The sequence below is a fragment of the Erythrobacter sp. JB1-7 genome (assembly GCF_057365015.1).
Map to the genome: position 1 here is coordinate 2,222,987 of NZ_CP200291.1, position 56,723 is coordinate 2,279,709.

49 protein-coding genes, 2 tRNA genes, 3 pseudogenes and 2 riboswitches (2 of these 56 running past the window's edge) are annotated in these 56,723 nt (G+C 57.1%); of the genes and pseudogenes, 26 read left to right on the forward strand and 28 right to left on the reverse strand.

Translation table 11 applies throughout. The features are described from left to right. Nucleotides 1-144, reverse strand: partial view of an RlmE family RNA methyltransferase gene (locus AC0V6W_RS10860; protein ID WP_486149903.1) — the start only. 525 nt of this gene lie to the left of the window's left edge; 144 of the gene's 669 nt are visible here — the first part of the coding sequence; the start codon lies at nucleotides 142-144; the stop codon falls past the left edge of the window. A gap of 3 nt (nucleotides 145-147) precedes the next feature. Beyond that, the gene (locus AC0V6W_RS10865) at nucleotides 148-1,389 is read right to left on the reverse strand and encodes a Ppx/GppA phosphatase family protein (RefSeq protein WP_486149905.1); all 1,242 of its coding nucleotides are present in this window, start codon (nucleotides 1,387-1,389) and stop codon (nucleotides 148-150) included. Nucleotides 1,390-1,566: 177 nt separating this feature from the next. Between AC0V6W_RS10865 and AC0V6W_RS10870 the strand changes: the two genes are divergently transcribed. Further along, nucleotides 1,567-2,451 (forward strand): LOG family protein, encoded by an 885-nt coding sequence (locus AC0V6W_RS10870; RefSeq protein WP_486149907.1) that lies wholly within the window; start codon nucleotides 1,567-1,569, stop codon nucleotides 2,449-2,451. Here AC0V6W_RS10870 and AC0V6W_RS10875 read toward each other — a convergent pair. From AC0V6W_RS10875 to glmM, 4 genes and pseudogenes are all read right to left on the reverse strand, one after another. Then, a complete protein-coding gene (locus AC0V6W_RS10875; protein ID WP_486149909.1) occupies nucleotides 2,448-3,356 on the reverse strand; it encodes an acyl-CoA desaturase in 909 nt (302 codons plus the stop codon). The two genes, AC0V6W_RS10870 and AC0V6W_RS10875, sit on opposite strands and share 4 nt — an antisense overlap. Further along, nucleotides 3,353-4,162 carry a bifunctional hydroxymethylpyrimidine kinase/phosphomethylpyrimidine kinase gene (gene thiD, locus AC0V6W_RS10880; protein WP_486149911.1) on the reverse strand — a complete coding sequence of 270 codons (810 nt, stop codon included), beginning with the start codon at nucleotides 4,160-4,162 and terminating at the stop codon, nucleotides 3,353-3,355. The genes AC0V6W_RS10875 and thiD overlap by 4 nt, the downstream gene beginning before the upstream one ends. 27 nt (nucleotides 4,163-4,189) lie before the next feature. After that, on the reverse strand, nucleotides 4,190-4,414 hold the full coding sequence (locus tag AC0V6W_RS10885; protein WP_486149913.1) for a DUF1272 domain-containing protein: 225 nt from the start codon (nucleotides 4,412-4,414) through the stop codon (nucleotides 4,190-4,192). A gap of 15 nt (nucleotides 4,415-4,429) precedes the next feature. Further along, nucleotides 4,430-5,771, reverse strand: a pseudogene (glmM, locus tag AC0V6W_RS10890) (phosphoglucosamine mutase). A gap of 120 nt (nucleotides 5,772-5,891) precedes the next feature. Here glmM and AC0V6W_RS10895 point away from each other — a divergent pair. Then, entirely contained in the window at nucleotides 5,892-7,169 is a 1,278-nt protein-coding gene (locus AC0V6W_RS10895; protein ID WP_486149915.1) for a dicarboxylate/amino acid:cation symporter, read from the forward strand. Between the two features lie 28 nt (nucleotides 7,170-7,197). On the opposite strand, the gene AC0V6W_RS10900 is transcribed toward AC0V6W_RS10895, so the two are convergent. Beyond that, nucleotides 7,198-7,755: a sigma-70 family RNA polymerase sigma factor gene (locus AC0V6W_RS10900; RefSeq protein WP_486151575.1), complete on the reverse strand. Its 558-nt coding sequence runs from the start codon at nucleotides 7,753-7,755 to the stop codon at nucleotides 7,198-7,200. 86 nt (nucleotides 7,756-7,841) lie between these two features. Further along, nucleotides 7,842-8,054, reverse strand: coding sequence for a NepR family anti-sigma factor (locus AC0V6W_RS10905; protein ID WP_486149917.1), 213 nt, complete (start codon nucleotides 8,052-8,054; stop codon nucleotides 7,842-7,844). Between the two features lie 201 nt (nucleotides 8,055-8,255). On the opposite strand from AC0V6W_RS10905, the gene AC0V6W_RS10910 reads away from it, so the two are divergent. Then, a complete protein-coding gene (locus AC0V6W_RS10910) occupies nucleotides 8,256-9,974 on the forward strand; it encodes a CHASE domain-containing protein (protein WP_486149919.1) in 1,719 nt (572 codons plus the stop codon). Nucleotides 9,975-9,977: 3 nt separating this feature from the next. On the opposite strand, the gene AC0V6W_RS10915 is transcribed toward AC0V6W_RS10910, so the two are convergent. Both AC0V6W_RS10915 and AC0V6W_RS10920 read right to left on the reverse strand, forming a co-directional pair. Continuing rightward, the gene (locus AC0V6W_RS10915) at nucleotides 9,978-10,772 is read right to left on the reverse strand and encodes a response regulator (RefSeq protein WP_486149921.1); all 795 of its coding nucleotides are present in this window, start codon (nucleotides 10,770-10,772) and stop codon (nucleotides 9,978-9,980) included. 284 nt (nucleotides 10,773-11,056) lie between these two features. Beyond that, entirely contained in the window at nucleotides 11,057-12,217 is a 1,161-nt protein-coding gene (locus tag AC0V6W_RS10920; RefSeq protein WP_486149923.1) for an N-acetyltransferase, read from the reverse strand. A gap of 150 nt (nucleotides 12,218-12,367) precedes the next feature. Here AC0V6W_RS10920 and AC0V6W_RS10925 point away from each other — a divergent pair, with 150 nt between their 5' ends. Next, a complete protein-coding gene (locus AC0V6W_RS10925; RefSeq protein ID WP_486149925.1) occupies nucleotides 12,368-13,468 on the forward strand; it encodes a fatty acid desaturase family protein in 1,101 nt (366 codons plus the stop codon). Here the strand turns inward: AC0V6W_RS10925 and AC0V6W_RS10930 are convergent. From AC0V6W_RS10930 to AC0V6W_RS10960, 7 genes are all read right to left on the reverse strand, one after another. Next, nucleotides 13,465-13,983 carry a GNAT family N-acetyltransferase gene (locus AC0V6W_RS10930; protein WP_486149927.1) on the reverse strand — a complete coding sequence of 173 codons (519 nt, stop codon included), beginning with the start codon at nucleotides 13,981-13,983 and terminating at the stop codon, nucleotides 13,465-13,467. The two genes, AC0V6W_RS10925 and AC0V6W_RS10930, sit on opposite strands and share 4 nt — an antisense overlap. Continuing rightward, the gene (lptG, locus tag AC0V6W_RS10935; protein ID WP_486149929.1) at nucleotides 13,980-15,077 is read right to left on the reverse strand and encodes an LPS export ABC transporter permease LptG; all 1,098 of its coding nucleotides are present in this window, start codon (nucleotides 15,075-15,077) and stop codon (nucleotides 13,980-13,982) included. The genes AC0V6W_RS10930 and lptG overlap by 4 nt, the downstream gene beginning before the upstream one ends. 15 nt (nucleotides 15,078-15,092) lie before the next feature. Further along, nucleotides 15,093-16,283: an LptF/LptG family permease gene (locus tag AC0V6W_RS10940; RefSeq protein ID WP_486151577.1), complete on the reverse strand. Its 1,191-nt coding sequence runs from the start codon at nucleotides 16,281-16,283 to the stop codon at nucleotides 15,093-15,095. 244 nt (nucleotides 16,284-16,527) lie between these two features. Further along, on the reverse strand, nucleotides 16,528-17,094 hold the full coding sequence (locus tag AC0V6W_RS10945) for a T6SS immunity protein Tdi1 domain-containing protein (RefSeq protein WP_486149931.1): 567 nt from the start codon (nucleotides 17,092-17,094) through the stop codon (nucleotides 16,528-16,530). 110 nt (nucleotides 17,095-17,204) lie between these two features. Continuing rightward, nucleotides 17,205-17,714 carry a DUF427 domain-containing protein gene (locus AC0V6W_RS10950; protein ID WP_486149933.1) on the reverse strand — a complete coding sequence of 170 codons (510 nt, stop codon included), beginning with the start codon at nucleotides 17,712-17,714 and terminating at the stop codon, nucleotides 17,205-17,207. After that, nucleotides 17,711-18,058, reverse strand: coding sequence for an ATP-dependent Clp protease adapter ClpS (gene clpS / locus AC0V6W_RS10955; RefSeq protein ID WP_486151579.1), 348 nt, complete (start codon nucleotides 18,056-18,058; stop codon nucleotides 17,711-17,713). Before clpS ends, AC0V6W_RS10950 begins: the two co-directional genes overlap by 4 nt. Nucleotides 18,059-18,362: 304 nt before the next feature. Then, nucleotides 18,363-18,803, reverse strand: coding sequence for a phasin family protein (locus AC0V6W_RS10960; RefSeq protein ID WP_486149935.1), 441 nt, complete (start codon nucleotides 18,801-18,803; stop codon nucleotides 18,363-18,365). A gap of 1 nt (nucleotide 18,804) precedes the next feature. On the opposite strand from AC0V6W_RS10960, the gene AC0V6W_RS10965 reads away from it, so the two are divergent. Beyond that, nucleotides 18,805-19,320 (forward strand): hypothetical protein, encoded by a 516-nt coding sequence (locus AC0V6W_RS10965; RefSeq protein WP_486149937.1) that lies wholly within the window; start codon nucleotides 18,805-18,807, stop codon nucleotides 19,318-19,320. A gap of 67 nt (nucleotides 19,321-19,387) precedes the next feature. Here the strand turns inward: AC0V6W_RS10965 and AC0V6W_RS10970 are convergent, their stop codons facing one another. Beyond that, nucleotides 19,388-21,346 (reverse strand): PHA/PHB synthase family protein, encoded by a 1,959-nt coding sequence (locus AC0V6W_RS10970; protein WP_486149939.1) that lies wholly within the window; start codon nucleotides 21,344-21,346, stop codon nucleotides 19,388-19,390. 160 nt (nucleotides 21,347-21,506) lie between these two features. On the opposite strand from AC0V6W_RS10970, the gene AC0V6W_RS10975 reads away from it, so the two are divergent. The 4 genes from AC0V6W_RS10975 to AC0V6W_RS10990 all read left to right on the forward strand — a co-directional run bounded on the left by AC0V6W_RS10975 (nucleotide 21,507) and on the right by AC0V6W_RS10990 (nucleotide 25,344). Further along, the gene (locus AC0V6W_RS10975) at nucleotides 21,507-22,712 is read left to right on the forward strand and encodes an LL-diaminopimelate aminotransferase (RefSeq protein WP_486149941.1); all 1,206 of its coding nucleotides are present in this window, start codon (nucleotides 21,507-21,509) and stop codon (nucleotides 22,710-22,712) included. A 99-nt stretch (nucleotides 22,713-22,811) separates the two neighbouring features. After that, the gene (locus tag AC0V6W_RS10980; RefSeq protein WP_486149943.1) at nucleotides 22,812-23,528 is read left to right on the forward strand and encodes a helix-turn-helix transcriptional regulator; all 717 of its coding nucleotides are present in this window, start codon (nucleotides 22,812-22,814) and stop codon (nucleotides 23,526-23,528) included. Nucleotides 23,529-24,013: 485 nt separating this feature from the next. Next, complete coding sequence (locus AC0V6W_RS10985) at nucleotides 24,014-24,409, forward strand: winged helix-turn-helix domain-containing protein (protein WP_486149945.1); 396 nt, start codon at nucleotides 24,014-24,016, stop codon at nucleotides 24,407-24,409. Nucleotides 24,410-24,537: 128 nt separating this feature from the next. Further along, nucleotides 24,538-25,344, forward strand: coding sequence for a crotonase/enoyl-CoA hydratase family protein (locus AC0V6W_RS10990; protein ID WP_486149947.1), 807 nt, complete (start codon nucleotides 24,538-24,540; stop codon nucleotides 25,342-25,344). Between the two features lie 34 nt (nucleotides 25,345-25,378). On the opposite strand, the gene AC0V6W_RS10995 is transcribed toward AC0V6W_RS10990, so the two are convergent. Beyond that, entirely contained in the window at nucleotides 25,379-25,966 is a 588-nt protein-coding gene (locus tag AC0V6W_RS10995; protein WP_486149949.1) for an acyl-CoA thioesterase, read from the reverse strand. Continuing rightward, a complete protein-coding gene (locus AC0V6W_RS11000; RefSeq protein ID WP_486149950.1) occupies nucleotides 25,959-26,156 on the reverse strand; it encodes a hypothetical protein in 198 nt (65 codons plus the stop codon). Before AC0V6W_RS11000 ends, AC0V6W_RS10995 begins: the two co-directional genes overlap by 8 nt. A gap of 159 nt (nucleotides 26,157-26,315) precedes the next feature. Between AC0V6W_RS11000 and AC0V6W_RS11005 the strand changes: the two genes are divergently transcribed. Together AC0V6W_RS11005 and AC0V6W_RS11010 are read left to right on the forward strand one after the other, a co-directional pair. Beyond that, a tRNA-Cys gene (locus AC0V6W_RS11005) sits at nucleotides 26,316-26,389 on the forward strand. 49 nt (nucleotides 26,390-26,438) lie between these two features. After that, nucleotides 26,439-26,514: transfer RNA gene (locus tag AC0V6W_RS11010), tRNA-Thr, on the forward strand. A gap of 24 nt (nucleotides 26,515-26,538) precedes the next feature. Here the strand turns inward: AC0V6W_RS11010 and galK are convergent. The 5 genes and pseudogenes from galK to AC0V6W_RS11035 all read right to left on the reverse strand — a co-directional run. Continuing rightward, on the reverse strand, nucleotides 26,539-27,582 hold the full coding sequence (galK, locus tag AC0V6W_RS11015; RefSeq protein ID WP_486149951.1) for a galactokinase: 1,044 nt from the start codon (nucleotides 27,580-27,582) through the stop codon (nucleotides 26,539-26,541). Continuing rightward, entirely contained in the window at nucleotides 27,579-28,679 is a 1,101-nt protein-coding gene (locus AC0V6W_RS11020) for a galactose-1-phosphate uridylyltransferase (RefSeq protein WP_486149952.1), read from the reverse strand. The genes galK and AC0V6W_RS11020 overlap by 4 nt, the downstream gene beginning before the upstream one ends. Further along, nucleotides 28,676-30,169 carry a glycerol-3-phosphate dehydrogenase gene (glpD, locus tag AC0V6W_RS11025; protein WP_486151581.1) on the reverse strand — a complete coding sequence of 498 codons (1,494 nt, stop codon included), beginning with the start codon at nucleotides 30,167-30,169 and terminating at the stop codon, nucleotides 28,676-28,678. The genes AC0V6W_RS11020 and glpD overlap by 4 nt, the downstream gene beginning before the upstream one ends. An 8-nt stretch (nucleotides 30,170-30,177) precedes the next feature. After that, a complete protein-coding gene (locus AC0V6W_RS11030) occupies nucleotides 30,178-30,606 on the reverse strand; it encodes a GH36 C-terminal domain-containing protein (RefSeq protein ID WP_486151583.1) in 429 nt (142 codons plus the stop codon). Next, a pseudogene (locus AC0V6W_RS11035) lies at nucleotides 30,580-32,474 on the reverse strand (alpha-galactosidase); the annotation flags it as partial. The pseudogene AC0V6W_RS11035 and the gene AC0V6W_RS11030, both read right to left, overlap by 27 nt. A 214-nt stretch (nucleotides 32,475-32,688) precedes the next feature. Between AC0V6W_RS11035 and AC0V6W_RS11040 the strand changes: the two are divergent. From AC0V6W_RS11040 to AC0V6W_RS11055, 4 genes are all read left to right on the forward strand, one after another. Next, nucleotides 32,689-33,546 carry a helix-turn-helix domain-containing protein gene (locus tag AC0V6W_RS11040; protein WP_486149953.1) on the forward strand — a complete coding sequence of 286 codons (858 nt, stop codon included), beginning with the start codon at nucleotides 32,689-32,691 and terminating at the stop codon, nucleotides 33,544-33,546. A gap of 212 nt (nucleotides 33,547-33,758) precedes the next feature. Then, nucleotides 33,759-36,632 (forward strand): TonB-dependent receptor, encoded by a 2,874-nt coding sequence (locus AC0V6W_RS11045; RefSeq protein WP_486149955.1) that lies wholly within the window; start codon nucleotides 33,759-33,761, stop codon nucleotides 36,630-36,632. A gap of 163 nt (nucleotides 36,633-36,795) precedes the next feature. After that, entirely contained in the window at nucleotides 36,796-38,307 is a 1,512-nt protein-coding gene (locus tag AC0V6W_RS11050; protein WP_486149957.1) for a sodium:solute symporter family transporter, read from the forward strand. Continuing rightward, a complete protein-coding gene (locus tag AC0V6W_RS11055) occupies nucleotides 38,304-39,257 on the forward strand; it encodes an NAD(P)H-binding protein (protein WP_486149959.1) in 954 nt (317 codons plus the stop codon). Before AC0V6W_RS11050 ends, AC0V6W_RS11055 begins: the two co-directional genes overlap by 4 nt. Before the next feature lie 8 nt (nucleotides 39,258-39,265). Here the strand turns inward: AC0V6W_RS11055 and AC0V6W_RS11060 are convergent, their stop codons facing one another. Further along, complete coding sequence (locus tag AC0V6W_RS11060; protein WP_486149961.1) at nucleotides 39,266-41,197, reverse strand: beta-galactosidase; 1,932 nt, start codon at nucleotides 41,195-41,197, stop codon at nucleotides 39,266-39,268. A gap of 130 nt (nucleotides 41,198-41,327) precedes the next feature. On the opposite strand from AC0V6W_RS11060, the pseudogene AC0V6W_RS11065 reads away from it, so the two are divergent. The 10 genes and pseudogenes from AC0V6W_RS11065 (at nucleotide 41,328) to AC0V6W_RS11110 (ending at nucleotide 54,393) form a co-directional block, all read left to right on the forward strand. Beyond that, nucleotides 41,328-42,346 (forward strand): annotated as a pseudogene (locus tag AC0V6W_RS11065) (ArsR/SmtB family transcription factor). Continuing rightward, nucleotides 42,343-43,272: a methylenetetrahydrofolate reductase [NAD(P)H] gene (gene metF / locus AC0V6W_RS11070; protein ID WP_486149963.1), complete on the forward strand. Its 930-nt coding sequence runs from the start codon at nucleotides 42,343-42,345 to the stop codon at nucleotides 43,270-43,272. The pseudogene AC0V6W_RS11065 and the gene metF overlap by 4 nt, the downstream one beginning before the upstream one ends. Next, entirely contained in the window at nucleotides 43,269-44,342 is a 1,074-nt protein-coding gene (locus AC0V6W_RS11075) for a homocysteine S-methyltransferase family protein (RefSeq protein WP_486149965.1), read from the forward strand. Before metF ends, AC0V6W_RS11075 begins: the two co-directional genes overlap by 4 nt. 2 nt (nucleotides 44,343-44,344) lie before the next feature. Beyond that, a complete protein-coding gene (gene metH, locus AC0V6W_RS11080; RefSeq protein ID WP_486149967.1) occupies nucleotides 44,345-46,984 on the forward strand; it encodes a methionine synthase in 2,640 nt (879 codons plus the stop codon). A 30-nt stretch (nucleotides 46,985-47,014) separates the two neighbouring features. Beyond that, the gene (locus AC0V6W_RS11085) at nucleotides 47,015-48,286 is read left to right on the forward strand and encodes a serine hydrolase domain-containing protein (RefSeq protein ID WP_486149969.1); all 1,272 of its coding nucleotides are present in this window, start codon (nucleotides 47,015-47,017) and stop codon (nucleotides 48,284-48,286) included. A gap of 126 nt (nucleotides 48,287-48,412) precedes the next feature. Further along, nucleotides 48,413-48,507: riboswitch (glycine riboswitch) on the forward strand. Then, nucleotides 48,508-48,621, forward strand: a riboswitch (glycine riboswitch). Between the two features lie 86 nt (nucleotides 48,622-48,707). Next, nucleotides 48,708-49,823 (forward strand): glycine cleavage system aminomethyltransferase GcvT, encoded by a 1,116-nt coding sequence (gene gcvT / locus AC0V6W_RS11090; protein ID WP_486151585.1) that lies wholly within the window; start codon nucleotides 48,708-48,710, stop codon nucleotides 49,821-49,823. 5 nt (nucleotides 49,824-49,828) lie between these two features. Continuing rightward, nucleotides 49,829-50,200: a glycine cleavage system protein GcvH gene (gene gcvH, locus AC0V6W_RS11095; protein ID WP_486149971.1), complete on the forward strand. Its 372-nt coding sequence runs from the start codon at nucleotides 49,829-49,831 to the stop codon at nucleotides 50,198-50,200. Between the two features lie 100 nt (nucleotides 50,201-50,300). Then, a complete protein-coding gene (gene gcvPA, locus AC0V6W_RS11100) occupies nucleotides 50,301-51,677 on the forward strand; it encodes an aminomethyl-transferring glycine dehydrogenase subunit GcvPA (protein WP_486149973.1) in 1,377 nt (458 codons plus the stop codon). Continuing rightward, nucleotides 51,674-53,257: an aminomethyl-transferring glycine dehydrogenase subunit GcvPB gene (gcvPB, locus tag AC0V6W_RS11105; protein ID WP_486149975.1), complete on the forward strand. Its 1,584-nt coding sequence runs from the start codon at nucleotides 51,674-51,676 to the stop codon at nucleotides 53,255-53,257. The genes gcvPA and gcvPB overlap by 4 nt, the downstream gene beginning before the upstream one ends. Continuing rightward, nucleotides 53,254-54,393, forward strand: a complete 1,140-nt coding sequence (locus AC0V6W_RS11110) for a DUF6624 domain-containing protein (protein WP_486149977.1) — start codon at nucleotides 53,254-53,256, stop codon at nucleotides 54,391-54,393. Before gcvPB ends, AC0V6W_RS11110 begins: the two co-directional genes overlap by 4 nt. Here AC0V6W_RS11110 and AC0V6W_RS11115 read toward each other — a convergent pair. Further along, on the reverse strand, nucleotides 54,390-55,697 hold the full coding sequence (locus AC0V6W_RS11115; protein WP_486149979.1) for a lipopolysaccharide biosynthesis protein: 1,308 nt from the start codon (nucleotides 55,695-55,697) through the stop codon (nucleotides 54,390-54,392). The genes AC0V6W_RS11110 and AC0V6W_RS11115 overlap by 4 nt on opposite strands. Before the next feature lie 12 nt (nucleotides 55,698-55,709). Continuing rightward, on the reverse strand, nucleotides 55,710-56,525 hold the full coding sequence (locus AC0V6W_RS11120) for an NTP transferase domain-containing protein (protein WP_486149981.1): 816 nt from the start codon (nucleotides 56,523-56,525) through the stop codon (nucleotides 55,710-55,712). A gap of 97 nt (nucleotides 56,526-56,622) precedes the next feature. Between AC0V6W_RS11120 and AC0V6W_RS11125 the strand changes: the two genes are divergently transcribed. Continuing rightward, a protein-coding gene (locus tag AC0V6W_RS11125) for an Nmad3 family putative nucleotide modification protein (RefSeq protein WP_486149983.1) crosses the window boundary here: on the forward strand, nucleotides 56,623-56,723 show its 5' portion. Its footprint extends 637 nt past the window's final position; only the first 101 of its 738 coding nucleotides appear in the window; its start codon is at nucleotides 56,623-56,625; the stop codon falls past the right edge of the window.

A 56,723-nucleotide genomic window follows, 5' to 3' on the forward strand; every position in this document is an offset into this window, starting at 1 on the left:
GGCCGCGCGGCTGCGATAACCATCGGCCTTGGCCTGTTTGACATAGGGGTCGTTCAATTGCCGCTCCAGCCACCGTGTCGATGATGCCGTGCGCTTTTTAGCGGTCTTCACCCGCCGGTCGGGATTGCGGCCTGATCGGGTCATGATTTACGGATTGCCTTGGCCAGTGCGCAATTGTTCAAGCGCGCGCAGGGATCGTTCACCTTGCCGCTCTGATGCCATCAAACTGCGCAAGATTCCTTCGCGAATGCCGCGATCTGCAACGCCCAGCCGGGATGCGGGCCACAGGTCAAGGATTGTCTCCAAAATCGCGCATCCGGCCACGACCAGATCGGCGCGGTCTTCGCCAATGCAGGGGAGTGTGCTGCGTTCTTCGGGCGACATGCCTGCCAGATCGCCGCTGATTGAACGCATGGAATGGGCCGGAACAATCAATCCGTCCACCGCCTTGCGATCATAATGCGGCAGCTCAAGATGCAGGCTGGCCAGCGTTGTCACCGTGCCGCTGGTGCCCAGCAGGCGAATGTCAGGATGCGCGGCAGCGCCCGCAATCCGCGTCGCGAAGGGGGCGAAACTGTCCGCCACCAGCTTGCGCATTTTGGCATAGCGATCAAGGCGGCCTTGCGCCGAATTTTCGCCCGGGCTGACCGTGTCGGTTAGCGAGACGACGCCCCACGGCACGCTTTGCCAATCAAGGATGCGCGGGATTTTACCGCCCGGCTCCAGCAGGACCAGTTCGGTTGATCCCCCGCCAATGTCAAAAATCACTGCCGGGCCTTCGCCTGCTTCCAGCAGGATATGGCAGCCCAAAACGGCCAGCCGCGCTTCTTCGCCCGCGCTGATCACATCGAGAACAATGCCCGTTTCGCGGTGTACGCGGTCGATAAAATCCGCGCCATTGGAAGCTCTGCGGCAGGCTTCGGTGGCGACGGACCGCGCCAGGCGAACTTTGCGGCGGCGCAATTTGTCCGCGCAGATCGACAGCGCGCCCATCGCCCGGTCCATCGCCTCATCTGAAAGCTTGCCCGTTGTCGCGACACCTTCACCCAATTTCACCACCCGGCTGAAAGCATCAATGACAGTAAAATCCTTGCCCGAAGGCCGCGCGATTAACAGGCGGCAATTGTTGGTGCCCAGGTCAAGCGCTGCATAGGCTTCATGCGGCTTGGCAAAATGCGCGGTTCTGGGGTGAGCTTTCGTCTGCGCAGTGTCAGGATGCGCGCTGACTGAACGCGGGCCGGCTGCACGCGCGCCAGATGCTGGGTCTGCGCCTTGCTGCGTATTTGGCTGGTAAGGGCGTTTGTAGCGGAAATCGGCTACTCTACCGGACTTGCTGCCCTTGTTTGATCCAGCGCTCCTGTTCGCGTCCGGCGGAAACGCGTCCGCCATACAATCAATCTTTCAATATCACGCAGGCATTTTGCCTGTGCACCTGCGGCCAAGCTAACTCAACCACGCAGTGAGGGCAAGTTGTCTGAATAAGCGCGCCTTTTTGCGCGAGGCCAGCAGATGCGAGCATGCAACGCATGCTTGCCGCTTTCGCGCGCCGCGACTAGGGCAGGCGGCATGACTGACAAACACAATGATCACGACCTCACTGACCGCAAATTCTACCGCGCCGGGGAAGAAACCGAATTCGTCGAAGGTGCGCCCAAAAGCACTCCGCAAACGGAGCATCCCGCTTATAAGCTCGCCTTTCGCGATCATGATTTCATGCTGCGCGATGAACTGCGCCCGGTGCGTTTTCAGCTGGAATTGTTAAAGCCTGAAATGCTGCTGGATGAAGCGCGCGTTGGCTCGACCATGGTGATGTATGGCTCAGCCCGTATCCCTTCACCCGAAGAAGCGCAGGCAAAGATCGACGCTACCAAAGATGGCGATGAATACGAACAGAAAGTCGCTCAAAGGCTGGCGGACAAGGCGAAATATTACGCAGAAGCGCACAAGCTTGCCCGGCTGGTATCCGAAAAAGCGATCATCGAAGAAGGCAAACGCCAGTTTGTCGTCACCACAGGCGGCGGCCCTTCGATTATGGAAGCGGGCAATCGCGGCGCGAGCGAGGCAGGCGCGGAATCCATCGGGCTCAACATCATCCTGCCGCACGAACAGGCGCCCAATTCCTATGTGACGCCTTATCTAAGCTTGAACTTCCATTATTTCGCGCTGCGCAAAATGCACTTCCTCCTGCGCGCGCGCGCTGTCGCGGTGTTCCCCGGCGGATTTGGGACATTCGATGAATTTTTCGAACTTCTCACTCTTATCCAAACCGGCAAGATGAAACCCATTCCGATCCTGCTGTTCGGCAAGGATTTCTGGGAACGCGTCGTCAATTTTGAAGCGATTGCGGAGGAAGGGACGATCTCGAAAAAGGATCTGGACCTGTTCCACTGGTGCGAAACAGCTGATGAGGCGTGGGCGCATATCGCAGACTTTTACGAGTTGGAGCGTTAGGACGAATTGCGTTCCAGCAAATCCTCACGCTTTGAAAAGGCGCGCGGCAGGCTGACATCATAGGCCAGGCCCGCTGATTGTAGAGCGCGGATGACCCACCATCCCGGATCGCTTTGCCCTCGTTCCAATCCAATGCGCGCGCTTTCGGGAAAGGCGTGATGATTGTTGTGCCAGCATTCGCCATAGGTCAGGATACCAAGGCCGGTTAGATTGGAAGCCTGTATCCCCGCGTCCCTAACAATCCAGCGGCCAGGGCGTTTTCGCAATTGCGGGTTGTGGCAAAAATAGGTGATCGTCCAATGGCCCGCAGCGCTGACAAAAACGCGCGCGCAAATGCCCCATAGAACAAACGGCAAGCCTCCTGCTGCATAGAGGATCCCTGCCAAAGGCAATTGATGCCAGCGCCATGTCTTATCCAGAAATCGGTAGAACCTGTCATCGGCCATTGCGGCTTCAAGAGTCACAACCGGGGGCTTTTGAAATTCGAATTTATAAAACAGGTTCCACGCCAGATCAGCCAGCAGTGCCCGGCGATGAGCGAAGTAATCGTGGCACTGCGCCTCTCGCTGTGCCCAATCGCGAATATCGTGGATGCGAATGATGCCAAACGGACCCGCCACGCCGACCAGTGTGCCTAAATAGATAAGCAGCCGCGCAAACCACCGGGGCGCTTTGAATGTGCGGTGGATCATCATCCGGTGCATGCCGACGCTGTGACCGATCAGCAGAGTTGAGTATGTAAGCGCCAGAAACAGCAAAACGCTTTGCCAGGTCGCGAAAAACAGAGCGGCGATTGTGCCGGCCAACATCGTTCCGTTCCACGCGGATTTCCCCCAATCCAGTTTCACAATGCCAGCGCACGGATCAGCCTTGCGGCCATCAACCCTGAGCACAGGCTCCATCATAATTTGCGCACTGCGTGATGGCCTAGTGGGCCGCCGCCTGCGCCAAATCCGGGGGCGGATTTGATCGCTTGCACCACGAAATTGCGCGCCAAGGCGACGGCGTGATCGAGCGGTTGGCCGTGCGCCATCAGGGTTGCGATGGCGGATGACAGGGTGCAGCCAGTGCCGTGAGTGTGAGGTGTGTCGATGCGGGCGTGGGAGTACCGCTCAAACTTGCCCGGCTCAAACACCAGTGTGTCGATGATCTGCGCATCGTCGGTGTGCCCCCCTTTGGCGAGGACCGCGCAGCCATGTGTTTGCGCCAATTCGCCTGCGGCTTCCTCCACCAAAGCGGTGGTGCGCAAAGTGCGGCGCATCAGATGCTCCAATTCCGGCAGGTTGGGCGTGATCAGCGTTGCCATCGGGAACAAAGTATCTCGCAGCAATTCAATCGCCGGGTCCGCAATCAAAGCTGCACCCGATGTCGCGACCATGACCGGATCGAGAACGATGGGCACAGCGTCATCAATACCGCGCAAAGCTGCAGCGGTCGCCGCGATAATCTCGGCATCGTGCAGCATCCCGATCTTGATCGCATCGACGCCCATATCGCTGATGACGCTGGTGATCTGCTGCGCGACGACATCGCCTGACATCGGTGCGATAGCCTGCACGCCCACGCTGTTCTGCGCGGTAACCGTGGTGACCGCGCTCATAGCATAGCCGCCAAGCATGGTGATCGTCTTGATATCGGCCTGAATGCCTGCTCCGCCGCTGGCATCGGACCCGGCTATCGTCAAAATACGTGGAGGCGCTTTGGTGGTCATTGGCAGGGGCCGATCATGCTGCGGCGCTCATGATGCAAACACCCGCTTGGCTGACGGCGGGTGCTTGACGTGCAGCTTTTTGGCGCGGGTGGGGCGGTCCATCAGTTCGCCGCCGCAATTGGGGCAGATATCATCCGATTTTTCCGCGCATTCAGTGCAGAAGGTGCATTCAAACGAGCAGATAAACGCGCCCGGCGCTTCTGCGGGCAGATCGGCGCCGCAGCCTTCGCAATCGGGGCGCATTTCAAGCATGGTCGGCGCTCATCCTTAGGCCGCGGCGCGCACTGCGTCGCAGATGCGGTCCACCACGGCTTCAACCTGGGCAGGATCATCGCCTTCAGCCATAACGCGGATGACAGGCTCTGTCCCCGATGGGCGGATGACGAGGCGGCCTTTGCCTTCCAATTCTTTTTCGGCGGCGGCGATAACCGTTTTGACCGCGTCATCTTCAAGCGGTTTTCCGCCCTTATAGCGCACATTTTTGAGCAATTGCGGAACCGGGTCAAACAGGTGCAGGATTTCGCTTGCCGGTTTGTCCGTGCGCACCAGGCTGGCGATAATGCGCAGGGCGGCGACGGTGCCATCGCCTGTGGTTGCATGATCGAGCAGGATCATATGGCCCGATTGTTCCCCGCCGACATTGAACCCGCCCGATTTCATCCGTTCGAGCACATAGCGATCGCCGACCTTGGTGCGCTCAAGCGTTAGGTCAATGCTGCCCAGATAGCGTTCCAGCCCAAGGTTTGACATCACAGTTGCAACCACGCCGCCGCCGCGCAGCATTTCCTTTTCCTGCATTCGCGTCGCGATCAGCGCCATGATCTGGTCGCCATCAACCTTGCGGCCCTTTTCATCGACCACGATCAGCCGGTCCGCATCGCCATCAAGCGCAATGCCAACATCGGCGCTTTCCTCAACGACTTTGGCCTGCAAGGCCTCGATAGAGGTGGAGCCGACCCCGTCATTGATATTTGTGCCATTGGGAGTGACGCCCAAAGTGATAACTTCTGCCCCCAATTCCCAGATCGCAGAGGGCGCAACCTGATAAGCGGCGCCATGCGCGCAATCGACCACGACTTTGAGCCCGTCAAAGCGCGTTTCGCTCGACAGGGATTGTTTGACCGCGTGGATATACCGCCCGCGCGAGATCCTCGATCCGGCGCGCACGGCCAATGCCTTCGGGCGGGGCAAGAGTGGGATTGTCCGCTTCGAACAGGCGCTCAATTTCCAGCTCTGCTTCATCCGACAATTTGAACCCATCGGGGCCAAACAGTTTGATCCCGTTATCGGCATAGAGATTGTGGCTGGCTGAAATCATCACGCCCAGATCCGCGCGCATTTCACGCGTCAGTAGCGCAATGGCAGGGGTGGGCAGCGGGCCGGTCATAATCACGTCCATGCCCACGCTCGTGAACCCTGCGACCAGCGCGCTTTCCATCATATATCCGGACAGGCGCGTATCCTTGCCGATCACCACCCGGTGGCGGTGCCGCCCGCGCATAAAGTAATTGCCTGCCGCCTGACCAATGCGCATCGCCGTGGTCGCTGTCATTACGCCATCATTGGTGCGGCCCCTGATGCCGTCTGTGCCAAAGAACTTGCGTGTCATTCGAAAAAGGCCCTCCTGCTGGGCGAAATATGCGCTGAGATTGTCAGCTACCTCTGGCGCGGTTATCGCACAAAGGGAAGGGCAATTGCGGTGTGCCCATTGCTAAAAGGTGTGACACGAATGACAGATAAGCGCGCGCCGGCAGATCTGCCGCACAATGCAGCTCAGCGCTTTGAGCTGGTCACGATCAAACTGCCTGTGCTCGCGACTTTTCTCGCGCTGATTTTAGGTTTGGCGGCCGGCGTTGGGCTTTCGGGTGCGCAATTGGCCGGGTGGCTGACCGATCTGATTGGAGTGGCTGGCACCTTGTGGCTGCGCGCTTTGCAGATGACGATTATTCCGCTGGTTGCCAGCCTGCTGGTGCTGGGCCTTACACAGATGATCGAGGCGGCGAGCGCTGGCAAAGCGGCTCGGCGGTTTTTGGCGCTGGTGCTGGGCGTGGCGATTGCGGGCGGTTTGTTCACCGCTGCGGCGCTTCCTTTGCTGCTGGATGTGTTCACGATCCCCAAAGATGCCGCGTTTTTTATCGCGGATGGCTCCGGCGATGCACAAGAAGTGCCCGGCGCGCTGGAGTTTTTGAAATCATTGGTCGCGCCCAATATCGTGGCAGCGGCGGCAGAAACCGCAATGCTGCCGCTCACGGTGTTTTTTGCCCTGCTGGCCATTGCCATTGCGCGCCTACCCAAAGCTCAGGGGGAACTGCTGACCGGATTTTTCCATGCGCTCGCCAATGCGATGCTGATGATTATCGGCTGGGTGTTGTGGGCCGCGCCCATCGGGGTGGCAGCGCTCGCTTTTGGAGTGGGTTTGCGCAGCGGGGAGGGCGCGTTTGCGGCCTTGGCGCACTACATCGTGGTCGTATCGGCCATGGGCGGGTTCATCTTGGTGCTTGCTTATGTTTTGGCGGCTGTTCTTGGCGGGATTGGCCCTGTGCGATTTGCCCGCGCAATCCTGCCTGCGCAGGCCGTGGCGGTTTCCACGCAAAGTTCGCTCGCCAGCCTGCCCGCCATGCTCGACAGCGCGAACCGTCTGGGATTGCGGCCCAGCACGGCGGAGTTTGTTCTGCCGCTCGCCGTGGCGATCTTTCGCGCGACCAGTGTGGCGATGAATTTGGCAGTCGCGCTGTATGTGGCGCAGCTTACAGGGATCACGGTGCCGTTTGGCCTTGTGCTGGTGGGCATATTGGTCGCGGTGATAATCAGCGTGGGGTCTGTCAGCCTGCCCGGATCGATCAGCTTTGTCGTCTCAATCGGGCCGATTGCATTGGCGATGGGCGTGCCGATTGAACCACTTGTGCTGCTGGTGGCGGTGGAAATGCTACCCGATATTATGCGCACGCTGGGTAATGTGACGATGAACCTGGCCGTGACAAGCGCGGTGGACCGCTCGCAGGAATAGCGGCTGGGCGGCGATGCCGCGCCAGAGGTTACTTTACCGGGGTCTGACCGCCGCCCGCTGCGACATTGTCCAGTTCTTCAAGGATCGCGCGGTGAGCCGTCGCATCCTTGGTTGATCGCTGCGGGATATCGCCATCTGCTAGCATGGAATTGAGCGTGGCGCGGGCGCGGCCCACCCGGCTTTTAATCGTGCCGACCGCGCAATCGCAGATTTTGGCAGCTTCCTCATAAGAAAAACCGCCTGCGCCCACCAGCAGCAACGCCTCACGCCGTTCGGGCGGCAGAGTTAACAATGCGCGGTGCATATCGGACAAATGAAGAGGTTCTTCCTGGCCAGCCGGTGCTGTCAAAATGCGTTCAGCCACGCCTTCATCATATTCGCCGCGAAACCGATTGCGGCGCATATCGGTAAGGTATGCATTGCGCAGGATCACAAACGTCCAGGCGCGCATGGATGTGCCTGGTTCGAAACGGTCTTGCGCGGCCCATGCTTTGAGCAAAGCTTCCTGCACCAGATCATCGGCCATATCCGGGCGGCCGCACAGGCCGCGGGCAAAGGCGCGTAGATGCGGGACAACCTCGGTCAACTCGCGTTTGAAGTCGGCCTTTTCGCTCGCAGTGCGTTTCGGCTTGGGTTTGGGCGCGGGTTTTTCAGCGCTATCGGCGGCATTGCTCACCGGGCAGAACCATTGCTGGAACCTGCGCCATCATCGGACGGTTGACTGTCGAGTTCTGCGAGCAAATCCTTGAACGTATCAGGCAATTCTTCATCGACCACGGAATCGTATAATTGCTTCAATCCCGCAGCCCATTCCGGATCGCGCGATTTTTCCGATCGCGCGGGCGCGCTTTTCGAGTGCGTTGAAGATTGCTTGTCGGACCGCATAGGTGTTTTCTAACTTAGTTCAGGTTTTGCGCCGAGTTACCATGAATTGGGAACGCACAAAGCTATTTCTGCGGCGCAGATTTTCTCGGCGATTATTGCTACTCTTTGGGAACGAAGCTGTGCGTTTTTGGTTCCGTGGTCACATTCAAATTGAATTGAGCAAATTGAATTGAGTTGTGGGATCAAAATCAAGAGACCCAAATGGGCGGACTAACACACACTGCTATATTGGAAGGAGCCAGTGAAGCCGCGCCACAGACGGCAGCTGGCTCAATCAGCCGCGCACGCCGCTGGCTGATCGGGTATCCGCGCGCCATCCCATTGGCCATTTTCCTTGCGGTTTGTGCGATCACCGCGCTCAGCGTTTTTGCGGTCGAAAGCAATGCGCGCGCGCGCGACAAGGCGCAGCTTGACGCTTATGCGCAAACCATTGGTTCTGCTCTGGAACGCAGGGGATCGAGTTTCTCGGCCTATCTGCGCGCAGGCGCGGCGCTGCTTTCTGCGCGCGACGATCTTACCCCGCAGGACTTTCTTCAATTTGTGACCGAATTGCGGCTAGATATGACTTATCGCGGAGCCGAAGGCATTGGGTGGGCCGAAGTGATCGCGCCTGATGAAATTGCCGATTTTGAACAGCGCGTGCGCCAGCAACAGCCCGATTTCAAAGGGGTGCGATCCCGGCTGCTTTATGCGGACGAAGTGGGGCTTGCGCCGATCACATTTTTTTCGCCCAATTCAGCTGCCAATCGCGAAAAGCTGGGATTTGATATGTATTCCGATCCCGTCCGCTTCCAAGCGATGGAAGAAGCGTTCGGCACAGCCTTGCCCACCGCATCAGGCCGCATCGATCTGGCGCAATCGGATGCTGGCGAAGCGCCGGGTTTTGTGATCTTCATGCCTGTGTTCAGGAAAGATCCCGCAACGCCCAATAACGAGATTACCCTTGCAGGTTTTGTCTTCACTCCTTTTGACGCGGGGCGTTTTCTGGATGCCGCGATCCAGCGGGGAGAGCCTGACCAATACGGCGTTCGTCTGTATGATGGCGGCAGGGGCACGGCTCACCTTCTCGTCGCGCGGTCACTGGAAGGGGTGGGGGCCGACCGAGTGCAAATCCCCGTTTCCTTTGCTAATCGCGAAATGCAATTGGTGATCGAATCCAAGCATTCCTCAACGCTTGCGCCTTTATCGATGCTAACTCTGGTGTTCGGGCTGTCCATGGCGGGGCTGCTGATGCTGCTTGCCAGGCTGCTGACCCAGCAGGCCTATGAAGACCAATCACGTCTGGCCTTTTTTGAAGAGCAAAACTCGATCCGCAACACATTGACGCGTGAGCTTAATCACCGGGTCAAGAACACGCTGGCCAATGTCCTGTCGATCCTGTCGCTGACGCGCCGGCGCGCAAGCGATCTTGATGAGTTCACGCACAGTTTTGAAGGCCGCATCCGCGCGCTGTCTGCCACTCACGATCTGCTCACCGGCACCGATTGGGGAACCACGCCGATAGAAGCGGTGGTCGATGCAGAGCTCAGGCAGTTTATTGCCACCGGCTATCACAATGTTGAGGTGTCCGGGCCGGACGTGGAACTGGCCCCGAATGATGCGTTATCCTTTGGCCTGGCAATCCATGAACTGGCCACCAATGCCGCCAAATATGGTGCGCTGAGCGTTGCGGAAGGCAAAGTCAGCGTGTCGTGGTGGCTGGTGGCTGGTGATTTGGCAGAAGTGGAATGGTGCGAACGCGGCGGCCCGCCTGTTGCACGGGAGCGCGAGCGCGGTTTTGGCACCGAATTGATCGAAAAGATCATCGCACACGAATTGAAAAACCCTGTCGATCTCAGATTTGAGCCCGAAGGCGTGCGCTGTTTCATGCGCGTGCCTGTGCGCGAACGCGGCGCGTTCAAAATCCGTGATGAAAGCTGACTTTTACGCGAGCGGCTTGCTAGATCGGAAAAACAGCGACTGACTGATAGCTGCGCGCACGGTTTTTTCCTCGAACGGCTTGGTCACCAGATAGGTCGGTTCAGGCCGGTCGCCTGTCAGCAGGCGTTCGGGATAGGCGGTGATGAAGATGATCGGCACATCGGTGATCGCGAGAATATCATCCACGGCATCCAGCCCGGACGACCCATCGGCCAATTGAATGTCAGCCAGAACCAGTCCGGGAGTTTTATCGCCCAACAGCTCAACCGCTTGCGTGCGGGTGGCCGCCGTGCCGAACACTTCATGGCCAAGCGAGGAAACCAGATCTTCAAGCTGCATGGAAATCAGCGGCTCGTCCTCGATAATCAGAACGCTGGTGGATTGTTCGCGGTCAATTTCGCCGACAGCTTCGGCAACCAAAGCTTCGACCTGTTCAGGCGACACATCCATGATCAGCGCGGCCTGCGCTGGCGAGAAATCTTCCAACGTCGTCAGCAACAGCGCCTGCCGGTTGAGCGGAGTGATCGCGCCGAGCCGGTTTTGCGCGCTCGCTTCGTGTTCGCTTGCAATATCGCCTTTGTCAGGCACATCGAGATAGGCGCTCGACCAGACCTTGTTGAACGCGGCATAGAGCGGGATCCGTCCACCATCGAGAGAAGCCTTCAGATCACTATCAGCCAAGGCCGCTTCGAGTGTGGCCTGTACGAATGCATCGCCTGTGCTTTGTGAGCCGGTAAGGGCGCGGGCATATCGCCGAAGAAAGGGAAGGTTGGTGGCGATTTGCTGACCAAGCGACATGGGGTCTCTCCTAAGAATGGCGCACACATCCAGGGCTCGTGCGCCCTTGGCAATCAGTTAGCTCCAAACCCGAGCAAAACAAGCGGCAGACGCAAATTTCATCCGATTTCGATAGGTTTAAGAAAAAAATTTCGTCAGGCGGGAACCCCTTTTTTTGCCGTGCATTTAGACAATATCACCGCCGAGACCCCCCTCCCGTCCAAGCGGCTGGTGATACGATCCCGAAAGGCCTTCACTCCGCCGAGTGGAGGCCTTTTTTGGTATTTCGCGCCCTACCCGAACACTCAACCGAGCTGTTTTTCGTAGATCACATATTCGCGATTTACAGTGCTGTTGATCGTATCGGCAATCGCCAGCATACCCTGATTGTCTTTGAGCACCCAGCCAAGCTCTCCGCGCGTTGAGCCGTATTTGCCATGCGCCTGAACGCGGATGGCATCGATCATCATAAAGGCAAGCTGGCCGGCCATGCGCGAGTTCTGAAATTCCTTCAGCACTCCCATCAAAGGCACTCGCATCCCGGCGTTCATCGGACGGCGCAGCCAGCGCAGCATGTGGAACCAGCCCAGCGGGAACAGCTTGCCATTGATGCGGTTCAGCGCGTCATTGATGTCGGGAAAGGTCAGCATAAAAGCCACCGGGCGGCCATCCACCTCGGCGATCATGTTAAGCTCTTCCTTGATGATGGGTTTCAGTTTCTTGCCCGCATAGGCCACTTCTTCGGGCGTAAATGGGACAAAACCCCAATTATCCGACCAGGCATCGTTGAGGATGTCGAGCACTATCCCTGCATCCCTGTCCCATTGCGATTTATCGACCCGGCGGATGGTGATGCGGTCATTGCGGTGGCCTGATTTCACGATCCGCTGGATCAGCGGGGAAAAATCGCCCGTGATATCCAGATCATAGGTGTAAAGCGTTTGGACAGGCGCATATCCGTTGCTTGTAATCCACCCTTCGTAATGCGCGGGGTGGTGTCCCATCATAATCATCGGGGGATGATCGTGACCTTTGACCAGAAGGCCCGGCTCTTCCCACATGGCCATGCTTATCGGCCCCAATGCGCGAGTCATGCCCTGCGCGCGCAGCCAGTTTTCTGCCGCTTCCATCAGCTTAACGCCAATCGCTTCGTTCGCCGCATCGAAATATCCGAACATGCCTGTGCCGGGGCCAAACCCTTTGTCTGCAGGCATTGTCAGCGCGAGTTCATCGATTTGTGCCGATATGCGCCCCACCGCCTCTCCGCCGCGCATGGCGATAAACAATTGCGCCTTGGCATGGCCGAAAAGAGGGTTTTTGGATGGGTCCACCAATTCAAGCTGTTCGCTGCGCAATTGCGGGACGGAATGCGGCACTTTCGCGGCAAAGGCGCGGCCCACATCGACAAATCGGGCGCGGCCAGCCTTGCCCTCAACTGGCTCAATTCTTATGTGCGCGTCTTCCAAACCACTCGCCTCGTATTGATAGTGATAGATGCGTGTCTGTCCTGCTCACGCCGGACACGCAAGCCACTCGATCACTCTTGCCAACATAAGGAATTTGGTGATTGCGCTGAAATTGCAGTAAAGCCCCCGAAACGAACCGCTATTATGAACATGCACGAACCCGTCTCTGACCCTGCTATCATGGCCCGCGATCTGCCCCGGGCCAAGCGTGCTGATTTTCAGACACGCGATGACAAGGACATGCTGCGCGCCGCGCGCGATCTGACCAAGGATCTGGGCGAAGCGCGCGGGGCCTATTACTGGCCTGACATGCTGATTTCGGCTGGCATTGGCTATACCGGGATTGCGACCGCGATTTTGTCAGGAAACATTGCGGTGTCGGTTGCCGCCGGGGTGATCGCATTTTTGGCGCTGTATCGCGCGCTGATGTTCATCCATGAGCTCACCCATATCCACCGCGATGCGCTGCCCGGTTTTCGCACAGCGTGGAATGCGCTGGTCGGCATTCCGATGCTGACGCCCAGTTTCATGTATGAAGGCGTGCACACCATCCATCACAAACGCACGCAGTACGGCACGATTGAAGATCCTGAATATCTGCCGCTGGCTTTGATGAAACCGTGGAGCCTGCCGCTGTTTGTGCTGGTCGCGCTGCTCGCGCCGGTGGCGCTGATTGTGCGATACGCCGTGCTGGTGCCGGTTGGATTGGTGATCCCGGCCGTGCGCACATTCACGTGGGAGCGTTTTTCTGCGCTCTCGATCAATCCGGAATTTCGCCGCAAGCCGCCAACGGGCGATTTTGCCAAAAGAGTGCGCTGGCAGGAAGCGGCGGCGAGTACTTGGGCAATTGCTGTGCTGGCCAGCCCGCTGGTGATCGGGTGGGAACCCTTGGCCATCGCTTTGGCCATCTTCTCCGCCACCGCTGTTCTCAACCAATTGCGCACACTGGTTGCGCATTTGTGGGAAAACGAAGGGGAACCGATGACAGTGACTGCCCAATTTTTGGACAGCGTCAACGTGCCGCCGCCCGGACCTGTGGCGGAAATTTGGGCGCCTGTAGGGCTGCGCTATCACGCGCTGCATCACCTGATGCCGTCCATGCCCTATCACGATTTGCCTGAGGCGCATCGGCGATTGAAAGAGGCGCTGGGCGCTGGGTCAACTTATGACGGGGCAAACCATCCCGGCCTAGTGAACCTTGTGGGCCGGATTGCGAAAAGCACGATGGGCGCCGGCACGCCGCCCGCTTAGTCCAGGAACCGGATCATCGCGCAGCGGCGATGGGCGGGCAGGCCATCATCCACCTCATTCGCCAATTCCCCTGCAAGCCGGGGGTGTGCATCCAGCGCTGTCACTTCTTCAAAGCCCAGCCTTTTATAAAACGGCGCATTCCACTCCAGATCGCGAAAGGTTGTTAGGGTGACGGCTTTGAACCCTGAATTGCGTGCATCAATCATACAGGCGCGCATCAGGCCTGCGCCAATGCCGCGGCGCTGGAATTGCGGATGGACATCCATTTCCCAGACATGCAGCTCACGCCGGAATGGCTGGCTCACCAAAAACCCTGCCATCTGATCGCCTACATGCGCGGCGAGGCAATGCCCTTTTACGATCAGTTTGCGCAGCTCATCGGGCGTCCATGTGTCATTGGGATCAAGCGCGCCAAGATCGGGATCGCCAGCAAACAGGCTGGCGGCGGCGCGTTCTATTGCGGGCATGGCATCGGCATCATCAGGCCGCGCAAGCCGCAAGGACCACTGCGTCATTCCTCGGTCCTGATAAGCACGGTTTCGCCCACCAGAAAGAACAGCAGGAACGGCGCCCATGCGGCCAGAAATGGCGGATATCCCCCAAAGCTGCCCATGGCGAGCGCCGCATTATCGACCACGAAATAGGCAAAGCCCAGCGCCATGCCAATAATCGCGCGGACAAACAGCTGGCCCGATCGGGCAAGGCCGAACGCCGCAATTGATCCCAGCAATGGCATCAAAAATGCCGATAAAGGCCCTGAAATCCGGTGCCACCATTTGGCGCGCATTTCCGATGTGCGCCGCCCGACGGCCTCGAACGCATCAATCGTCTCGCCCAATTCAAAGAACCCCTGCGCATCGGGATCAATCGATTGCAGATCAATCTGATCAGGCGTGAGCATTTCTCCCACGACCAGATCATCCAATTCTTGCGTTTCGGCGCTGGCAACATCAAAGCGCACCGGACCTGTCAACCGCCAACCGGGCGCTGCATAGGTCGCGGTTTGAGCGCGCACCTGTTCGCGAATGATGCCGCCGGGCATTCGGGCATACCAGGTGACCTGGTTAAGCTTGATCTGCTCGCCTGTTCCGCTCAGCGTTGCGGCGGCCAGAATATTGGTCCCATCTGTAAGGTATATGTTCGCGCGTGTGCCCGTTTCTTCGGGGATCGGGCCATAATCAGCCGCGTCCCACACTTTTAGCGTCGCATTGGCTCTGGTGACCACGCGTTCGTTAAAAGCGAAACTCAACACCGCGATCAATGCAGCCGTTAAAAGCAGCGGCGAAAGCACCTGATGCGCGGACAACCCGGCGGCTTTCATCGCGACAACTTCGCTGTTCTGGTTCAATGTCACGAGCGTAATCAGCGTCGCCAGCAGCACCGAATAAGGCAGAAAGCGCGACACAAGCTGCGGTGCACGCAGGCTGGCATATTTGAGGATTTCCGCCTGGCCATTGCCTTCGGGCGCAAGGATATCGCCGGTATTGCCCAGCAGATCGAGCGCCAGCAGAACCAGCACCAGCATCACCAGCACAGCCAGAATGCGGATGACGAACATCTTTGCCAGGTAAAGCGTCAAAGTGCGCGAGGGGAAGAAATCAAGCTGCATGGACCGTGCTGCGCTTTATTCCGCCGGTGCCATCTGGGAATGGTCAGATACGGCATCAACGGCAGGTTTCGGCGGTTGGCGCGAAAATAGTGCGGCAATTGGCTTGGTGATTTTGCCAAATACCCGTTCCAGCGCGCCCAAGGGCTGCGCGCCCGGCACATATGCGACCCGGTAAAACATCCATAAAATCAGCGCGGCAAAGATAACAAACGGCCCCCATAATGCCACAATCGGATCGATCCGCCCAAGCGAGGCGATGTCTTCTCCATATTGATTGATCTTGTGATAGGACACCACCATCACAATCGAAGCGAACACGCCCAGCGCGCTGGTGGATCGTTTGGGCGGGATGGCGAGCGCGACAGCCAAAAGCGGCATCAGCATCATCATCACCACTTCGACCATGCGGAAATTGAACGTTGCCTGGCTGGCGTCGCGCTCTTGTTCGCTGCGCGCCTCGTTCCATCCTATTCGCAGCAATTCGGGCAGGATGTATTCGCGCGTTTCATCTCCGCGTGCTCTGAATTCTTCGATGGCGGGCAGGTCAATCGGCAGATCATGTCGGCTGAAGGATAGGACACGCGGGGTCTTGCTGCCTGTATCCTGCACAATTGTCCCTTCAGACAGGCGCAGAATGATCGTATCGGGATTGTCACTGGTGGCCAAGAAAGACCCCTCGCGCGCGCTGATCGATAGAACCTGACCTTTGGAATTGGACACGCGGGCAAAGATCCCTTGCAAACGCTGACCATCATCCTCGCTTGCTTCAATCCGCAGCGCCATGCGGTCTGCCAGCGTGGTAAACTCTCCCACCTTGATCGACGCGCCCAGCGCGCCTGATCGCAGTTCATATTCCATCTGTTCGTAGTAATACCGGCTGACCGGTTGGATGTAAAACACCAGCGCCACATTCACCGCGACAAGCACCAAGGTGATTGCATAAGGCACACGCAGCAGCCGCCAATAGGACAGCCCCACCGCGCGCATCACGTCAAGCTCGCTGGAAATGGCAAGTTTGCGAAACGCGAACAAAATGCCCAGCAGCAGGCCCAGCGGGATGGCAAGGCTGGCATATTCCGGAATAAGCGCGCCCAGCATTTTGAACACAACGCCAACAGGACCGCCTTCAACCGCGACAAAATCGAACAATCGCAGCATTTTATCCAGCAGCAGCAGCGACGCCGCCAGCGCAAAAATACCCAGCATCGGAAAAATCACGAGCCGGAAAATATACCGGTCGAGACTGGTGATGGGGGAGGATACAGCGTTGGACACTGGGGCGGCTACTCGTTGGTTTTGATGGCTCGGGGCCTTGTCGCGATTTCCCTAGCGCGAAATGAACGTCTCGTCATGCCCTGAAAAGGGAAGAGGCGCGCTCATTTCAAATGACTGCGTCCGGGTTGTCCATTTGGCATGGCAATGGCAGGAATGGGGGTGTTACCGGACATTGTTATGAGATCGTGATTTCGCCAATTGGAGTTCCCGGCGGAAGTTCTTTAACTTGCTCATGGAGTTGCCCGGCAATGTGTAGCTTTACGACAAACGAAAGCTTCTCAAGTTCGTCGGCGTTCATCGCTCCACCAAGAACTGGAGCAACTCTGAAGTCGTAACATTCGCCCTCTTGCAAGGTGAGTCCTCGGTTGCGTGCTCCAATCACTAGCCCTTCAAACAGGAGGCCATCTCTAACTTCATCGTCTTGTAGACGTGCTGTCAGTTCATCAAAGGAGCTTGCGATCCTTGAGAGCTTGCCGTCGATAGTATCAATTTGGTGGATTGCTCCAACATCGTCACGGAAGAAAACCTCACCGAAAGCCGATACTGAAATCACAGTGAGGCCCGAAAGAGGCAGCCAACGCCAACCTTCAAGAGCTCGCAAAACGTCTAGAGGGGATATCTCAATGAAAAGACCGGCAAGCTCGAGATTTTCAGCCATTGAAACCAACTCGGTTTCAACATTGAGCTCTTGTTGATCCTCTTCAGCAATCGGCTTTTTGCCGAACCATGCCATCCAACCCATAACGCCTCCCTCTGCTCTCTATGGAGTAAAGAGGCTATGACCACAATTGGGTCGTAAGCGGAATGTCCGTTTTTCCGAGTTTTTGGGCACCATCGCTTCGCCCAATTCAATCACCAGAACCGGCTGCCCGGTACGCCCTTAAATGGTCCGGCTTCGTATTGGCTGATCCAGCCGCCGTAAAACTGGCCCGGTTGCGGGGTGATGACCTCGCCGTCGACCATGCACTGATCCAGCGGGTCGGGATAGAATGCCAAAAAGTCACGAATGGGCGCAAAGGCTGTTGTGGGCTTGGGATAGGTCCATGCGATAGCCTCCAACCGCGTCTCGCCGATCACGAGATCGAAATAATTCGCCTGGCCTTTCCACTCGCACAAGGTGCGGCGCGCATTGGGGACGAGGTGATCCATCGCGATGTCGCTGCGCGGAATGTAATAGGTGGGCGGATGGCTGGTTTCCAGCGTTCGGTAAGCTGAGGTGGTATCCACCAGTTCTACGCCGCAATGCACAATTTGAATATGCCTGCCGGTTGGTTCGCAAATGGCGGGGCGAGGGTAGTCCCAGACGCTTTCCTGCCCCGGACCCGCCGGGTCTGGCCTAGGATGGCCGCCAAACAGGCTCACGCCTTTTCAAGCGTGCATTGCAGCGGATGCTGGTTCTTGCGCGCGAAATCCATCACCTGGTTCACTTTGGTTTCAGCCACTTCATATGGGAATATGCCGCACACACCGACGCCCTTTTGATGCACATGCAGCATCACGCGGGTGGCCTGTTCCAGATCCATGCTGAAAAAGCGTTTGAGCACCATGACCACGAATTCCATCGGCGTGTAATCATCGTTCAGCAGCAGCACTTTGTACTGGCTGGGCTTTTTCGGCTTTGTGCGGGTCTTTGTGGCGATCCCCACTTCGCTGTCAGAGCCATCATCGCCGCTTTTGTCCGCATCATCATTATCGCCTGCCATCATTGCGCCATCAAATGCGGTTCTCGCCCGCAGATGAGGCGCCGAATTCAGCATATCGGGTGCCGCGACAGGCAAAAGAGGCAAAGCGGAGTGATTCATGCTTGGGTCCATTATGGGATTAGCTGCGCTGTTCGCAAGGTCCGCTGCGTTTGATAATGGCATCGGGCTTAACAAGGTGTCGATACGGGCACACAAAAAGGCCGGACAAACCGCATAGGTCTGTCCGGCCCTCGCGCGCTCTGGCGCGTTTTCGTAAACCGGGTTTGGGAGAGAGAGGAGAGGCCCGGTTTAGAAACTTTGCAAGCGCTTAGGCAGCTTTCGAGATTTTCTCGGCAGCCACGCTAACGCGGTTTGAAATCGGCGCGAACGCTTCGTTGTAAAGCTTCACCCAAGCTTCGGTGCGCTGCGAACCGAACGAAACAACAGCATCAAAGTTGCGGCGTGCAAGCTCGCCCTGAAGCTGAACCAGTTCGGTCGGGGATTTGACAGAAGCCATTTTCTTGGCGTCAGCAGTCACGGTGTCGACGACGGTTTTGCCGGTTTCGACATTGTCGCGAACCAGTTCCTGCGCGCCGTTGAAGAAGATTTTGCCGCTTTCAACGACTGCTTCCAGATTGGCTTTGTTGAAATCGCCAGCTTCCGAAGCGAATTCACCCGCTTTGGCATAGGCGCCTTTCATGCGGTCCTGAACGTCTGCAGCCATGTCTTTGGCTTGCGCAGTGATGTCGGTTTTTTCGGCAGTTGCCATAATGGTATCCTTCAGTTTGATAACGGGATTGGTCGGCGCGGTTTTCGCCGAAGATTTTGTGGCGGCTTTCTTGGTCGCTGCGACTTTTTTCGCAGGCGCTTTTTTCGCGGCCGTTTTCTTCACGGCTGCGGTTTTCGCCGCGACCCTTTTGGCCGGTGCTTTTTTCGCAGTGGTTTTGCGAGCAGTGGTTTTTGCTGTAGCCGGCTTGCGGGCGGCGGTTTTACGGGCAGGAGCCGCTTTCTTCGCCGGGGCTGCCACCGCTTTCTTCACGGCTGCTACTTTCGGTGCGGGCTTGGGCGCGTCAGCATCAACAGCCGCAGCCACTTTCGCGGCGCTTGCAGTTGGTGTCTTGGACGCAGCGTCGGCATATGCCTTCTCAGCCGCTGTGTCGATTTTCGATTTGGTGTTGGCGTCTGCCATGTCATCCTCGCTTAATGTTGCACTGCACAAAATAGTGATTGCAACTGCGAAGTCAAGGATTTTTTGTGCACTGCACAATAAGCAGGTAAGTCACTGAAAAGTCAGCGATCAGATGAGAGATTCACCAATCTTCCTACGCCCGCTTAAGAAGGTGTTTCATCGACTTATCGCGTCTTTACATAACGGCCCGGCGCATCCTCGATCACTTTATCTCCGCGCCCGCCGGGCTTGCGTTTGCCTGTCGCGGGGACTTTTTCAGGCGCTTGTTTGTCCAGCCATTGAAGCCAATGCGGCCACCAACTGCCCGGATGTTCCTGTGCGCTTTCGATAAATGCGCCGAGAGATGGAGCCTTGGTATCGCCCAACCAATATTGGTATTTGCCCGCCGCCGGCGGATTGACCACGCCTGCAATGTGACCCGAGCCGGCCAGCAGAAATTCCAGCGGCCCTTTGAAATGTTCAGTGATGCGCCAAACGCTTTCCGCAGGGGCAATATGATCCTCGCGCCCGGCCTGCACAAAAGTGGGCGTTGTGACCTGCGTCAAATCAATCGGCGTGCCATCCGCTTCCAAAGCATCGGGGACAACCAATTTGTTGTCGCGGTACAGATCGCACAGATAATCATTGTGCCATTTGGAGGGCAAATTGGTGACATCGCCGTTCCAGTGCAGCAGATCAAAGGCAGGGTAATCTTCGCCCAAAAGGTAATTGTTGACGACATAATTCCAGATCAGATCTTTGCCCCTAAGAGCGTTGAATGTCGCGGCAAGATAACGCCCGTCAATATACCCCTTGCTGCCCAGCTTGCCGAGCATGTCCAATTGGCCTTCATCGATGAAATGTTTAAGATCACCGCTCTTTTCAAAATCGACCTGCGCGGTGAAAAACGTTGCGCTTTTGACCCTGTCCGCATCGCCCCGCCGCGCCAGCACAGCAAGCGTTGCCGCCAGTGTCGTGCCGGCGACGCAATAACCAATCGTGTGAACATGCGGGACAGAGAGCCGGTCACGAACTGTATCAATCGCTTCGATTTGGGCGCGAATGTAGTCATCCCAAACGACATCGGCCATGCTTTCATCAGCGGATTTCCAGCTGACTACAAAGACAGTGATCCCCTGATCAACCGCCCATTTTATAAAGCTTTTTTTGGCGTTAAGATCGAGGATATAGAAGCGGTTGATCCAAGGAGGAAAAATCACCAGCGGGACTTCGTAAACATCTTTGGTCGCAGGGCTGTATTGGATTAGCTGATACAGCTCTGTCTCAAACACCACTTTACCCGGCGTAGATGCGAGATTTTCGCCAAGAGTGAAAGCGTCAGGATCGGTGTGCGTTAGTTGTCCGCGTTTCAGATCGGTGATCAGGTGCTGCATGCCGCGAACCAGATTTTGCCCGCGCGTTTCAACCGTGCGTTTCATCACCACGGGATTGGTGAGGATGAAATTGCCGGGGCTCATCGCTTCGGATAGGGCGCTGACTGCAAATTCGAGCTGCTGGCGTTTGACCGGGTCGAGCCCGTCGATGGATTTGACCGATTGCTGGAAATACTCTGCCAGCATGAGATAGGTTTGATGCAGCAGCGCAAAGGCCGGCAGATCGCGCCATGCTGGATCGGAAAAACGGCGGTCTTTTTGCGGAAGTTCGACTGCCAGATCCTTGTCGCCAGCGCTTCCTGGTGTCAGCGAGGATGTGACCTGTTTGAACAGGCCCTGCCACAATTGCACCGAATCCTGCGCCAGTTTGGTGTGCGCATCAAACATAGTCTTGGGCAATTGTTGAAGCATACCGCGCGAAATGGTCATCCACTGCGCCGGATCGAGCGCATTGGCGGCATCGGGCGCCTTAGCTGCTGTTTGCGATGCCTGATGCGCGATAAATTCGAGCCACATTTTCTGCAGCTCAGCGCTGGCTTTGGCCCATTCTGCCAGATCACCGATTGCCATATCCTTTGGCAAAGCCTGCGCGATATCCGTCGCTGCCCCAGCGGCATCCTTGGCATGCGAAGGCAGGGCGCCTAACAGCATATCCCGCATGGCATTGCCTTGCATGTCAAAGAACGCTTTGAACTGCTCATTTTGAAGGAAGGCCGCAGGGCCGTTAACGGTTGTGTTTTTCGAAGCCATGACCAGTACAATCCCTCAAGTGACGCAGCGTTCCAAAGCCCAAAAATGGGGCCTTCGGGGGAATTGTCGCGAAAACGCCTTCCCACAGCCAGCAATAATGCCCTAGAATAATCGGTGCGCGTGTTGTCACATTGATTGCGCGATTTTGCCAGGATAAGCAATGAACGACCAATTCTATCGCATGAAACGTCTTCCGCCCTATGTGATCGCGGAAGTGAATGCGATGCGTCACGCTGCGCGGTCCAGCGGCGAAGACATCATAGATTTGGGCATGGGCAATCCCGACCAGCCGCCGCCTGCCCATGTGATCGAAAAGCTGTGCGAGGTCGCCTCCAAGCCTGACGCGCATGGCTATTCGCAATCCAAGGGCATTCCCGGTTTGCGCCGCGCTCAGGCCAATTATTACGAACGCCGTTTCGGGGTTGATCTTGACCCTGAAAGTGAAGTTGTGGTGACAATGGGATCCAAGGAAGGTCTCGCCAGCCTGGCCACCGCGATTACTGCGCCGGGCGACTGTGTGCTTGCGCCCAACCCATCCTATCCGATCCATACATTTGGTTTCATCATTGCTGGGGCCACCATCCGCTCGGTTCCAACTACGCCCAACGAGGATTATTGGCGCTCGCTCGAAAGCGCGATGAATTTCACTGTGCCCCGGCCCAGTGTGCTGGTGGTGAGTTATCCTTCGAACCCCACGGCCGAAACAGTCGACCTGGCCTTTTACGAGCGGCTGGTCGCTTGGGCGCGCGAGAACAAGGTCTGGATATTGTCCGATCTTGCCTATTCAGAACTGTATTATGACGGGGAGCCAACGCCCTCCATCTTGCAAGTTAAAGGCGCAAAGGATGTCGCCGTAGAGTTTACCAGCATGAGCAAGACCTATTCCATGGCAGGGTGGCGTATGGGGTTTGCGGTTGGAAACAAGAAACTGATAGCAGCACTCACACGGGTGAAATCCTATCTCGATTATGGTGCTTTTACTCCCATTCAGGCAGCAGCCTGCGCGGCGCTCAACGGACCGCAGGATATTGTGGAGGAAAACCGGGTTCTTTACCGAAAGCGCCGGGATGTGATGGTCGAATCGTTCGGGCGTGCGGGTTGGGACATCCCGGCCCCTTCCGCCTCCATGTTCGCTTGGGCTCCGCTTCCCTCCGCTTTGTCAGAGATGGGCAGTCTTGAATTTTCAAAGCAATTGCTGACCGAGGCGAAAGTCGCGGTCGCGCCGGGTGTTGGCTATGGTGAAGAAGGCGAAGGGTTTGTTCGCATTGCGATGGTCGAAAACGAACAGCGACTGAGGCAGGCGGCGCGGAATATTAAACGGTATCTCATATCTGTGGGTGTCAACGCCGCCAGCCCGAAGTCTTAGTTTTGATTGATGAATTGTTTTCCATCTCTCAAAAATGGAGCGATTTGCCAGATCGCGCGTTGAGGATGTATGCTGAGTGCACGGTTTAAGGAGGCCAATATGCCACCGCCAGATACGAAACCGCTGACTGACAGGCAGCGCGCCGTTATGGAGCGTGTGGATCGCCGGGTTCCGATTAAGGTTATTGCTCAGGAATTGAGCGTGTCCGAGACTCGGATCAATCAGCATATTCGCGCGCTCAAAGATATATTTGGCGCTGCAAGTCTTGGCGAGTTGGTTGAGCTTTATCGCGCGTCTTTGACTGATATTGATGCCGAAGATGGCAGCAAACTGGAGCAATTCTATCTAGGCGGAATGGAAACTTCGAGTGTGCACTATATCACAGCTAGCGCATTTCCCATGCAAATCGCAGATACAAATGCGCGTATTTCGATTTCTACAACCTCCCCACAGAAACAAGTTAAGGGCAATTCTGGTGTTCAAATAGTCTCAGAAAGCCATTTAGGTGATAGCAAGGAACTGGGCGGAACACTGATAAATGGTATTTTACCTGTCGTCGAAAATGCCCCGTGGTTTGAAAAGAGCGAACCAAGCATCTTAAATGGTGAGCATGCTATTGTGTTGCGTTTGGGTGCAATTGTTGTGATCGCGTTGTTGTTTTTGGCTTCTTTGACACTGACTTCCGCGCTAACTGGCTCAATTGAAAAGGCGGTTGGCGCAGAGCCGGCGATTAGTGTTGATGCGACTGATGGCGAGATTGAAATAGCCCGCGCGGCGAACAATACTATGCTTCCTGGTCTGAACGGGAAAGTCTAACAGCTCCAAACGCCCTAAGCTTTGCAGCAGGTGATGAAATTGGGGGGCATATGCAGGGAAGGCTTTCTTGCTCAACCTTCGCTATTGTTCAGTTCGGCAGCTGCACACCGCAGCTTTCGCATGAGTTGGATAAAAATAAATCAAAACAGCTTAATCCTACCCCTTTTTCCATAAGCCACGAAAAATGTACGGGATTTTCATTTTTATTCTACAATTTACTTTCCTTTATTGACAAAATTTCGTCTAGTGTTGAAAGTTAGGGGGAACTTTATGTGCTGATAGGGGCTTTATCAGCAATGCACTTCTTGTGGGATCAAGAATGATAATCGATTATATCGGCCGTTCAATGAGTGGTCACAGATCTGAAATGACAATGATATCGGAAGGTTTATTCCACTATTATATTGTTCAAGTTTGATATTTGTATTTCGATTATTTTATTGTTCTCGCAAGTCAGTGTGCTCTAATCTTTCAGGGGCCGAATTATGACGTCAACACCTGCCTATAACATGTTTCCGGACAGCGACACGCTTATCCCTCGTTTTCGAGAGGCAGGCGACGTGACGCTTGATCTGGTTCACAGAGACGGCCGGGTTGAATCCAAGTGGCTTGGTCTTCATCCGCGTGAATTTGAGCTTTTGTGGAGGCTCGCAGAAGAGCCAGGCAAGGCTTTCACCAAAAAGCAGTTGCTCGCTGATGTCTGGCGCATTGCATTTGAGCCAAAGACAAACAGCGTTGCTGTTCATGTTGCGCGGGTAAGGGCGAAACTGGAGCCTTATGGGCTTGCGCACATCCTCGCGACGCACAAACAGAACGGCTATTTCCTTGATGTGCCGCCGAGCCCGGGGGCATTTAATCAAGAACCCGAACAGCATGAATAATGCTTGTCAGAATGCGGCTCTTGACCCGGCTTGCCGCGTCGCCAGAATGAACGACTGGACACACCTTCTCTGATCCGTCACACCTTTGCCAAACGGAATATCATTCAGGCACAGGCTCGGATTAAGCGATGGCAAATACTACGGAAAAACCCTCCAGTGATCGCGTTGCGATTGATATGGACGAGGATGGCGTTGCGCATGTGCGTTTGACACGTGCGGACAAGATGAACGCGCTAGATCCGGCGATGTTCACCGCGATTATCGAAGCCGGTGCCTATCTCAATCAGCTTGCGGGCCTGCGCGCGGTTGTTCTGTCGGGGGATGGCCGGGCTTTTTGTGCAGGGCTTGATACATCAAGTTTTTCGAATGTGTCATCGAGCCTGGTTGAGCGCACGCATGGCAATGCAAACACGTTCCAAGAGGTCGCGCTGCAATGGCGCAAGCTTCCTGTCCCGGTCGTGGCCGCGCTGCACGGCGTGTGCTTTGGTGGCGGATTACAGATTGCCAGCGGCGCTGATATCCGCATCGCGCATCCTGATACGCGTATGGCGATTATGGAGCTGAAATGGGGACTGGTGCCCGATATGGGCGGCTATGCCTTGTGGCGCGGGACTGTACGCGATGATGTGCTGCGCGAACTGGTTTACACCAATCGCGAGTTTACAGGCGCTGAAGCGCAAACCCTTGGCCTTGCCACTTATGTCGATAGCGATCCTCTGCCGCGCGCTCGTGCAATCGCTGCTGATATTGCCAACAGAAATCCTCACGCCATCCGTGCAGCAAAGCGCTTAAGCGCAGCCATGCATGATATGTCGGGCGATGAAATCTTGATGGAAGAAAGTGCCGAACAACAAGCGATCAGCCGCACGCCCAATCAGATTGAGGCGGTTATGGCAGGCATGCAAAAGCGCAAAGCCACTTTTGAAGACGTATAGACCCCAATCAGATAGGCCCCAATAAGGGCAAGTCTTACCCAAACACCGCCACACATTGCAGCCCGTCGAGCACTTGGCGGCCATTGCTGTCCCACATCCTCAGCCGCTCTGAGGAATAGCCATGATCGGCGTGCTGGCTGGCATTTTCAGCCAGATACCAACCGCCGTCTGACTGTGTCGCCGGATCGAGCACATTGAATGACCAATTGATCGAACTGATCGGACCCATGCGCTGCATGATCCGCATCGCGCCTGGCGGCATCACATCGCCCATCAGAACGAGCTTGCTCACCGGGTCAAGATCATGATCTTCGGTCAGCCTCGCCCAGCGCCTGATAGTGCTACCGTGATCTGCGTCTTTATCCTGACCAAAGCGAATTTCGAAATTGTTCTGAATAAAACTTGGGCCTTGGCCCTGCATGGTGACAGGATTGTCTTGAGGGGCGCCAGGCCAATCGGCCAGCGGTGATGTTTCGCGCACGGCGTTGGCTTCGCGCTCTGCTGCAAACAGCCAGAATGCGGTCAAGGCTACGCCTTTCTCGTTGCGGATTTCGCTGCGAACTTGGGTCACATTGCGGCCTTGCCTGACGATCTCGGCGGACAGTTCGATATGTTCACCCACTGGCGCGACAAAACCGATTTGGGCCGCGCGCAAGGGGGAGATCGGGAAAGGCGCGGCGAGCCATGGTGAACGCGATCAAAGCGGATGCGCCGCCATAAAGAGTGCGCCCCTGCATCCAGTCATCAGCATGATTGAGAGTAACAAGGCCGGACACGCCGGTTATGGGTTCGAGCAAGCTGGCAATGGTCATAGCCGCTTCTTTGCCTCGCCAAACGCGCCGGGTCCAGATTGACCATACGTAAAGCCCATTGTGACCACACAGATTAGTGCCTTCTTGCAAGAGGCGCATTGCCTTTACCGCGCCGAATCGCTAGTGCGCCCGCTCGCCCCTTTCGCAGGAGGGTGGCTCGGCCCGATGGCGGAGTGGTTACGCAGCGGATTGCAAATCCGTGAAGGCCGGTTCGATTCCGGCTCGGGCCTCCACATCTGCGATTGCGCGTTTTGGGGTAGAAGCCTTTAGTGCTGACGCGCTGCCGCTTTAGCTCAGTTGGTAGAGCACATCATTCGTAATGATGGGGTCACGTGTTCGAGTCACGTAAGCGGCACCACGCCTCGTGGTAGGCTGTCCGCGCTTAGGGTCGTTTCGCAGCATCGATAAAGCGCGCATCGGTGTGGTCTTTCAAAACCCTTTGGAGCCATGCTTCGCGCTCAGTCGTTCTGACGCAGGCGACAATGCATCCGCCAAATCCGCCGCCCGTCAGCCGCGCACCGATGGCCCCGCAATCCAGCGCGCTTTGCACCAGGGCATCGATCGCCGGCACCGACATTTCAAACTGGTCGCGCATGGATGCGTGGCTTTCGATCATCAGATCGCCGAAGCGCTGGATATCGCCATCGCGCAGCGCAGTGACAGATTGAGCCACACGGGCATGCTCGCTCACCAGATGCGCCACCCGGCGTGCGATTGGGGGATCAAGGTCTGCTGCGGCAACATCCGCCTCGCTTAACAAGCAGAGATCCTCAGTGCCGAAATACGCTTTAGCGGTATCGCATTCGACCTTACGCTCGGCATAGCGTCCATCGGTTAGCTTGCGGGTTACGCCCGAATGCAGGACCATCATGTCATAGCCTGCGGGCAGATCGATGATGTCCCAGGCAAGCGATTTGGTGTTGAGCGCCATTGCAGTGCCCGGAGTGGCCAGCGCTACGGCCATCTGGTCCATGATCCCGCAAGGGACGCCAATGTAATTGTTTTCGACCCGGCGGGCGGCAATCGCGATATCGACATCGGATATGCTTGACCCAGCTGCCGCGCGAGCGGCTTTGAGCAGCGCGACGATAAGGGCGGCGGAAGAAGACAGCCCGGATCCTTCGGGCATGGTAGAAACAATATCGATTGTCGCTCCGCCGTTAAGCAGGCCGAGAGCGTTCGCTTCCCTTACGGCGCCCACGGCGGCATCGGCCCATTCATCCACGGCATCATCTGTCAGATCGCGTATTACGGGCGCGTCATAATGGTTGGAAGTGACTGCAACTGCGCTGTCGCTTCGCGGGGCAAGCGTGACCTCTATCCCAACGCTGAGCGCTGCTGGCAGCACCATGCCGCCATTGTAATCAGTGTGTTCGCCAATCAGATTGACGCGGCCCGGTGCGCGCGCGGTGAACGTCTGTGTCATGATTGTGCCTGCTCTCGCAAAGCGGCAACGGCTGTTTCAGGCATCACATCAACCGTGAACGTGCCGGTGTGCTGTTCGACAGAAGCGAGATATTTCACCCGTCCCGGCGCGCGCAACAGGGGATAGAACTGCACGGTGAAATGGTATCCGTTCGCTCTGGTTGCTCCACCCGGATTGGACGCAGCGTGAAAAGCCATCATCGTGGCGGCCGGCTGCTTGAACAGAGCGTCATACCGCCGTGTCATTTCTCCGAGCCAGTAACTGAGCGCTTCCAGTTCTTCATCGCTGCATTCCCATGGGCCAGCGCGTTTTTGAACGGGCGCGATCCAGGTCTCAAAAGGGAACCGGGCAAAGCGCGGGACAAAGGCCGCCATCCCGCCGTCCTCGCCTAGGCCATAATCGGGCATCGCGCGGCGCATTTCCGCTGCTAAATCGTACCCAGATGCAAAAGCATTGATCGCCCGCTGCTGGATGGCGGGCACACGGTCAAATCCATAAATCTGCCCATGCGGGTGATGCAGGGTCACGCCCACTTCGTCGCCGCGATTTTCAAACGGCAAGACATAGTCGCTCCCGGCTGAAAAATGCGTTTCATACCGGTCGAGCAGGGCGCTTACCAATAGCTGGCAGCGATCCGTTCCCAATGTGTGCAGGCTGCCGCTGGCATCAGGAGCATAGACAACGACATCGCAAGCGCCTTTTGCGGGCTCGCTGGCTATGCCATCAAGCTCGGCTGCATCAGCCGCGCTGGGGTGAAAAGCTGCAAATTTGTTCTCGAAAATGGCGATTTCGAAATCGCTGAATGGGATTTCGGTCGCAGGCCCGCCGGGCAATGTAGGGGCAAGTGGGTCTTGCGCTGATGATGGTTTGAAAGTCCGGTTTTGCCGGTGCGCGGCATAGACATTCCATTCATCACGCAAGGGGTGATGGCGGATCTCGCCGCCCTGCGCGATGTCGTCATGGGTTTCTTCTAAGCAGTCCAGGCCATGCGGTGCGCGGCCGTAAAGGTGCAGCATTCGCCCATCAGCCTTGCGATGATCGCGCCTGTAAGCGCCGCGCCCGCCAAGCATGCGGGGCAAAAGGACATTATCGCTCACGCCGGGGTCTTCGCCTGCTCGAACCACTTGGCAACGCGCATTTTGGCATCGTCGTCGAGGTGAAGGTCCAGTTTGGAGCGGCGCCATAAGACATCCTCGGATGACGTCGCAAATTCCTGATCGACCAGATATTCAAGCTCGCGCGTATACAGGTCACCGCCCAGATGCGGCCCCAGATCATTGAGCCCCTGCGCGCCGGTCAAGAGGACATGGACCCGCGTGCCATAAGCTCGGCAAAGCCGCCGTGCTGCGCCACCGGGAAGCCAGTCATATTGGGTAGCGACATCGGCGACAAAAGCATCAAAACGTGCCGGATCAATATCGCCCCCCGGCAGAGGCTGATCGGCCGTCCATGATTTGCCCGCTAGCCCCAGTTTTTCCAGCGCATGCTCTGCCAGTTTGCGATAGGTTGTAATCTTACCGCCAAAAATTGAGAGGATCGCGGCTTCATCGCCGTCATCCCCCCGATCAAGCTCAAACTGATAATCGCGCGTTACGGTTGAATTGGACGCGGCGCTGTCATCGTAAAGCGGGCGCACCCCTGCATAGCTTGAAACGGCATCATCCGGCGTAATTTCGGTGTGCAGATATTCATTGGCCGCATCGCAGATGTATCGCGCTTCGCGGTCCGAAATGGTAATACCGGTTGGATCGCCTTCGAACCCTTCATCGGTCGTCCCTACCAGCGTGAAATTGTTTTCATAGGGTATCGCGAAAATGATCCGATCATCTTTGTTCTGAAAAATATAGCAGTGATCGCCTTCGAACAATTTCGGAAAGATGAGATGGCTGCCTTTGACAAGGCGCAGGTTCGCCTGGGTTTCGTGCGGTTTTGCGCGCGACAATACCCTGTCAACCCAGGGTCCAGCGGCGTTTATGACGGTTCTTGCGCGCGCCTCATCTGAGCCTTCCGGCCCGATCAAAGACGCGGTCCACATATCGTTGTCGCGGGTGAGCCCGACGCATTCGGTGCGCGTGCGAATGTCAGCGCCGTTTTCTTTTGCGTCCATGCAATTGAGGACAACAAGCCGGGAATCCTCCACCCAGCAATCGGAATACTCAAATCCTTTGGTGAGCCGATCCTTCAGGATAGCTCGGTGGGGAGGAGAATTGAGATCCAGAGTGCGGGTGGGTGGCAGCATTTTTCGCCCGCCCAAATTGTCATACATGAACAATCCGAGCCGCAGCAGCCATTTGGGACGCAGTCCCTCATCATGAGGCAAAACAAAACGCAGCGGCCAAATGATATGCGGCGCCATGGCGAGAAGGCGTTCACGCTCAATCAGGCTTTCGCGCACCAGCCGAAATTCGTAATGTTCCAGATAGCGAAGCCCGCCATGCACCAATTTTGTCGAAGCGCTTGAAGTGGCTTGAGCCAGATCGTCCTTTTCCACCAGGCACACTGACAAACCGCGCCCGGCGGCATCGCGGGCAATCCCGGCGCCATTAATCCCGCCACCAATGATCAGCAGGTCATAAACGGGGTCCATGCCTGCGCTCACTTGCACGCTTTCAGATGATAGATGAGACAGGTGTCGGGAAAAGTCAGCGGGGGTTGAATGCCGTGCCCGACCAAGGCTGCACCCAGCACTTTGATCCCATTTCCTTGAAGATCAGCTGTATCCATAATCGACGGCGCGCTGATTGAGGGATTAAATTCTGGCCAGACAATGCGCAGCTCGTACAATTGGGCAGGATCAATTCCGTCAAAATGAATTCGGCTGGGCAATGTCGAAAGCTCAGGCTCCAGTTTCGCGTAGGAGAACAGCGCTTCGCTTTTGTCACCCGCTACGGAGCCGACGAAATTGGTTCCTTCCGGGCTGGCAAGAGCAAGATAGTCGCCAGAATGGATCAGCGCGCGGTGTTGTTTATAAAGCGCGATGCCGGCTTTCAGCGTTTCGAGATCCGCTTCGCTTTCCTCACGCAGGTCCAATTCCATGCCCATATGGCCGAACACGGCACTGGCGACACGGAATGACATTGGCAATTCGCGCCCGGTAATATGGCACCGTCTTGGGCCGACATGGCTACCAAGCACGCGCAGGGGAAAAAATTGGCCGCGCCGCGCTGGATAATCTGCCGTTCGCGCGCGTCGTTATTATCGGACGTCCAGATGCGATCCGTGTGGCGCAAAATACCGAAATCCGCCCGCGCGCCGCCTGATGAGCAGCTCTCAATCTCAAGCGCGGGATGCTGGCTGCGCAATTCATCCAGCAAGCGGTAAACTGCATGCGTCTGGCGGTGCATCGCGCCCCTGCCATTGCTGCTGGGGTGATTGGTATCGCGGTTCATATCCCATTTGATATAAGCGATGCCATATTCGTGCACGAGCGCGCTGATCTTTTTGAGCAAATAGTCGAACACTTCGTTTCTGGTCAGATCAAGCGTTAACTGCCCGCGAAAAGGTATCGCCTCAACGCCATCAGCCTTTAGCACCCAATCGGGATGAGCGCGGTACAGATCGCTGTCTGGGTTGACCATTTCAGGTTCGAACCACAGGCCAAACTCCATGCCCAAGTCTTTGACTGTTGTGACAAGGCGGTGAAGACCTTCGGGATAGACGTTATTGGACACCCACCAATCACCAAGTCCCGCTGCATCATGGCGGCGTCCACCAAACCAACCATCATCCAGCACAAACCTTTCCGCCCCGACAGCGGCGGCGGCCTGTGCAAGCTCAATGAGCGTTGCCTCATCATGGTCAAAATAGACAGCTTCCCAGGTGTTATAGTGCACTGGCCGCGGATTGTCGCGAGTGCGCGCATCAAGCACTTTGTCAGTGAGATGAGTATGAAAGGCCTGCGCGATAGAATTGGTGCCGTTTTGCGACCAAACCGCGAGAAATTCAGGCGTTTCATATACGTCGTTCTGGCCAAGCTTTATTTCGCCCGGAAACGCCATTTCGCCGGTCTGAACAAAGCCACGTCCATCGGAATGCCGATCAACGCGTAGTTTGTGATTACCGCTCCATGCAAGATGAAAGCCTAACGCCAACCCTGTGGTTTCGGTGGTTTCTGCGCTGGCCAAAATGCCGCCGGGAAATACATCATGACTGGTCCGGCCAGCCTTGTTCTCGCGTACAATACTGCCTTGAAACAGATCGATCTGCTCAATCTGAAATTCCTTAGACCAGCGTCCGGTAAGGCTTAGGAAACGGTCGAAGCGCTGATCAAAGGGCAGGCACAGGGCAGCACACCAATCGAGATGGAAAGGCGCATCAGCTTGGTTTTCGACCAGTGTTTTGGCGCGCAGCATCCCCGTGCCGGCTTCGATCTGAAAAATGTGCCGGGTTGCTATTTTCGCATTGGCATCTTCGCAGCGGATCTCCACTCGATCGTTTTCGGTGACATCAACCGCGACGATGCGCAAATCAAGCGCCCAGTTCTGCCCATCGCGATGACCTATCATGCCAGAGGGGCCGGATATTCCGGTACCGATTTCGTTGAGCAGCGATCCACGCAGCGGCACAGAGGCGCTGCCCGGTGCATGCTGGCGCGTGGCGAGCAGTGCCATATTTGCAGGCGTGACGCCGGGCAGGTCAGGTCCAGCATAAAGGATGATCGGGCGCATTCCCAAAGTCGCCTCGAGCGCGAGCAGCGTGCCGCCTGCTCTCAACTCGCAATATTGCGGTTCGCCTGAAATCCGCTCGGCTGGATCGGTTACGGGCACAGGCCGGTGTTCATGGATCACGGTTTCAGCGACCGCGCTTTCGCTGCTTACACTGCGAACAGCTTCGTCCCGTGACGCAGGCTGCTCATCTGACTGTGCCATGCCGATTGCCGCTTTTTCTGTCATACTAACACATCATGCCTCTGACGAAGCATCCCTTAAGGCTGAGTGCCCAAACAGCACATGCCTTTTCCTCTCCATGCCCAAAACGGCTTGCTGACGCGCGCTTTATGGGACTCCGCGTCACCATCACGCCTTTGCCCGGCATTTGTGAAGTGCGATTTTGGCAGTGCATGAATTTTTTGGTAATCCCAATCCAGATTTAATCAAGGAGAAGCCCGTGTGGGAGGAAAAAGTCTACAAGCAGAACATGCAATTGTCGCCTATTGGCGGCATTAAGCTGGCTTGCTTCCTTAAAAACGGCGTGGGCGTCTTGAGTGCGAGGCGGACGTTGCCGCACTTTACCCTTGTTTATGTGACGCGCGGGGAAGGGCGATATTGGGATGAGACAGGGCAATCGCTGAGCGTCACTGCGGGCGATGCCATTATTGTCGCGCCAGGCGTGGAGCATTGGTATGGGCCGCCTGCCGGGGGCAGCTGGGATGAATTTTATCTCGTCTTCGAAGGTCCAGTGTTCGATCTTTGGCGAAATTCGGGATGTCTTGACGAGGCAGATCCAGTCGTTTCGCTTAAGCCGCTGGATTTTTGGCGCGACCGGATCTTGAACCTTATCGGCCAGACCAGAGCCAAAACGCAAAGCGAATTGATGCGCGAAACGGTCGGATTGCAAAGCCTTCTTGCTGATATCACGCAGGCACGTGAGCAGGATATGGGCGATGATATTGCCTGGCTTGCCAATGCTAAAACGGTGATTGGAGAAACTCTGGACGTTCGCCTGGCCGCGACCCGGCTGGGTCATTCCTATGAGGCGTTTCGCAAGCGCTTTAAAAAGCTCGCGGGGCAATCACCCGGCCGGTATCGCACAAGCGTCCTGATGGAAAAGGCCTGCGAAATGCTGTCTGATCCCAATATTATGCTACGCGAGATATCTGACGAGCTTGGATATTGCGATGAATACCATTTCAGCCGCCAATTCAGCAAATCAGTCGGTTGGCCTCCATCAGAATATCGCTCCCGGATTGCGCGTAGTCCGTCGCGATTTGAAGAATTGGGCGAAATCGCGGATCATGTAAGATAATTCGCCGTGAGGCGTTGCAATATTATGACAGATTTGAGTAATCACGCTCAGCGACGTTGATTTTTCCCAAAAACTTCATGCCGGTCCAATTCGCCCATGGAAATCGCGGATCGAAGCGCCACAAATCCTACTGCGATCCGGATAGGGTCACGTGAATGTGCCTCCATAAGAAATCACATCGGTCAGGTGGGGCGCGGTTAAGGGAGAGTATCATGTTGTTTTCCAAGCGGGCCATGTTGGCTCAAGGCGCTGCCATTGCAGCAATTGCTATTTCCAGCCCGGCTGTTGCCCAAGACAATGACGCCGAAGCGGTAGAGGGTGAAGAAAACACCATCATCGTCACCGGCTTCCGCAAAAGTCTAGAAGATTCGATCAATCTCAAACGCAGCAGCGCTGCTGTTGTAGATGCGGTCTCTGCCGAAGATGTGGGCAAATTCCCCGACCAGAACGTTGCGGAATCGCTCCAGCGTATTACTGGCGTTGCGATTGACCGGTCCGGCGGTGAAGGCCAGTTCATCACCGTTCGCGGCCTTGGCCCTGAATTCAACGCAGTGCTTTTAAACGGGCGGACAATCGCCACCGATAACCCCGGGCGTGAATTTTCGTTCGATGTGCTGTCTTCGGATATCATCCAGACCGCTGAGGTTTATAAGTCAGCCCAACCAAGTTTCCAGTCAGGTGGTATCGGGGCGCTCGTAAACATCACAACCGCGCGCCCACTGGATCGCCCTGGTTTCAATGCGTCAGTTTCAGGCGCTGCGATTTACGAAAACCTGAGCGAAGACGTCGGTACAGACCTTAGCGGTGTCGTGTCGTGGTCCAACGGCACTGTCGGTGCGCTGTTCGGTGCATCATACAATCTGCGCAACGCCCAGATCGATCGCAATATCACCAACGGTTATGCACTGCGCCAAGGCGATCCCGCTATCTTTGCGCCGGAAAGTGCCGCCGGCTTGCAACCCGCCGATATCGGTGCCTTGCCAGACGGGGCACGGGTTCAGCAGCAGGTGATCTTCAGCCGCGATGTGCAAGAGCGTGAGCGGATCACGCTGAATGGTGCGTTGCAATTTGCGCCGTCTGATCGCTTCACGGCAACATTTGATGGTCTGTATTCAAAATTCGACATCAGCTCGTTCGATCAGCAGTTCTCCGGCTTTTTCAGCCCGCCTTTCTTGAACCCGGAAATTGATGCCAATGGGACCGTGACATCGTTCAACCGTCCCAGCATCGATTTTGCCAATCGCAACCCCGATATCGCAGGCGCTGTCGGCTTGTCTCAAAACGACAACGTGCTCACATCGAACAACCGTGAAGCTGAAACTTTTGCGTTTGGTGGTAACTTCGAATTTGAAGCCAGCGATGCACTGACATTTGTGGCGGACGTGGCATGGTCACGTGCAACGCGCGATGGCACCAACCCGTTTGTCGTGCTGGGTGCGCTTGCGCCCACATCACCGCTGATCCAATCTACCAGCACAACCGGCATTTCGACAATCACCAATATCAACGCCGAAGACTTTGTGGATCCGTCGATCCAGCGGCTGCACTTTGTGAATGTGAACCGCACTCAGGTTGAAGACGAAGTGTTCGAAGTGCGTCTTGATGGCGCGTGGGAAGTCGATGCAGGTCCGCTCAGCGCAGTGACATTTGGCGGGCTCTATACAGACCGCGAAAAGGTGCAGAACCTTTTCGATAACTTTGCTGACCCTGGTTTTGGAAGCCTGACAGCGGCGCAAATTTTCTGCGCCTATTGCGGTTACACCGTGCCGTTTGACACCTCGATCCTCAGCCCGTTCTCATTTGACGGGTTCCTGAGCGGTGTCGATGGCGCTGACACGGTTCCAGCCCAAATCCTGACTGCCAGCTTTGCTGATGCATTCGCGCAGCTGAACAGCACGGCGAACCTGCAGAATATGGACCGCACAGGCGGCAACACTGCTGATCTCTTGGCATATCTGAACAGCGGCGGACTTGATCCGGTGCTTGGCATTTACACGCCTTCGTTCAATCCCGGCGGCAGCTTCCAGGTCGAAGAGCAGATCTATTCCGCCTATTTCAACACCGAATGGGGCGGCGACTTTGGTGGAGACCTGCCATGGTCGGCCAATATCGGTTTCCGCATTGCATTCACTGATGTCGTCTCAAGCGGGATTGACCAGCCGGTGATCGAATTCCGCGAAACGCCTGGCGACACGCAGCTTGTCACGGTCTTTGGCCCTGCAACCAATGTCTCGGTGCCGAACGACTACGTGAACTTCCTGCCGGCGGTAAACGTCAAGGTTGAGCCGTCCTTAGACACGGTCCTGCGGATGAGCTATGCGCGCACCGTGACGCGGCCGACATTGACCGCGCTGGGTGTCGCCAACACCTTTGGCGGCCGTTCCGATGCGCCTTTGAGCGGAGGCGGCAACCCGCTGCTTCAAGCGTTTGAGGCTGACAACTTTGATGTATCGTTCGAATGGTATTTCGATAGCCTAAGCTATTTCAGCGTTGCCGGTTTCCATAAGGAGCTTGGCGGCTTCCTCGAAACATCGACCATCGGTGTGCCGGGCGTTGTCATCTTCCCTGCTGGCAATGGCGGGCTTACCGTTGATACGCCGACCGACGTGACATTCCAGGATACGCGTCAGCGCAACGGTCTGTCGGGCAGCATTTCAGGTGCAGAGATTGCCTTTCAAAAGACGTTCGACAACGGCTTTGGCGGCATCATCAACTACACTTATGTGACATCAAGCCGTGACAACGCACCGGTAGGAGATCTTGGCTTCAACGGCTTTACGCCGCACACAGTCAACCTTACCGGTTTCTATGAAGGGGACCGGTTGTCAGCGCGCGTATCGTACAACTACCGCGATGGCTTCCTCTTCCAGGGCAGCGACGTGCAAAGCGAACCGCGCCAGCGTGAGAGCTTTGGTCAGGTTGATTTCTCGGCCAGCTATGAATTGACTGACCAGTTCCAAGTGTTTGTTGAAGGTCTCAATATCCTCAATGAAGACACACGTGACTTCTCGCGCTTCCGCAACCGGGTGCTCACTTATGAACGGACCGGTGCGCGTTACACTGCGGGCGTTCGCGCCACGTTCTGAGCCTGAGGGGTACGCATAGGCATTCGCGGGCATCTCTCTTTTTTGAGGGGTGCCCGCTTTTGTTTTGCATTTGGGCGCGGACCGGACTTGCGCACCCGGCCTGTTCTTGAAAGACTACGGCAAAATCAGCGATCACGAAGCGCTGCGGAGAGGGATTTTTATCATGACCATAAGCCAGGCGGCGGTGTTTCTTGCGATCACTGTGCTCATCGCGTTTGCGACCTATATGCATTGTCGGGGCAAACGGGGGACAGGTGATGACAGCAAAAGCGATTACTTCCTCGCGAATGGCGGCCTGTCTTGGTATTTTGTCGCGGGTTCAATCACGCTGACCAACTTGTCGACCGATCAGCTTGTCAGCATGAATGGCAATCAGATGCTGCTGATTGCCTGGTGGGAGCTGGCTGCGGTGGTCGGTTTGTTCATTCTCGCTTTCGTGTTTTTGCCTGTTTATTATCGCAACAATTGCACCACCACGACGGAATTGTTGCAGAAGAAGTATGGCGACAAGCATATCCGCGCGCTGATCTCGCTGCTTTTTCTCGCAGGCAATCTCTTCATTTTTCTCCCCGCAATCCTCTATGGCGGATCGCGCTTTTTCTTGTCCCTGCTCGAACTGGATGGCGGGCTTGGGAACATCATGATCCTTTCGGTTGTGCTCGCCACAATCGGTGCCGCCTATGCCATTTTCGGCGGTCTTCGCGCAGTGGCCGTATCGGACACCTATTCAGGAGTCCTGATACTCAGCCTTGCATTGGTGGTTGCCTATCTTGCTCTCAAAGCGATTGATTTCGATCTCAGCGGTATCCCTGCAGACCGGTTGACTTTGATTGGTGACAACAATTCCGACATCCCCTGGCATACTTTGCTAACAGGGATGATATTCATCCAGACATTCTATTGGTCCACCAATCAGACCATAACCCAGCGCGCCATGGCATCGCCGTCAATCGGCGAAGCACAAAAAGGCGTGATGGCTGCTGCTGCCATCCGCTTGATGATTGTGCCTATCATCGTGGTGGTACCGGGCATTGTCGCCTTTAAGCTGTTCGGCGATGTCCCGCAGGATGGCGCGTACGGCATGATCGTCAGCTCGGTATTGCCTGGCTGGCTTTCTGGCGCTTTTGCAGCGGCTTTGTTTGCAGCCGCGCTCACTACCTTCAACTCGATCCTCAATGCCAGCGCGGCATTGTATGTGTGCGATATGCACGAAGCTTATGTGGGCGAACCAAAAAAGGTCGCGCGGCTTGGAGCTATTGTTTCCATTTTGATGAGCCTGTTTGCACTCGCACTGGTGCCGTTCTTTGCCAGCCAGGAAAGCCTGATTAACACGGTTCAGACGCTCTATGGATTGTTGTCCATGCCGATCCTTTCTGCGTTTATCGTCGGGCTTGTCTTCACCGGGGTTCAGGCGCGCGCCGCGATGATCGGAGTGGTGGCAGGTGTATTCTTCTACGGCTTTTGGGCTGCGCCATTGGGCTTTGTTATCAATGCGCGCGAAGGTTTGATGAAGCTGCTGGGGGCAGAGGCATTGTTGAACGTGCACTACATTCACTGGATGGCATGCACGTTGCTGCTGTCGGTGTTCACATCGTTGTTGGTCAATCGGCTGGTCTTCGGGGCGAACGCTGAGTTCGCCTTGGGTAAAGAGGCAGGGCAGCCGCAAGCAGCATGAGCCGTCCTGCGGCGTCAGCAGCGACGCGCCATGGCGTCCAGCGCGTGGTTCTGGCCGGGTCAACCGGGACGATCGGACAGGCAGTTGCGCAATGCCTTGTTGCAAACGGCTACAGGGTAACCCGGCTTGTCCGCTCACCCATTGACGCGGCGGGTGAGGATGCGATTGTCGTCGATCTTGCAGATAGTAAGGCTGCCGCGCGCGCTTTGGCTGCTATTCGTCCGTCCGCAGTTGTCTCCTGCATCGCTTCACGCTCGGGCGCTCCCAAAGATGCGTGGGCGGTCGATCACGATGCCAACGCAAATCTGTTGGCCGCGAGCGAGCAGGCAGGTGTTCAGCATTTCGTGCTGCTATCGGCGATCTGTGTGCAAAAGCCGCGACTTGCCTTTCAACACGCCAAGCTGGCGTTCGAGGCAAAGCTCGTCGCCAGCCCGGTTGCGCACACCATCGTGCGCCCTACCGCGTTCTTCAAATCGCTTTCCGGCCAGATTGAACGGGTGCGCAGCGGCAAGCCGTTTATGGTGTTTGGCAATGGCGAATTGACCCGGTGCAAGCCGATCAGCGATGCCGATTGCGCGCGGTTTATTACCGATTGCCTGACCGACCCAGAGCGGCGTGGTGCGATCTTGCCCATTGGCGGGCCGGGGCCGGCGATCACAATGCGCGAACAGGGCGCGATGCTGTTTGAACTGCTCGGACAAGAGCCGCGATACCGCAGGGTTCCGCTCGCGGTGTTCAGCGCGGCCGCGACGGTGCTGGGTGCAGCTCAAGGGTGGTCAGATTGGGCGGCGGAAAAGGCTGAATATGCCCGGATTGCGCGATATTATGCGACCGAAAGCATGCTGGTGTGGGATGATACCGCGCAGCGATACAGCGCCGATGACACGCCCGAGTTTGGCAGCGACACTTTGCGCGATCATTATGCAAAGCTATTGGGCATCGAGGGTTAGCCCGCGGCCTATCGCGGCCAGATCGCGGTTCCTGCTGGCGGAAGTTCGGTTTGCCCGGTCACAAGCGCGGCTCCGCCTATTAGATGCGCGATATCGACGGGTTCTGCTGAATAGTTGAACGCAAACACATGGCTTTGCGTGCGGCGCAGACGCAGCCCGGTGGGCAAGGGGGTGAGCGGCAAATCCGCTTCATCCGCCATCATCGCCACAATCTCATCAAGCAGCGTGCGGTTCGGCCATGCGCCGATATAGCGCGCACCTCCGGCGCGGTAGAGCACGCCTTGACCGCTTTGAGTTGCCTGCTCCGGTTCCAGATCGCTCGCAATATCCTCAAGCCAGCGTTCAACCGCGCCGCCGCCCACATCTTCGCTCACGCGGTCACGCAGGCTTTCGGCGCGTGTGACAGTGATGGGCATGACCTCTTTCAGTTTGCCGGGCGCAAGGGTTTCGGGAATGCAAAAGCTTGCCGTCTTGCTACCCGATCTTGGCCCGATCAGCACCGGGCAATTCAGCCCCGCTAGCGCTTTGACGAAATCATCGCTTACGATGGGCAGGGTGGGGACCAAAACGATGGAGTAACCGGTAAGGTCAGCATTGGGCGCGACAATATCGACATCCAGTCCCTGCCGCCTTAGGGCGGAATACCATTCAAACACCAGTTCGAGATAGCGGAAACTTTCCCCCTGCGGCTGGATACCGCACACCCATGCTGCTTCGTAAGATACGACCAGTGCAGCGGGCGCCTTAATTGCCGATTGTTCGCCCAGCTCATCAATGACCTGCGCCGCCTCGCGTGCTTCGTCTGCGCCGGGTGCGTCAATGCTGTCGGGGCGCAGTAGCCCTGCGTGCATTTGTTCCTGTGCAAAGGGCGCTTGCCGCCAGCGGAAATAGCTGACCAGTTCTGCGCCGTGCGCCATTGCTTCCAATGTCCACAAGGTCACCATTCCTGGCAAGGGTGCCGGATTGAACCGCGCCCAGTTCACAGGGCCTGGCTGTTGCTCCATCACTCCCCAGCGCCCCTGCGGGCAGCAGCCTCTGTAAAGGTCGTGGTGAAAAGCGGCGATGTCGGGGTGACCTTGCCTTAGAAAGTCGCGCTTTTCCTCTTGGGAGAACCAGAACTGTTCAAGAAAGCCCAGCGGATAGCTGTCCCATGTCACAATATCGAGATCGCGGCCCAGATCGTGATGGTCGAACTCGGTGAAGAACCCCATGACATTGTGCGTCACATCGCGGCCGGGCGAGTATTCGCGCAAAATCGCCACTTGGGCTGCGTTAAAACTGATGACTTCGTCCGAGGCAAAGCGGCGGTAATCCAGCCAGTGCGCGGGGTTTGCTTCGGTAACAGTCAGGTTGGGCGGATCAATCTCGGCAAAGCTGCCATATTCCATGCTCCAAAAGACATTGCCCCATGCCGCATTGAGGGATTTCACATCGCCATATCGCGCTTTGAGCCATTCGCGAAAGCGGGCGGCTGCGCTGTCTGAAAAGCTGAGCACGGTGTCGTGGCAGCCATATTCGTTATCGGTTTGCCAGCAGGCGATAGCGGGGTTGCGGCCATACCTTTCCGCCATGGCGCGAGCGATGCGGGCGGCCTCTTCCCGGTATCCCTGGTGCGAGAAACAATAGTGCCGCCGCGATCCGAAACCGCGCGGGCGGCCTGCCTCATCAATCGCCACCATATCGGGCATTTGATCGACCAGCCATTTTGGCGGGGTCGCGGTGGGAGTGCCTAGGATTACTTGCAAACCCGCCTCTGCCAAAAGGTCTATTGCGCGGTCCAGCCAATCCCAATCGAAGACGCCGGGACGAGGTTCAATCCGGCTCCAGGCGAATTCCCCGATGCGCACCAGTGACAGGCCCATTTCCGCCATTCTCTGCGCATCTTGGAGCCACATTTCTGGCTGCCAATGTTCGGGATAATAACAGCAGCCAAGCTTCATTTGGGTCGCCTTTGGTTGAGGAAATACATGCGTAGCGCAAGGGTTTTGGTGGGCCTAGTGGGGGGTGCATTTTTTGAGTGTTAATCCCGCCCATTTACACATATAAAAATATCTTTATATGTTCTTTTCAATGCTCGTCGATACCATCTTCAAGGCGCTGGCTGATCCCACCAGATTGCGCACTATGCGGCTGCTGTCTGCGATGGAGCTGGCGGTGGGGGAATTGGCACAGGTTCTGGGCCAAAGCCAGCCGCGCGTATCGCGCCATGTGGGAATTTTGTGCGATGCGGGGCTGGCAGAGCGGCGGCGTGAGGGCAGCTGGGTGTTTCTGCGGCAGGCCAGCGGCGAAACGCTTGATACAGAAATCCTAAGCGCGGTCGAAACGCTGCTTAGCGCAAGCCAGAACCACGATCCGGAATTTGCGGCCCTGTGCGATACCGACAGACGCAAGCTTACCGCCATTCGCGATGCGCGCGACGCGCAGGCAGAGGATTACTTTGCCCGTCATGCAAGCGAATGGGACGCCTTGCGCGCGCTTCACAGCCCGGACGATCAGGTAGAAGAGGCGCTGATAAAAGCGCTTGAGGATGCGCCGCTTGGCGCGGTGCTGGATATTGGCACGGGCACGGGGCGCATGGCCGAATTGTTCGCCGATAAAGCGCAGCGGATCACCGCGGTTGATAAAAACCTTGAAATGCTCCGCATTGCGCGGGCCAAATTGCAGCATGTGCCCGGTACGCAAATAGAGCTGGTGCAGGGCGATTTTACCGATCTGCCTTTGCCAGATGCCGCGTTTGACACAGTGCTGCTGCATCAGGTTCTGCATTTCGCTCAGGTTCCCGCACACCCGCTTGCAGAAGCAGCGCGCGTTACAAAACCGGGGGGCGCATCGCGATTGTCGATTTTGACGCGCATGACCGCGAAGAATTGCGGGGCCGTCATGCCCATGCGCGGCTGGGATTTTCCGACCGGCAAATGGCGGCTTTGCTGCGCAAGGCAGGCTTTGACCCCGCGCCGCCGGCGCAGCTTGATAACGGCGAATTGATTGTCAAAATCTGGATTGGCCAGCGCCGCGCTGCGCCTGAGCAAATGCCTGATCGGCGCGCTTCTCAAACCCAAAAATCCCCTGATAAGAAAGCATCAGCATGACCGCCCCTCTCGACAGCACCGCTGAACTTCGCACCGCGCATGATACGCCGCTTTTCTCCGGCTTGCCGGGTGATGTGGATGTCAGCTTTGAATTCTTCCCGCCCAAATCGGAGAAGATGGAAAACCAGTTGTGGCAGGCGGTGACAGAGCTGAAACCGCTTGGTCCCAGTTTTGTCTCTGTGACATATGGCGCCGGCGGATCGACGCGCGAACGCACGCACAACACGGTTGCGCGGATCATTGCAGAGGCGAATTTGCCCGCCGCCGCGCATCTCACCTGTGTGGGTGCATCCAAGCAAGAGATCCGCGAAGTTGCCGAACACTATTGGGAAGCGGGCGTGCGCCATATTGTCGCACTGCGCGGTGATGCAGGTGAACCGGGCGCGCCGTTCACTCCGCATCCTGAAGGTTATGCCAGCGCAGCCGATCTGGTCGCGGGCCTGAAAGAGATTGCCGATTTTGATATCTCGGTTGCCGCCTATCCCGAAACCCACCCGGATGCGACCTGCCCGCAGGCCGATATCGACCATCTGAAACGAAAGCTGGATGCAGGCGCAAGCCGCGCAATCTCGCAGTTCTTCTTTTCGGCTGATACGTTTTTCCGGTTTCAGGACAAACTTGCCGCAGCAGGTGTGTCGCAGCCGGTGCTGCCGGGCATTCTGCCTGTCACCAATGTCGCCCAGGCGCGCAAATTCGCAGGACTTTGCGGCGCGGTGATCCCTGAATGGATGGACGGCCTGTTCGAAGGTCTGGATGAACGCCCCGGCGCGCGCCAACTGGTTGCAGCCACTGTCGCAGCCGAGCTTTGCCGCCGGCTTTATGCAGGCGGCGTGCGCGATTTGCATTTTTACACTCTCAACCGGCCCGATCTGGCCTATGCGATTTGCCATATGCTGGGCAAACGCCCCGAAGGAGAGGCCGCATGACGCACCATCAGGCAGGCTCAGAGCAGGGCGCGCGCGAAAAACTTCAGGCCGAAGCTGCAAAACGCGTGCTGATTTTTGACGGCGCGTTTGGAACGCAAATCCAGGAGCGCAAGCTGACCGAGGCGGATTATGCGGGCACGCTGGGCTTAAATGCCGACCAAAAAGGCAATAACGATATCCTTGCGCTGACCCGTCCCGATGTGATCCGCGATATCACGCGCGCTTACCTCGATGCGGGATCGGATGTCATTTCGACCAATACGTTTTCAGCCAATCGCATCAGCCAGGCCGATTATGCGGCAGAAGATCAGGTCGCCGCGATTAATATTGCAAGCGGCAAAATCGCGCGCGAACTGGCCGATGAATATGAAGCAAAAGATGGCCGCCCGCGCTTTATCGCAGGCGCTATCGGGCCGACGAACAAGACACTCTCGCTAAGCCCCGATGTCGAAGACCCCGGCTACCGCGAGATTGATTTTGATGAACTGACCGCGGTTTATAAAGAGCAGGCTGCGGCCCTGATTGAGGGCGGCTGCGATTTCATCCTGATTGAAACGGTGTTTGATACGCTGAATGCGAAAGCCGGCGTGATGGCGGTCAAACAGCTTTCCGATGATCTGGGCCGCGACGTGCCTGTCATGATGTCGATGACATTGACGGACCTTTCAGGCCGGAACCTGTCCGGCCACACGGTCGAGGCATTCTGGTATGCTATCCGCCATGCAAAGCCTGTGACTGTTGGCCTTAATTGCAGCTTTGGCGCAGACCAATTGCGCCCCCATGTGCAATCGCTTTCCGCCATCGCGGATACGCTGATTATGGCTTACCCCAATGCGGGCCTGCCCAATGAGCTTGGCGAATATGACGAAATGCCGGACACCACGGCAGGCCTTGTCAAACAATGGGCCGAAGGCGGGCAAGTGAACATTCTTGGCGGCTGCTGCGGATCATCGCCCGCGCATATTCAGGCGATTGCGAATGCGGTTTCCGGATTGGAGCCGCGCGCTGTGCCCGAAGGCGAAACCGCAATGCGGCTTGCCGGGCTGGAACCCTTTGTGGTGGCGAACTGAAAATGACTGCTCAAAAATCAGCGTCAAGCTTCATCAATGTCGGTGAACGCACCAATGTGACCGGGTCTGCCCGGTTCAAAAAGCTCATCATGGCGGATGATTATGCCACTGCCGTAGAGGTCGCGCGCCAGCAGGTCGAAAACGGCGCGCAGGTGATCGACGTCAACATGGATGAAGGGCTGCTGGATGCGCATCATGCGATGACCACATTCCTCAAACTGATCGCGGCAGAACCCGATATCGCGCGCGTTCCGGTGATGATCGACAGTTCCAAATGGGAGGTGATCGAGGCAGGGCTGAAATGCGTGTCGGGCAAGCCGATTGTGAATTCGATCTCGATGAAGGAAGGCGAAGAGGCTTTCTTGGAACATGCGCGGCTGTGCATGGCATATGGCGCGGCTGTGGTGGTGATGGCGTTTGACGAAGTGGGTCAGGCCGACACCAAACAGCGCAAGGTTGAGATTTGTAAACGCGCTTATGACCTGCTGGTGGCAGAGGGCTTTCCGCCCGAGGACATCATCTTTGACCCCAACATCTTTGCCGTGGCGACCGGTATTGAAGAGCATGACCGATATGGGCTCGATTTTATCGAGGCGGTTGCGGAAATCAAAAAGCAGTGCCCCTATGCGAAAACGAGCGGCGGGCTATCGAACCTGTCATTCTCCTTCCGCGGGAATGAAACGGTGCGCCGCGCGATGCACTCGGTGTTCCTCTACCATGCGATCCCGGCAGGGCTTGATATGGCGATCGTCAATGCGGGGCAGTTGGATGTCTATGACACGATTGATCCCAAACTGCGCGAGCATTGCGAAGATGTGATCCTGATGCGCCGCCCCGATGCGACCGAGCGGCTGATTGACCTTGCCGAAAGCTATAAAGGCAAATCGGTCGCCGATGAAAAAGCCGCAGAAGAATGGCGCGGCTGGGAGGTGGCGAAACGGCTCGAACATGCGCTGGTCAAAGGGATCGACGCGCATATCGTGGCTGACACCGAGATTATGCGCGCCGCCAAGGAAGAGGAAGGCGGGCGGCCTATCGAAGTGATCGAGGGGCCGCTGATGGACGGCATGAATGTGGTGGGCGATCTGTTTGGATCGGGCAAAATGTTCCTGCCGCAAGTCGTCAAATCAGCGCGCGTGATGAAGAAGGCGGTCGCGCATCTCATCCCCTATATCGAGGCGGAAAAAGAACTGCTGCCCGAGGCCGAACGCGCTTCCAAAGGCACGATCATCATGGCGACGGTGAAAGGCGATGTGCACGATATCGGCAAGAATATCGTCGGCGTGGTGTTGCAGTGCAATGGCTATGACGTGATCGATCTGGGCGTGATGGTGCCGTGGTCTGACATTCTGAAATCCGCCAATGACAACAAGGCGGATATGATCGGGCTGTCCGGCCTAATTACGCCTTCGCTCGATGAAATGGTGACAGTGGCCGAAGAAATGCAGCGCAGCGATATGACGATGCCGCTGCTGATCGGCGGGGCGACAACGTCGAAGGTCCACACCGCGCTGAAGATTGATCCGAGCTATGAAGGGCCAGTGATCCATGTGCTCGATGCGAGCCGGGCGGTGGGCGTTGCCTCCAAGCTGCTTTCGGATACGCAGCGCGACGAATTTGTTGCCGGTACAGCGGGCGAATACACCAAGGTGCGCGATGCGCGTGCGGGCAAAACGCCCAGCCAGCTGATGACTTTGTCAGAGGCGCGGGCGAATTTCTACGACGCATATCTCTCCGATAAACCCGCACCGCCTTTGCAGCCCGGCGTGCATGTTTTCGATGATTGGTCTTTGGAAGACCTGCGCGATTACATCGACTGGACGCCGTTCTTCCGCGCATGGGAACTCCACGGCAATTACCCCGCGATCCTGCAAGACGATGTGGTCGGCGAAAGCGCGCGGTCTTTGAAAGCCGATGCGGACGCGATGCTCGACACAATCATCGGCGAAAAATGGCTGACCGCGCGCGGTGTTGCCGGGTTCTGGCCCTGCGCGCGCGATCATCAATGCCGCGATGATGTGATTATCCACCGCGTCCGGCGCGAGGAAAACATCCGCCTTCCTTTCCTGCGCCAACAGATCAAGAAATCGCGCGACCGCGCCAATATGTGCCTGTCCGATTTTATTGATCCCGATGGCGACTGGATTGGCGGTTTTGCGGTTGGCATTCACGGTATCGAAGAGCACTCCGCCCGGTTCCAGGCGGACAAGGATGACTATTCCGACATCCTCCTAAAAGCTCTGGCGGACCGGTTTGCCGAAGCGTTTGCAGAGCGCCTGCATCTGCACACCCGCACCGATCTGTGGGGCTATGCGCCCGGAGAACAGCTCACCAATGAAGCGCTGATCAAAGAACAATATCGCGGCATCCGCCCCGCACCCGGATACCCCGCGTGCCCCGATCACTCGCTGAAACCCATATTGTTCGAACTGCTGGACGCGGAAAAGAATGTCGGTTTGACCCTAACGGAAAGCTTCGCCATGTTTCCCACGGCGGCGGTCAGCGGGTTCTATTTCGGCCACCCGGAAAGCCAGTATTTCGGCGTCGCGCGCATCGGGCGCGATCAATTGGAAGCCTATGCGGAGCGGCGCGGGGTCGATGTCGCCACGGCAGAACGCTGGCTGCGGCCCAATCTGGATTGATTAACGGAGCAAGCCGCGCAATGGTGAGCTATGCTTAGACATATCCTTGCCGCTGCTGCTCTCGCTTTACCCCTATCCGCTCAGGCCGAAGACCGCACACCTCCGCCCGCAACCGTGGTGGTGGCGTTTGATAGTGAGACGATCACCCCGCTGATTGCGGAAGGCTCGCGCAATCGCGAAAGCGGCGAGGCGGTGGAGGCCAATGACCCGGTGCGCATTGCCAGCATCTCCAAGCTCATCATGGCGCTCGCGACATTGCGGCTGGTGGATGAGGGCGTGGTCGAGCTTGACCGGGATGTGTCGGAATATCTGGGCTTTGAGGTTCGCTCCCCCCATCATCCCGATGCGAAAGTGACATTGGCGCAATTGCTTTCGCACCGATCAGGCCTGCGCGATAATGCTGGCTATGTAATCCCCTTGGGTGAGAGCCTGGAAGCCAAGCTTAAAGACCCCGCCGCGTGGTATGCAGACGCGCCGCCGGGCGAGGCTCCCTTCGAATACGCCAATCTGGGATCGCCCGTGGTGGCGACTGTTTTGGAAGCGGCAACGGGGGAGCGTTATGACGCAATCTTGAAGCGCACCATGTTTGACCCGCTCGGCATTGAAAACGCCTGCGTCAACTGGACCGGGTGCTCGGATGATATGAAAGCGCGCGCCGTCGCGCTTTACCGCGATACGGGCGAAGAAGCGCGCGATTTTCCCGCCGAACTGGCAGAGGGATGCCCCGTGCCTGTGGCGGAAGGCACAGAATGCACGCTCGACAATTATGTGCCCGGCACCAATGCCTCGGTGTTCAGCCCGCAGGGCGGGGTGCGGATCGGGATGACGGATTTGGCAAAGATTGGCAGCGCCATGCTTGATCCCGATTTCTCCATCTTACATCGTTCCATGCTCAATCCCATGCAGCGTTCGGTTCGCGAAAGGATTCGCGATTTTGACAGCACTGGATCGGCGCAAGATTTTTTCTGCATTTATGGCTTTGGCGTGCAGGTGATCCAGTGGACTGATAGCACGTGTGTCGATGGGCTTTTCGGCGATGGCGCTGCGTATATCGGTCATGCAGGTGAAGCGTATGGTTTAAGAGCGGGTCTATGGTTTGCGCCGGATGATCAACCAGAAGATCTGTCGATAAAGGGCCGCGGCTTTGTCTACTTCACCACCGAAGTCCCCCCGCGCCAATCGGCTGAAGACGAAGGCGGTTTTGATGCGCGCGAAATTGCGCTGATGAAGCGCGCGCAGGACATGGTCGGACCGGTTGAGAAAATCGATCAAACGCAACAAGTTGTCGCGACTGAGAAATGATATTTCGCGCACGCCATCTACCCTGCGAATAAGTCTCTTTTGGCGCGCAAAAACACCCCCTTTGCGCGATTGACGGGGGCCTTCGCATCCGCAACATAAGGCCTCGCTGGCCGGAAGTGATTCTGGCATTTTTGCGCGGGAGAGCTTGGTTCGAAATCGGACCGGCGCCGAAGGAGCAACCGCCCCGGAAACTCTCAGGTACAAGGGACCGCGCAAAAGCATTGGCACTCTGGAAAGCGTTTCCGGCCTTGGGTTGGAAACCACCGAAGGGGAGGCGCGCGCCGCGATCCGGCGCGCCGCTGAAGCTCTCAGGTTCACCCGACAGAGGGGGCAAGAATACGCGCTTCATCCGAAGCGTTCTTGCACCTGTCTGGGGAACACGATTTTGAGCGAAACACCACCTAAAGATACAGGCGAAGACATGCCGCTTGGCACGTTGCCATTGGATGCATGGCACCGCGCTCGCGCCGCGCGCATGGTTCCGTTTGCGGGCTATGAAATGCCGATCCAATATGCCGGCGAAAACGGCGGCATTGTTGCCGAACACAATTGGACGCGCACCCAAGCGGGCCTGTTTGACGTGTCGCATATGGGGCAGGTTCTGCTGTCAGGCGAAGGGCTGGATGAAGCGGTGGAGGCGGTGCTTCCGATTGATCTTTCCACCCTCAAACTCGGCCGTCAGCGCTATTCGCTGCTGCTGGATGCAAATGGCGGCGTGCTCGATGATCTGATGGTCTCGCGCTGGCCCGGCCACCTTTATCTGGTGGTGAACGGCGCGGTGAAATATGACGATATCGCTCATCTGCGCGAACATCTGCCCGATGAAATCACGCTGCATCATATGGAAGACCACGCGCTGCTGGCGTTGCAGGGGCCAAAGGCAGCCGATGCCTTGGCGCGCCATGCAAGCGGCGAATACGCGATCTCCGATCTCACATTCATGCGCTTTGGCAAGTTTGAAATTGCGGGCCACAATGCGACGATTGCGCGCGCCGGATATACGGGCGAAGACGGCTTTGAAATCTCGATTGCCGCCGAAGCCGCAGAGGAAATTGCGACGCTTTTATGCGCAGAGCCAGAGGTGGAACCCATCGGGCTGGGTGCGCGCGATAGTTTGCGGCTGGAGGCTGGATTGCCACTTTACGGGCATGATTTGTCGCCCGATATCAGCCCCATCGAAGCAGGCCTTATCTTCGGCATTAACAAGCGCCGCCGCAGTGAAGGCGGATTTCCCGGTGCAGACCGGATCAATCGCGAGATCAATGAAGGCACAGACCGGGTCCGCGTCGGCCTAACGCTCAAAGGGCGCATGCCCGCGCGCGAAGGCGCTGATGTTTATGCAGGCGATACCAAAGTCGGCACAGTCACCAGCGGCGGGTTCTCGCCCACTTTGGGCGCGCCGATTGCGATGGCTTATGTCCACGCGACCTATGCCGAGACAGGCACCGCATTGGAATGCCAAGTGCGCACCAAACGCCTCGCCGCTACCGTATCACCCATGCCATTTGTCCCGCACCGCTACTACAGAGGGAGCTAACCCACATGCCGCGTTATTTTACTGATGAACATGAATGGATTGATGTCGAAGGCGATAGCGCCACCGTTGGCATTACCGATTACGCGCAAGAACAATTGGGCGATATCGTCTTTGTTGAATTGCCCGGTGTCGGCACCGCTCTTGATAAAGGCGGAGATGCGGCGGTGGTCGAAAGTGTGAAAGCGGCCAGCGATGTTTACGCGCCGATTACCGGCGAAGTGACCGAAGGCAATGACCTGCTCGAAGAAGAGCCTGCTCTGGTCAATTCCTCACCCGAAGAAGACGGCTGGTTCTTCCGCATGACCATTGGCGACAAGGCCGAGCTGGAAGGTCTGATGGACGACAAAGCTTACAAGGCATTCGTCGCGGGGCTTTAGACCGCGTCATCCCAGCGAAAGCTGGGATCGCTAGCCGCTTGTGCCCCACTGTGTTGAGAGAGATCCCAGCTTTCGCTGGGATGACGAAGGTTGAAAAACAATGCGTTACTTACCCCTAACTGACACCGACCGCAGCGATATGCTCGCCACAATTGGCGCGGGCTCAATCGATGATCTCTTCGTCGATGTGCCCGAAATTGCGCGGCTCGATGGTCCCATTCGCGATCTGCCTATGCATGCGAGCGAAATGGCGGTTGAGCGGCATATGAAACGCCTTGCGGGTAAGAACCTGGCCGCAGGCGATGCGCCGTTTTTCCTCGGTGCGGGCGCGTACCGGCACCATGTGCCCGCCAGCGTTGATACCATCATCCAGCGCGGCGAATTTCTGACCGCTTACACGCCCTATCAGCCCGAGATTGCGCAGGGCACGCTCCAAATGCTGTTTGAATTTCAAACGCAGGTCGCGCGTCTTTATGGCTGCGCGGTGGCGAATGCCTCGCTCTATGATGGCTCGACCGCGTGCTGGGAAGCGGTTGCGATGGCGACGCGGGTGACCAAGCGTAACAAAGCGGTGCTCTCAGGCGCGCTTCACCCGCATTACGCGCAAGTCGTCAAAACCATGGCGCAGTTTACTGGCGAACAGATTGCGACGGCGCAGCCCGCGATCACGCCTGAACCCAATCTCGAAACGCTGACCTCGCGCATTGATGAGGATACCGCCTGCGTCGTCGTGCAATATCCCGACATTCTGGGGCGCATCTCTGATCTGTCGAAAGTCGCCGATGCCGCGCATGAAAAGGGCGCTTTGCTGGTGGTCGTGAACACCGAACCGGTGGCGTTGGGTGCGGTGAAATCGCCCGGCGAAATGGGCGCGGATATTGTCGTGGGTGAGGGCCAGGCGCTGGGCGTTGGCTTGCAATTTGGCGGGCCATATCTTGGCCTGTTCGCCGTGCGCGATCCCAAGCATGTGCGCCAGATGCCCGGACGGCTGTGCGGAGAGACAGTGGATGCGAGCGGCAAGCGCGGTTTTGTGCTGACGCTCTCTACCCGCGAACAGCATATCAGGCGCGAGAAAGCGACATCGAACATCTGCACCAATTCAGGCCTGTGCGCGCTCGCATTCACCGCGCATATGACTTTGCTGGGCGAAAAAGGCCTGCGCCAGTTGGCGGCGGAAAATCACCGTCTTGCCTGCCATGCCGCGGACCGTTTGGCCGCGGTTCCGGGCGTGAAACTGCTCAACAATGCGTTTTTCAATGAGTTCACTCTCATGCTCGATGGCAGGCCTGCGCGCGACATTGTGCGCGATCTGGCGGATCGGGGCATTCTGGGCGGCGTGTCGCTTGGGCGGCTTTATCCCGGCGTTGCGGCGCTCGAACACGCGCTGCTGGTCACTGTGACCGAGATGACCACTGAGGAAGATATCGAGGCGCTTGCCGCCGAACTTGAAACGCTCGTGAAGGAGCCAGCCCAATGAACGCGCCCAACAAATCCGGCTGGAAACCGCAGATGGAAGTCGCTGATGCGGCAGGTGATGCGCCCACCACTACAGGCAATCGCGCCCTGATGCTGGAAGAGCCGCTGATTTTCGAGATTGGCCATGCTGAGCAAACAGGTGTGGACCTGCCCGAGATTGACACTTCGGCCCCTAACCGCCTTGGCGGATTTGAGCGCACCGACGCAATCGGTCTTGTCGGCCTGACAGAGCCGGAAACCGTGCGCCATTACACGCGCCTTTCACGGCAGAATTACGGGATTGATCTGGGGTTCTTCCCGCTTGGTTCGTGCACGATGAAGCACAATCCGCGCCTCAATGAGAAAATGGCGCGGTTGCCCGGTTTTGCCGATATTCACCCGCTGCAACCGGTTTCAACCGTTCAAGGCGCGCTGGAAGTGATCAATGAGCTTGCGCATTGGCTGCTTAAGCTAACTGGCATGCACAGCGTTGCGATGAGCCCCAAAGCGGGCGCGCACGGTGAATTGTGCGGTATCCTCGCGATCCGCGCAGCGCACACCGCCGCCGGAAACCCGCGCGAGGTCGTGCTGGTCCCGGAAAGCGCGCACGGGACCAACCCTGCCACAGCAGCGTTTGCGGGCTATAAAGTCGACAATATCCCCGCAACGCCCGAAGGCCGTGTGGATGTCGAGGCTTTGAAAGCACGCCTTGGCCCTGACGTGGCGGCGGTGATGATTACCAACCCGAACACTTGCGGATTGTTCGAAAAGGACTTTCGCACGATTGCCGATGCGGTTCACGAAGTGGGCGGATATGTCTATTGCGATGGTGCAAACTTTAACGCCATCGTTGGCAAGGTGCGTCCGGGCGATCTTGGCGTTGATGCCATGCACATCAACCTCCATAAAACCTTCTCCACCCCGCATGGCGGCGGCGGACCGGGGTCTGGGCCAGTGGTTCTGTCCGAAGCTCTCGCCCCGTTCATGCCGCTGCCTTACACGGCGCGCACGGCGGATGGCGTGGTGCATCTGATCGAGGAAGAACAAGCCGACGATTTTGCGCGCGAACATTTTGGCGGGCCGCTCAATCACTTTGGCCGGATGACAGCGTTTCACGGGCAAATGGGCATGTTCACCCGCGCGCTCACCTATATGCTCAGTCACGGTGCGGATGGGCTTAAACAAGTCGCCGAAGACGCTGTGCTCAACGCCAATTACATCCTGCGCAGCCTTGAAGATATCCTCCACGCGCCATTCGCAGACAGCGGCCCGTGCATGCATGAGGCGCTGTTTGGCGATAAGGATTTCGGCGGCGGATTGTCGACTTTGGACCTTGCCAAGGGGCTGATCGATGAAGGCTTTCACCCCATGACAGTGTATTTCCCGCTGGTGGTCCACGGCGCGATGCTGGTCGAGCCGACAGAGACGGAAAGCAAGGCGTCGATCGACCAGTTCATCACAGCCTTCCGCAGCGTGACCGAGCGCGCATTGGCAGGCGATGAGAGCCTGAAGCAAGCACCCTACTTCGCTCCGCGCAGGCGGCTGGATGAAACGGCAGCGGCACGGAAACCGAAACTGGCATGGGAAGAGCCTGCGGGGTGATTGCAAGAGGGCTCAAAGCAGGCATCATCGCCGCGATTGGCGTATCGCTGATCGCGGCGGACGATCCGCCCGTTTCTGAATTGGTGCCTGTCACGCCCGAGCCGTTGGAGGAAGCTTTTCCGCTAGATCCGCCGCCCGCTAAGCCCGATTACCCGGAGCCGCCTGCCTTCATTGCTGATCGGGTCATCAACAAGGGCTACATCTATGACGGTTTTGACCTTGGCGAACTGGAATATCTGCGCGGGTTTTTCCCCGGCGCGACCGCCGAAGAACGCTCTCAATATGCGCAGCTGAAAGCTTGGTTCAATAAATGCGACGAAGAGGGAACGGCGCGGCTTTACACTGAGATGGCGGAATATGGCGTTGTTCTTATCGAAGGTGAGTTTTCCGGTGCTGCCTCGATGTGCCAGCAAGTCGCCTTTGGCAATCAAGGGCTGCTCGACCGGTTTGAGACGTATGAAGAATTCGCTAAGGCGGCGCGGTCTGCCCGGCTGGTTTTCGATGGCTTGATCGAAGGGCTGGAAATTGCCGAAGGCAATATCTCTGCCCTCCATTTCAGGCAGATTTTGGGAGAAATCGATTACTTTTCGATGCGCTACCATGTACTGCTTAAAGCGCACTTCTGGGGGAGGGCCAAAGGGTACGGAGACCGGCTTACCTTTAACCCAGAGCGCCCTCCCAAAATGACTGAAGACGAACGCTTTGTCTTTGGAGCGTTTCTTGAAAGCGAACTTGTGCGGTTGCAATTTGCCCGTACGCGGTGGCTTGAAGAGATCGTTGCACGTCATGGTTGGCCGAGTGAGGCAAATTCCACCCGATCTGGTGCAGGCAATGCGCGGCTAATGGTATGGCAGGGCGATCACGACCCCGCGTTTCAGGTAAGAATGCTCCGCTTGATGGAAGCTGAGGTTCAAAAAGGCGGCCTGAAGGGTTGGGAATTTGCCGAAGTCTATGATGGCGTCATGCTAAAGCTGTCCGGTGAACAGCTTTATGGCACGCATTTCTCCTGCGGAGATGGCGAAAGCGGCCTTGAGAAATTGGCAGATCCCGACAAACTCGATGTGTTGCGCAAGAAAATGGGGCTGGAGCCGATTGAAGACTATCTTGACTACATCCGCGCGGAATGCGGCAGTTAAGTTTTCTCCCCATCCCCCTTCACCGAAATCTTGATCTCGCTCAGATTCAGGATCGCCACATAGAACCCGATCACGGCCAAAGAGCTTGATCCCAGCACGGCAAAGGCCGCGCCTTTTGCGCCGTTCCAGTCAATCGCGGCATCCAGCATCACCAGCGCCAAAATGGTCGGCACGGCGCGCACGATAAAGGCTGTGCCTGCTCGGCCGGCGCTCACCAGCAGCGATTCAAGGCTCGCCCCGATCAGCTCCACTGCGCCTGCGATGGATAGGATCACCATTGCCCAGTAAAACCCGCTGAAATCTTCCTGCGTGATCGTCTCCAGCGCCCAGCGTCCGCCCATCAGCGCGACCAGCACGGCAATCACACCTGCGACCAGAGCGATATTGGCCATGCGCCGGGCTAGCATCAGCGCGTTTTCCTTGGCATGGACGAGCTCTGGGAAGATCGCTTTCGACACAGTCTGCGCAAGGCTGACAAGCGCTTGTCCCAATTGCGCGGCAACCCGGAAGCCACCTGCAAGCGCCGCTCCGCCAAAAGTGCCGACCAGCAGGATTATCACTTGCTTGCCCGCAATGGTGAGACTGCCCGACATATTGGTCGACCAGACAAACGCCCATGCGTCTGGATATTTGGCCGGGATACGCGTGAGGCTGAGCGCGGACAGGTCAATCTTCTGATCGCGCGCTGCGGCAAACCACAAGGCAATCGCTACGCATACCTCTGACGCAGCCCAGGCAAGGATAAAGCCTATGACATCAGGCATTGCGAAAAAGGCAAGGATAGCGCCCGCAGCGCGAATGGCAGGCTGAACCGCCTCTGCCGCAGTCGCGGTGGCGAATTTGAACCGCAGGCGCAAGAGCCCGGTGGGCGTCGCGCGGATCGACAACAGCGAGACCGCGCAATACCCAAATGTCAGCGCGTACAGATCGGGCGGCAGCGGCAGCCAGTTCCACTGCGCGACGCTGGCGATGACCAGGGCTGCAATGACCGTCCCCATAGCGACGGAAATCATATCAAGCGCGATGGCAAACCCTGTCGCCTCGCGCACATTAGCCGGATCAGGCTCTTTGTCTGGCGCGTTCTCATCCGTCACGCCGTTTGCGCCCCAGCGCACGATAAATTGCCATGTCTGGAAATTGGCAAGGCCTGTAATCGCCTGACCCAAAGCAATAATCAGCGCAAAGTGCCCGAACCGCTCCAGCCCCAGAGCATTGGTAGCAAGATACAGATACACAAGGCTCATCACGGCGTTGAAACCGCGCCCGCCAAGCAGCCAGCCGATATTGGTGAACAGCCGTTTCACGCGTGTCAGGCCCTAGGCTGCGGGATCGCGCTCGCCTTCGCGGCGTTTCAATATGGTGTCGGTCACGGTGTAAGTGCGTTCATTGTCGACATCGATGGCGTAATGGCCATCGGACAGGACAATCGGCACCAGCTTGATCCCGAACCGCTTGGATATCTGCGCAAACAGTTTCTCTTTCGATCCTGTGCCAAGGCGAAAACGCACCAGATTGAGGAACCCGAACGCTTTGATAATGCGGCGGGGAAATTTCACAAACTGTCCGCCTTCGCGCATGATTTCAGCAGCGCTAAGCGCGCTTTCATTGCCGATCCAATACATATTGCAATTGGAAAACGCGCCATCTTTGAACTGATAGAATTTCGATTGGCCTTGCGGATCGGCGGCCTGCACGTCCTCTTTGCGAGCAAGGCCTGCCGCGCCGCCTGCGCCAGCGTCCAGGCACTTGCCGATAAATTCGCTGTATCCTTCCGGTGTGACAAGGCAATTGTCTGCTGTGGTCAAAAGGATGGGAAACTGCGCCCCATCCGCGCCTGCAAAGACGCTGTCGACAATGTTAAACTTGCCCTCAACAAAGGACAAGCGGCCTTCATCCAGCAATTTGGCCACGGTGGGTAGCGCTGCGATTTCATCGGGTTCGTGCGCGATGATGCGGATTTGATCGACCTTTTCGCAGGCAGCGACCTGCGCGGTGACGCGTTCAACCATCGGGATGCCGTTCACCGGCACGACCGCTTTTTGCGAAACGCCTGCGCGCTTAGCCAGAGGATCAAGCACTCCCGATCTCTTGCCTGCCATTATCAGCGCAGTGACTTTTGTATCAGCGTTCATGGTTAAGTCCTTTAGCGGCGATGGTGGTGCAGCGTAAAGGGGGCAGGCGGGTCATGGCGGCTTGCCGTGGCGGAAGCGGGACCGCATAGCACAGGCCATGCGCATTATCTTTAGCCGCAAAGGGTTTGACAGCAGTGCAGGCGGCGGGCCTTCGCCGATTGTGGGTGGGAGGCCGTTAAGCTTGCCGATCCCGGCAGC

What these genes read in the sequence shown, in the direction of transcription:
- AC0V6W_RS10865 (WP_486149905.1), bottom strand. Translation starts at nt 1,389, where the DNA reads ATGGCGGACGCGTTTCCGCCGGACGCGAACAGGAGCGCTGGATCAAAC.
- AC0V6W_RS10870 (WP_486149907.1), top strand. Translation starts at nt 1,567, where the DNA reads ATGACTGACAAACACAATGATCACGACCTCACTGACCGCAAATTCTAC.
- AC0V6W_RS10875 (WP_486149909.1), bottom strand. Translation starts at nt 3,356, where the DNA reads ATGATGGAGCCTGTGCTCAGGGTTGATGGCCGCAAGGCTGATCCGTGC.
- thiD (WP_486149911.1), bottom strand. Translation starts at nt 4,162, where the DNA reads ATGACCACCAAAGCGCCTCCACGTATTTTGACGATAGCCGGGTCCGAT.
- AC0V6W_RS10885 (WP_486149913.1), bottom strand. Translation starts at nt 4,414, where the DNA reads ATGCTTGAAATGCGCCCCGATTGCGAAGGCTGCGGCGCCGATCTGCCC.
- AC0V6W_RS10895 (WP_486149915.1), top strand. Translation starts at nt 5,892, where the DNA reads ATGACAGATAAGCGCGCGCCGGCAGATCTGCCGCACAATGCAGCTCAG.
- AC0V6W_RS10905 (WP_486149917.1), bottom strand. Translation starts at nt 8,054, where the DNA reads ATGCGGTCCGACAAGCAATCTTCAACGCACTCGAAAAGCGCGCCCGCG.
- AC0V6W_RS10910 (WP_486149919.1), top strand. Translation starts at nt 8,256, where the DNA reads ATGGGCGGACTAACACACACTGCTATATTGGAAGGAGCCAGTGAAGCC.
- AC0V6W_RS10915 (WP_486149921.1), bottom strand. Translation starts at nt 10,772, where the DNA reads ATGTCGCTTGGTCAGCAAATCGCCACCAACCTTCCCTTTCTTCGGCGA.
- AC0V6W_RS10925 (WP_486149925.1), top strand. Translation starts at nt 12,368, where the DNA reads ATGCACGAACCCGTCTCTGACCCTGCTATCATGGCCCGCGATCTGCCC.
- AC0V6W_RS10930 (WP_486149927.1), bottom strand. Translation starts at nt 13,983, where the DNA reads ATGACGCAGTGGTCCTTGCGGCTTGCGCGGCCTGATGATGCCGATGCC.
- lptG (WP_486149929.1), bottom strand. Translation starts at nt 15,077, where the DNA reads ATGCAGCTTGATTTCTTCCCCTCGCGCACTTTGACGCTTTACCTGGCA.
- AC0V6W_RS10940 (WP_486151577.1), bottom strand. Translation starts at nt 16,283, where the DNA reads ATGCTGGGTATTTTTGCGCTGGCGGCGTCGCTGCTGCTGCTGGATAAA.
- AC0V6W_RS10945 (WP_486149931.1), bottom strand. Translation starts at nt 17,094, where the DNA reads ATGGGTTGGATGGCATGGTTCGGCAAAAAGCCGATTGCTGAAGAGGAT.
- clpS (WP_486151579.1), bottom strand. Translation starts at nt 18,058, where the DNA reads ATGATGGCAGGCGATAATGATGATGCGGACAAAAGCGGCGATGATGGC.
- AC0V6W_RS10960 (WP_486149935.1), bottom strand. Translation starts at nt 18,803, where the DNA reads ATGGCAACTGCCGAAAAAACCGACATCACTGCGCAAGCCAAAGACATG.
- AC0V6W_RS10965 (WP_486149937.1), top strand. Translation starts at nt 18,805, where the DNA reads ATGGTATCCTTCAGTTTGATAACGGGATTGGTCGGCGCGGTTTTCGCC.
- AC0V6W_RS10970 (WP_486149939.1), bottom strand. Translation starts at nt 21,346, where the DNA reads ATGGCTTCGAAAAACACAACCGTTAACGGCCCTGCGGCCTTCCTTCAA.
- AC0V6W_RS10975 (WP_486149941.1), top strand. Translation starts at nt 21,507, where the DNA reads ATGAACGACCAATTCTATCGCATGAAACGTCTTCCGCCCTATGTGATC.
- AC0V6W_RS10980 (WP_486149943.1), top strand. Translation starts at nt 22,812, where the DNA reads ATGCCACCGCCAGATACGAAACCGCTGACTGACAGGCAGCGCGCCGTT.
- AC0V6W_RS10985 (WP_486149945.1), top strand. Translation starts at nt 24,014, where the DNA reads ATGACGTCAACACCTGCCTATAACATGTTTCCGGACAGCGACACGCTT.
- AC0V6W_RS10990 (WP_486149947.1), top strand. Translation starts at nt 24,538, where the DNA reads ATGGCAAATACTACGGAAAAACCCTCCAGTGATCGCGTTGCGATTGAT.
- AC0V6W_RS11000 (WP_486149950.1), bottom strand. Translation starts at nt 26,156, where the DNA reads ATGACCATTGCCAGCTTGCTCGAACCCATAACCGGCGTGTCCGGCCTT.
- galK (WP_486149951.1), bottom strand. Translation starts at nt 27,582, where the DNA reads ATGACACAGACGTTCACCGCGCGCGCACCGGGCCGCGTCAATCTGATT.
- glpD (WP_486151581.1), bottom strand. Translation starts at nt 30,169, where the DNA reads ATGGACCCCGTTTATGACCTGCTGATCATTGGTGGCGGGATTAATGGC.
- AC0V6W_RS11045 (WP_486149955.1), top strand. Translation starts at nt 33,759, where the DNA reads ATGTTGTTTTCCAAGCGGGCCATGTTGGCTCAAGGCGCTGCCATTGCA.
- AC0V6W_RS11050 (WP_486149957.1), top strand. Translation starts at nt 36,796, where the DNA reads ATGACCATAAGCCAGGCGGCGGTGTTTCTTGCGATCACTGTGCTCATC.
- AC0V6W_RS11055 (WP_486149959.1), top strand. Translation starts at nt 38,304, where the DNA reads ATGAGCCGTCCTGCGGCGTCAGCAGCGACGCGCCATGGCGTCCAGCGC.
- AC0V6W_RS11060 (WP_486149961.1), bottom strand. Translation starts at nt 41,197, where the DNA reads ATGAAGCTTGGCTGCTGTTATTATCCCGAACATTGGCAGCCAGAAATG.
- metF (WP_486149963.1), top strand. Translation starts at nt 42,343, where the DNA reads ATGACCGCCCCTCTCGACAGCACCGCTGAACTTCGCACCGCGCATGAT.
- AC0V6W_RS11075 (WP_486149965.1), top strand. Translation starts at nt 43,269, where the DNA reads ATGACGCACCATCAGGCAGGCTCAGAGCAGGGCGCGCGCGAAAAACTT.
- metH (WP_486149967.1), top strand. Translation starts at nt 44,345, where the DNA reads ATGACTGCTCAAAAATCAGCGTCAAGCTTCATCAATGTCGGTGAACGC.
- AC0V6W_RS11085 (WP_486149969.1), top strand. Translation starts at nt 47,015, where the DNA reads ATGCTTAGACATATCCTTGCCGCTGCTGCTCTCGCTTTACCCCTATCC.
- gcvT (WP_486151585.1), top strand. Translation starts at nt 48,708, where the DNA reads ATGCCGCTTGGCACGTTGCCATTGGATGCATGGCACCGCGCTCGCGCC.
- gcvH (WP_486149971.1), top strand. Translation starts at nt 49,829, where the DNA reads ATGCCGCGTTATTTTACTGATGAACATGAATGGATTGATGTCGAAGGC.
- gcvPA (WP_486149973.1), top strand. Translation starts at nt 50,301, where the DNA reads ATGCGTTACTTACCCCTAACTGACACCGACCGCAGCGATATGCTCGCC.
- gcvPB (WP_486149975.1), top strand. Translation starts at nt 51,674, where the DNA reads ATGAACGCGCCCAACAAATCCGGCTGGAAACCGCAGATGGAAGTCGCT.
- AC0V6W_RS11120 (WP_486149981.1), bottom strand. Translation starts at nt 56,525, where the DNA reads ATGAACGCTGATACAAAAGTCACTGCGCTGATAATGGCAGGCAAGAGA.